This is a genomic window from Methylobacterium sp. AC832, from assembly GCF_979256025.1.
In genome coordinates this window covers 501596-557982 of record NZ_CEEDMV010000003.1, presented here as the reverse complement: position 1 = coordinate 557982, position 56387 = coordinate 501596, and the positions used below count along the sequence as shown (strand labels likewise).

Sequence of the window (56387 nt, the reverse complement as noted above, 5' to 3'; positions counted from 1 at the left end):
TCGAGCAGCCGGGCGAAACCGATGAGGGGCGCCGCGAGTCGGCCGCTCAGCATGACGAAGGCGACGAGCGCACCGACCTGTACGCCGGAGACTCCGTCGAGAACGAGGTAGGCGGCAACCAGCAGGACCCCGCGATCGATGAAGCGCTCCGCCGGGAGGGTCAGGGTGCGCGGCCAGCGGCCGAGCCGGCCCGCCGCAACCTGCGCGAGGCCAGCCTCGGCGACGGCGGCGTCCCATGCCTCCCGCCGTTGCGGCTCGAGCACCAGCGACTTGACCGTCCGGATGCCCTGCACCGTCTCGACTAGCAGCCCGCTCTTGCGCACCTCGGCGGCGATCGCCCGGCCATAGGCGCGGCGCATCGCCGGCATGAAGGCTATGATCACGAGGGCGACGACGCCGGACGCTGCCAGCACCATCGCGGCAAGGATGGGTTGAAGCCAGAACACCACCGGCAGCAACACCAGCAGCGTGGTGCCGTCGAGGACGGTACTCATCAACTTTCCGGTCAGAAACGCGCGAATCCGGAAGATCTGGCCGATGCGGTGGTTGGTCTCGCCCGTGGGATGCCGCTCGAAATGATCGAGCGGCAACATCAGGAGTCGCTCGAACACAGCAAGATTGAGCTGTGCGTCGATCCGGGTAGACAGAACCTGTAGCGCTTCGCCTCGAGCATGGGTCAGCAGCGCCTCGAATAGCACGGTGATGCCGACCATGACGCCCACCAGGGTCAGGGTGGACCAGCTCTGATAGACCAGCAGCCGATCGAGCACGATGGAGGTCAGCAATGCGGGAACGATGGCCAGGACGCTGAGGACCAGGGATGCCAGCACGACGTGGCGAAGGATTTCGCGCTGGCCAAAAACCAGGCGGGCCACGGAGGCGAAACCGAACGGTGCCTCGGCCTGCGCAACACCACGTCCCTTTCGAACCAACAGCGCCTCGCCCGACCACCATTGTGAAAGCCGCAGGGCGTCCATCGGGACCGGCTCGCCCCGTGGATTAGCCGGATCCCGCAGCCAGGCGAGGTCGCGCTTGGTATCGGCCGCGACGACCAGGCCGGCGCTTCCATTGGTGAAGAGCACGACAACCGGGCGGTCGGGTGCGGCCTAGGCGAGTTGGCGCCAGGAGAGCTTGACCGCCCGCGCCCAGAGCCCTGCCTCCGATAGCCAAGCCGCCAAAGCAGCGGGTGAGGGTGGCACGCCCTCCTCCCTCAACCGGGTGCGATCGAGGTCGATGCCGTGAAAGCGCGCCGCCGCCGCGACGGCGGCGATGCGCAGTTCAGCCGGATCGGAACCGTCCGGCCCGCCAGGAGGCGGGCCGGCGGTGGAAGGGGAGTCCGGCATCGTTGTGGTCCTGGCGGATCTGAGGGTGTCCGGCCTCCCGAAAGAGGCCGCACGGCTCGTTTCAGCGTTGATGGAGGCTTGAGGTGGCTTGACCGGACTCGTGGGCGAGCCCCGCTACTCCGTGACGGTCGTCCTCTCCGGGCATCGGCAAGAGACCGGCCTGCGCCTCCGGATCGTGGATCGCCGCCGCGACTCCACCGGCTGGCGCGGGAACCGGGACCGCAACTCCGGGAGGAGACGAGGCCTGAAACAGCATGCTGTTGACCGCATTCCGTGGATCGCCGGTTCCAAGGCTGCTGATCTGCCCTGGCGGCAGGGTGAACAGCTCCGTCGCAGGTGCCGCATCGGCGCCCCCCGGAGCGGCTGCGGCTACGGCCGAGGAATCGGCTGAGGCAGTCCCGGCCGGCTGAGCGAGGCTCACCAGAGTTCCCCCTTGGCCGTCGCTCGCCAGGGTCAAGGCAGCCTGCGGTGCCAGTCCCTCGATCGCCAGAACGGCATGGTCTGTGCCGTTGCCGATCAGCACCTGCGAGGCTGCCATACCGCCGGCGGCGGTTGGTGCGCTACCGGGCGCACCGATGGCCTGGGTCATCGCCCCCTGCTGGTACGCGACGCCGGCGAGGTCGATCGCGTCGCCGGCCGCCAGTCCGGAGATGCCGTTGAGGAGGGTGCCGCTTCTCGTGACCGCCGCGTCCACCTTCAGCGTGCCCACACTGCCGGTTGCAAACGTGATGTCGCCGGTGCCGGCCGCACCGGCCGCACCGAGTTCGAGGGTGCCGCCGTCGATGACGGTGCCGCCGGTATAGGTATTCTGCACCTCGAGCGCGACCGTGCCGGGCCCTGCGGCGATTACGGTACCGGCACCGGTCGCGCCACTTGCATCATGTGACCCGGTCTCGTCGGAAATGACGTCGTTGATGGTCGTGGTTTGACCGGTGAGAGCCCCGAGTGTGATCGCCTGATTGCCCTGAATGAACCAGCCCGCGCCATAGGCCTGGCCGTCGCCGCCGCCGTTCTGTCCCTGGCCGCCGGCGACGGTATCGCCCGTGCTGCCGGAATTGACGACCGTCAGGCTCGACCCCTGCTCGACGAAGACCGCGCCTCCCGCACCCAGGCCGCCGCCACCGCCGTCACTCTGGGGGTTGTTCGTGCCGTCCCCTCCCGCACCGCCACCGAAGCCCCCTGGGGCGCCTGTGCCTGACAAAAACGGTGCGCCGCCACCGCCGCCGCCGCCGAAGCCGCGATAGCCTCCCTGGGTCTGAGACCCGCCGCCGCCGCCGCCGAAGCCACCATTGCCGCCATAGGTGTTGTTGCCGCCGCCGCCGCCGCCCCAGCCACCAGTACTTCCCTCGCCGCCCTCACTCGTGTCGGCGCCGCTCAAACCGTAGATCCCACCGCCGGCACCTGCGCCGCCTTGCCAGATGGCACTACCACCATCGCCGCCGCCGCCCGCGACACTTCCGTGAGCTCCGGTGCCGGCATCCGACGGAGCACCTGTGATCGGACCCGCCGTCCCCTGCGATCCCGTCGCGGCATCAATGCCGTTGCCCCCGACCGCCTGGGCTCCGATACCACCGCCGCCGCCGGAAAGCCCGACCAGACTGGAGGCGGTGTTGCCACCACTCCCGCCGAGGCCGCCGCCGCCGCCGTAGCCCTCGCCGTAGGCGCCGGAGATCCCTCCCTCACCGCCTTGCGCGGAGTCATTGGAGAAGTGGACGTCGGCGAGCAGAACGTTCGCACCGCCGGCCACCATCAGGCCGCCACCGAGGCCCGCGCCGCCGCCACCGCCGGACGCGCCGATACCTCCCATTCCGCCGGACGCGACCGTATCGGCAATCGTCAGGTCCTCGATGGCTGCATTCCCGCCGAGCACCATCAGCCCACGTACGAAGTCGTTACCGTCGAGAGTATGCCCTTGGCCCAGGATGGTGACGGGGCTGCTGCCCTGCAGCACGGGCAGGTCGTTCGCACCCATGAGGGTGATGTCATTGGTGAACTCGATCGCCAGCGGCCCCGGCGTGGTGCCGGCATTGGCTTGGTCGATCGCCGCGGTGAGCTGCGCCTCGGTGCCGACGCGCAGGACGATGCTTCCCGGGGTCGGCGTGCCGAAACTCGCATCGGTGGCGGGTGGCGTACCGCCGGTCCCAGCCGGAAGGGCGAGTGCGGCGGACAGTGCCGACCGGTTGCCCGAGGCGTCGGCAGACAGTGCCGCGATGGGGCCGGCGCCGGCATCCGGCAGAGTATCGGGCGACAGGCTGAACGTGCCATTCGATGTGGCGGTCGCAGTCCCGAGTTGAAGCAGGATGCCAGCCTGCGCTTGCACCTGATACAGGGTGACGGAGCTTCCGGCCTGGGCCTGGGCCTGGGCCTGACCGGACACGACCGGCGAGCCATCCGCAGCGGTCGTCTCGACCAACCCAGTCGGTGCCGGCATCGCCTGGGTCATGGTCAAGGTCGAGCCGCCCTGGCCATCGCTCGCCACGGCGAAGGTAGCCCCGGCGTTCAGACCTTCGATCAGGACCGACTCCGACTGCGCGCCGTTCGAGGCCGTGACCTGTGTGGCGGTTTGCCCGTCCGTAGCCATGGCTCCGCCGACCGTCCCAACCGTGACCTGGGTCGCACCGGCGAGACCTGCGAAGTCTACCCGATCACCGGTCTGCATATCGCGCAAGCCCGTAACGAGAAGGCCGCCAGCGGGAAGGGCGGGAGCATCCACGCGCAAGGTCGCGCCGTCGCCGGTATCTCCGAAGGCGATCGCACTGGTGGCGCCTGCGGCCCCGCTCACCGCGAGCTCCAGCGTAGTGCCGTCACCGATGACGATGCCTCCCGAGAGGGCGTTCTCTTCCGTGATCGCGACGGTACCGCCGCCGACGGCCATCACCACTGCCGCGCCGCCCTGACCGCTCGGATCATGGACGCCGGACTGGTCGGAGATTCCCCCACCGAGTGTCGTCGTCTCGCCCGGCTTGGCGAAGGCCGTCAGGACCTGATTGCCCGAGAGGAAGATCGAATTTCCGTATCCCTGGCCGCTTCCTCCACCGCTCGCACCCTGGCCACCGGTCGCCGTGTCGCCGGTGAAGCTGCCACCTTCGATACTGATCGTGCTGGTAGCGTCGGCGAAGGCACCGCCGCCGAGACCCGCTCCACCGCCACCGCCGTCCGTAGCACCGGCACCGCCGCCGAATCCGGCCTGGCCCTGGTCGACGCCCATGATGCCAACGGCGCCGCCACCACCGCCACCGCCACCGCCGTAGCCGGCGGCTCCACCACCACCACCGCCGCCGCCGCCATACCCGCCATTACCGCCGACGTCGCCGCTGTCGCCATCTCCGGCGCTGCCGGCGCCACCGCCTCCCCAACCACCCTGAACGCCATTGGCGCCGAGGCCTCCACCGACGCCCGCGGCATCGTTGTTGGCGGATGTGCCATCGTCCAAGCCCAAGCCACCATCCGCGCCGGTCAGGATGGAACTGCGCCCACCAGGGCCGCTGGCGCTCCCCGTCGCCGCAATGCCGAGGCCGCCGCCACCGCCGCTGCTGCCGTCCCGCCCATCGTCCTCGTCGGCCTGAACTAGGGGGGTGAGGTGCTGGCCGATATCGCCGAACACACCCCCGACGCTCGAATGCCAGGCGCTTCCCGCTCCCCCGGCGCCGCCCATGCCACCGCCGCCGCCATATCCCGCACTCCCGAGCAGAGCGCCGGCCTCCCTTGCGCCGCCCTGTCCGCCGGTAGCGGCGTCGTTCGTGAACGAGACGTCATCGAGGGCGATCGTCGCGTGGTTGACCGCAAGCACGCCGCCACCGAGACCCGCGCCGCCGCCGCCGCCGCCGCCGCCGCCGCCGCCGGCCTTGCCGATGCCGCCGGCGCCCCCCTGGGCGACAGCGTCCTGAATAGTAAGGTCTTTCAAGAGAGCCTGCGTATCGTCCACCATCAGGCCGCGGTAAGTATCGGCACCGTCGAGCACGTGTCCTTCGCCGTCGATCCGAACCACGCCGAGGGGCTGGTTCAGCGCTGGAAGGTCCGCATTCAGGGAGATGTCGGCCGTGACATGGATCGCGTAGTTGCCAGGCGAGGCGTTGACCGTCTCGATGGCGGCGGCGAGCTGGGCTTGATTGGCGACAGCGAGGACTTGCACTGCCCCATGGGTGGGGAGGATCGATGGCGCCGTGGGCGTGCCGTCCGGGTTCCAAGGGGTGCCGGGTTGCAGCGTCGACACCTGCTCATCCGGCGACCCCTTGGCCACCGGATAAAGTAGGATGCCCACCCCAACGACGGCGGCAATTGGTCCGCTGGCCTCGCCTCCGACCCTCACAAAGTCGCCGAATACTTTTAGCGCACTTGTGAACACACGTGCTTCGCTTACATTTAGAGTGTTCAGCGCGTAGGTGGCCGACGTGTCATAAGCCCATTGGCCGAACCCCGTATTCGCCACATACATTGGCTCCGACACGAGCACTCGCCCATCCTCTGTGAATAATTACCCATCTTTGACGACGAAGCGAGCATCAGCGAAAGGTCCGCTCATCTGAGGCACCTCGCTAGCGTCGGCGTCGGCGGGGGCGTCGACCTGCGCTTGCACGACTTTGGGCGCCATGGACCAAGACAATGCCTTGAGCAGGGTGCCGACCTCTATTCCACTGACGGCAGTGTTGACGGCTTCCTGCACGGATCCATCTTCGGAATTATTCTGATTGGTGTTAGTCGCGCCAGACATGCTCTAACCTTTCGTCGTCACATCTGGGGATACGGTTCATCTTTATGGCCCGCTCTTGAAGCAACGAGGCAACGCCGCAGCCAGAACTTGATAAAAAATTGAATGACGTAGCTGGTATGACACCAAGGTGAGCGGAACCTTAATAAAACGACATGCAATGAGTTGTTGTACGTGGTCGCCCCGACCGCGTTCGATCCACCGATCCCAGGCTGACTCTGACGCTACCGCCAAGCTCGCTTGCGCTCTGGTAGTCGGGCGAACTGCTAGAGCAAATCGGTTGTCATGCTGCAGAATATGGACGCGAGCTTCTTTCCGCTGAAAGGAAAGAGCCACGCTCCTTATGAGCCCCGAGCCACCACCCTTAGAGCGTTCTCGATTTAATCTGGCTCATATCCTGCTGCGGCGAAGAAGTTGGCGCACTCGTCGGGTGTGACGGCGTCGACGAGGCGCCCGATGGCCGACCACATTCCCTCGACGGTCCGTTCCTCGGCTTTGCGCAGCAGCGCTTTCAGCTCCGAGAAGGCCATCTCGATAGAGTTGAAGTCGCTGCGCGGTCCTTCGGTTCGGGGCTGTAGGGCGGGGGGAACAACAGCTGTGCGCCCGCGGCCTCGATGGCGGCTCGCACGGCAGGCCCCTTGTGGCTGCCGAGGTTGACCCAGCAGACCCTGTCCTTCTACGTCCAGGACCTGCTCGGCCTCGACTCTGCGGCTGCGACGCGACACGTCGGCTTCGCCCTGGCCGCCCTGGCGAGCCAGATCCTCATCGTCAGACAGCTCTCGCCGACGCCGTGTACGATGCTGAGACTTGGAGCGGCAGGACTACTGACAGGTTTCGTCGCCCTCGCCTTGGCACAGAATCTTGCCCTCATCGTCGCTGGCTGTACCGCCTTGGGCGTCGGCTACGGCGTCATCATGCCGGGTCTGCAGACCACGGCCTCCCTGGCGGTCGGGCAGGCTGAGCAGGGCGCCGCCGCCGGACTGGTCTCCGCCGCCATGGCTCTCGGATTCGTGGTGGGGCCGATCCTCGGCACCTCCCTCTATTACGTCGAGCCGCGTCTCCCCTTTCTGATGGCCGTCGGCCTCAGCATCGGCCTCCTGGCGGCGGTCGCATCGGATCGCCTCGCTCCCGTCGCCCGGAGGATCGGATGATGACGCACCCGATCCCCCTTGCGATCTCCCTCGGCAGAGCGACGTTTGCGGTACTACCGCTGTGCGCATCATCGCGCTCGGCTCTGAAGCGGGTTGCGCGCCGAGGCCTCGCGCAAACGTGAGGCGGCTTCGCGTCAGGCGTTTCCGACGGCGTCCCGCAAAGATCGAAGGCGACCGCACCTTGATTTTTGTTAGACGCGCCAGATTTCGCTCGCAGCGTCGGGTCGCGCGAAAGTTGCTGTCGCTCGAGGCGTTGCACGCTCCACGTCGCATCAGGCGACAGACAGGCGACCCGATCCGTCCGATGGCGCCGGCCCTGCGCCAAGGGAAACGTTGATGAACGAGTTGATGATCGACAAGACCAATACCGAATCGTACCCGATGGCCGGCAAGTGCCCGTTTGGCGGCGATCGCATCGGCGGAGCACTCGGCAGCCGTCCGGCACTGGAGAACTGGTATCCCCACCGTCTGAGGGTCGAACTCTTGCACCAGAATGGGGTCGCGTCGGATCCGCTTGGACCGGATTTCGACTATGGCAGCGCATTCCGGACGATCGACCTCGATGCCCTGAAAAGCGACATCAAGCAGTTCCTGACCTCGTCGGTGGCGTGGTGGCCGTCCGATTACAAGAATTACGGCCCGCAGATGGTCCGCATGGCCTGGCACTCGGCCGGTACCTACCGCATCGCGGACGGGCGGGGCGGGGCCGGCACCGGGATGCAGCGCTTCGCGCCGATCTCGAGCTGGTGGGACAACGGCAACACCGACAAGTCGCGCCGGCTGCTGCAGCCGATCAAGCACAAATACGGCAATGCCCTCTCCTGGGCCGACCTGATGGTGCTCACCGGCAACTGCGCCCTGGAGATCATGGGCCTGCCGACCTACGGATTCGCCGGCGGACGTCTCGACGCCTGGGAGGCGGACAACGCCACCTACTGGGGCCCCGAGGTCGTCGAGATGGGCAAGGTCTCGAGCTTCGACGAAATGGTCAACCGTGACGAGCGCTGGCGCGGCAAGAACGGCGACGCCGACTACGACCTGGAGAACCCCCTCGCCGCTTCCCACCAGTCGCTGATCTACGTGAACCCCGAGGGACCCTACGCGAACGGGGACCCGCAGGGCTCGGCCAACGACATCCGGACGACGTTCACCCGCATGGCCATGAACGACGAGGAGACCGTGGCGCTCATCGCCGGCGGTCATGCCTTCGGCAAGAGCCACGGCATGACGCCCGCCAAGGAGATCGGACCGCCGCCCGAGATGGCGCCGATGGAGGCGATGGGGCTCGGCTGGCACAACCCGAACGGCGCCGGCTCGGGCAAGGACACGATGACGAACGGCATCGAGGGCAGCTGGACTCCCGATCCGACGCAATGGGACAATGCCTACCTCGAGAACCTCTTCCGGTTCGAGTGGGAGCAGACCAAGAGCCCGGCCGGTGCCCTGCAATGGACCCCGACGGATCCGAACGCGCCCAAGACCCCCGACGCCCATGTGGCGGGGCAGATGCATCCGCTCATGATGATGACCTCCGACATCGCCCTCAAGGTCGATCCGGAATACCGCAAGGTCTGCGAGAAGTTCCTCAACGACTTCGATGCCTTCACGCAGGCCTTCTCCAAGGCCTGGTACAAGCTCACCCACCGCGACATGGGCCCCAAGCACCGCTACCTCGGCCCGGAGGTGACGATCGAGGACGGTCTGCTGTGGCAGGATCCGATCCCCGATGCCGCCTATGCCCCGGTCGGCGAGGCCGAGATCGCCGCCCTCAAGCAGGCGATCCTGGCCCGGAACCTCTCGGTCTCGGACCTGGCCTTCACGGCCTTCTCGGCGGCCTCGACCTACCGGGACAGCGACAAGCGCGGCGGCGCCAATGGCGGCCGGCTCGCCCTGGCCCCGCAGAAGGATTGGGCCGTCAACCGGCGAGCCGCACCCGTGGTCGAGGCGCTCCGTGGGGTCATGGCCGACTTCAACCATGGGCGCAGTGACGGCAAGCAGGTCTCGCTGGCCGACCTCATCGTGCTCGCCGGCTGCGTCGCCGTGGAGAAAGCGGCTCGGGACGCCGGGGTCGAGACGCAGGTGCCGTTCACGCCCGGCCGGGTCGATACCACGCAGGACCTGACCGACGTCGAGATGTTCCAGTGGCTGAAGCCCGTCGTGGACGGCTTCCGCAACTACGTCGATGACGGGTTCGGGGAGATGGCGCAGCGTCTGGCGCCGGAGGAGATGTTCCTCGACAAGGCCAACCTGCTGACGCTGACCGCGCCGGAATGGGTGGTGCTGACCGGCGGCCTGCGCGCCCTCAACGCCAACCACGACGGGTCGAACCGGGGCATCTTCACCGACCGGGTCGGCGTGCTGACGACGGACTTCTTCCGGAACCTGACCGATACGAATCTGGTCTGGGAGAAGGCCGACTCGGCCGGGACGTCCTTCGCCCTCAAGGACCGCGAGAGCGGGCAGACGAAGTTCCAGGCCACGCGCAACGATCTCGTCTTCGGGTCGAACGCGCAGCTGCGCAACATCGCCGATGCCTATGCCGGCAGCGATGGCCAAAGCCGGTTCGTGGCGGATTTCGTGCGGGTCTGGGACAAGGTGATGATGCTGGACCGGTTCGACGTGAAGGGTCACCGTCGTTACGGACCCATGGCGGCCTGATCGTCGCGGCTGCGAGCAACCCGTGCCCCCGTTCCACCCTTCGGTGGGCCGGGGGCACCACGAGAGCAGGTCGGCTCAGAGGCGACGTGTCATCGCCTGGATGTTCCGACCCTAGCGGATCGAGGGCGAGGCCCGGTCTTCACCGTTTTCCATCCTCCGCCCGGATCGGCAACGCGTTCGCGCGCTTGATCTGGCCGAGGGCGAAGCTCGATTCGATCGCTGCGACGCCGTCGAGGCGGGTGAGCTTATTCTTGAGAAAGCGCTCGTAGGCTTCGAGATCCTCGACGACGATCCGGAGCAGGTAGTCGCGCTGCCCCGTCATCAGGTAGCAATCGACCACCTCCGGCCAGCGGGTGACGGCCATGGCGAAGCGGTCGAGCTCCTCCTCGCGCTGGCGTTCCAGCTTCACCGAGGCGAAGACGCTGACCGGCAGCCCGACCGCCACCTGGTCGACGACCGCCACGTAGGCCTTGATCACCCCGGCGGCCTCCAGGCGGCGCACGCGCCGCGCGCAGGGCGAGGCGGAAAGCCCGACCCGTTCGCCGAGTTGCAGCACCGTCAGACGGGCATCCTCCTGGAGCGCGACGAGGATCTTGCAGTCGATGGCGTCGAAATCGGCTTTTGGCACAGAACACTCGCGATCGTGACCCCGGCAGCCGATCTGAGCCACAATCCTTGCATCCGGCAAGTGGGTTTGGTCCCTTTTCGCCCCACGCCGTGGCTACGATTGGCCCATGAGCGATCCGCGATTACCCCACCTGACCGCGCTGGCCCGGAAGAGCCTCTGGCTCTCGACCTGGATCATCCACAACGCCAACCACCTCCGCGCCTCGGCGGACGGGTTGAAGGTGGGCGGCCACCAGGCCTCCTCGGCCTCGCTCTGCGCGATCATGACGACGCTCTACGGCGCCGTGCTGCGCCCGGAAGACCGGGTCGCGGTGAAGCCCCATGCGAGCCCGGTCTTCCACGCCCTGCAATACCAGTTCGGCCAGCAGACCCGTGATAAGCTGGAGAACTTCCGGGGCTTCGGCGGCGCCCAGTCCTATCCGTCGCGCACCAAGGACGTGGACGACGTCGACTTCTCCACGGGCTCGGTCGGCCTCGGCGTGGCGCAGACGCTCTTCGCGTCGCTGACGCAGGATTACGTACGGGCGAAGGGGTGGGGCGGCGAGCGGCCCGAGGGCAAGATGGTCGCCCTCATCGGCGATGCCGAGATGGACGAAGGCAACATCTTCGAGGCCCTGCTGGAGGGCTGGAAGCACGGCCTGCGCAACACCTGGTGGATCGTCGACTACAACCGCCAGAGCCTCGACGCGGTGGTGCGCGAGGGATTGTGGTCGAAATTCGAGGCGATGTTCCGTAATTTCGGCTGGGACGTCGTCGTGCTCCGCCACGGCACGCTCCAGCGCGCCGCCTTCGCGGAACCGGGCGGCGGGCGCCTGAAGGACTGGATCGAGGCCTGCCCGAACCAGACCTATTCGGCGCTGGCCTTCCAGGGCGGCGCGGCCTGGCGTCGGCGCCTCACGGAGGAACTTGGCGACCAGGGCGACGTTTCGGCCCTGATCGACCGGCGCTCGGATGCGGAACTCGCCGCCCTGATGGGCAATCTCGGCGGCCACGACCTGCCCATGCTGCTGGAGGCCTTCGAGGCGGCCCGCGCCCATGACCGTCCGGTCTGCTTCATCGCCTACACGATCAAGGGCCACGGCCTGCCGCTCGCTGGCCACAAGGACAACCATGCGGGCCTGCTGACCCCGACCCAGGTCGAGGGCTTCCGGGCCGAGATGGGCATCCGGCCCGGCCGCGAATGGGACCCTTTCGAGGGCCTCGACATCGCGCCGGAGGCCATGCGGCGCTTCCTCGCCGAGGTGCCCTTCGTCCAGCGGGGGCGCCGCCGCTACGAGGCCCCGGCGATCCCGGTGCCGGAGCGCTTCGCGACTCCGAGGCAGGCCTCGCTCTCGACCCAAGCCGGGTTCGGCCTGCTGATGCACGAGATCGCCAAGACCGACGGCGCCTTCGCGGCGCGCATCGTCACCACCTCGCCCGACGTCACGGTCTCGACCAATCTCGGTGCCTGGGTGAACCGGCGTGGCCTCTTCGCCAAGCAAGCCATGGCCGACCTCTTCCGCCAGGAGCGCATTCCCTCGACCTTCAACTGGACCTTCTTGCCCACCGGCCAGCACCTCGAACTCGGCATCGCCGAATCGAACCTGTTCACCGCGCTCTCGGCGCTCGGCCTGTCGCACGCGATCTTCGGCGAGCGCCTGCTGCCGGTGGGCACCCTCTACGATCCCTTCATCGAGCGCGGCTTGGACGCCCTGAACTACGCCTGCTACCAGGATGCGCGCTTCATCCTGGTGGCGACGCCGGCCGGCATCACCCTCGCCCCCGAGGGCGGCGCCCACCAGTCGATCAAGACGCCGCTGATCGGCATGGGCCAGGACGGGCTCTCCGCCTTCGAGCCGGCCTTCGTGGACGAACTCGCCGTGCTGCTGCGCTTCGCCTTCGCGCATATGCAGCGGAGCGGCGCGCCCGAGCCCGACCCGGTCACCTGCCTGCCCGATGCGGCCGGCGGCTCGGCCTATTTCCGGCTCTCGACGCGGGCCGTGGAGCAGCCGGTCCGAGTGATCGATTCGGATCTTGCCGCCGATATGGTGGCGGGGGCCTACTGGCTGCGCCGGCCCGGCCCGAACGCGGAGGTCGTCGTCGCCTATCAGGGCGCCATCGCCCCCGAGGCGATCGCCGCCACGGGCCTGATGGCCGAGGATCGGCGCGATGTCGGCCTCCTCGCCGTCACCTCCGCCGACCGGCTGCAGGCCGGCTGGACCGCCGCGCAAGGGCTGCGCGAGCGGGGGGCGCCGGGCGCGTCGAGCCATATCGAGCGACTGCTCGCCGACGTGCCCAGCCATTGCGGCCTCGTCACCGTCCTCGACGGCCACCCGGCCACCCTCGGCTGGCTCGGCTCGGTGCTGGGTCACCGCACCCGCGCCCTCGGCGTCTCGCATTTTGGGCAGACCGGCACGATCGCCGACCTCCACCGGCATTTCGGCATCGATGCACGGGGCATCGCCACGGCGGCCCAGGCCATCGCCCCAGGTCGCCGGATCCGGCACCTCCAACTCGCTTGAGCCTGACGCCCTCTGCATCCGCATCCGCTTCCTCGCGCTGCACGCCGTTGGCGTGAGCGGTGCCGATGTGGTGCATCTGTCACCGCGTACTCCGGCAGCGGTGCCATGCTGGGTTGGCTCGGTGTTGCCCTTGCGGCCTCGAACGTGTTGTTCGGCGGCCTGCAGAAGATCACGGCGGTGCAACTCGGGCTGTCGCCGGTCCTGATGGCGGCATCCAATTCCTCCGGGGGCGTAATAGGCAAGATGATCGACGCGCAGTCCATCGTCGTCGCCTCCACTGCGACGCAGTGGTACGGCACTGAGGCGACGATATTGCGCTACGACATCTTCCACTCGATCGCGCTTGCCTGCCTCGTCGGTGTGCTGGTGATGCCGCAAACCTATCTGCCGTCCTTCACAGCCATGGTCCCGGCGCATTGAAACCTGCTAGAGCGCTCACCGCCGAAGTGGATGCCGGTTCGGCGATAAGAGAGCGCAGATCTTGGCAGGGGGCGCAGGAGCGCCCCCGCTTCTTTCCTTCATTCGGCGATGGCGCGACGCGCCCGCGGAGACCCACGATGCGTCTGAGCGACTGTCACAGCTTCCACGATTTCCGCCGCATGGCACAGGCGCGCCTGCCGGGACCGATCTTCGACTACATCGACGGGGCAGCGGACGACGAAGTGACCTACCGGCGCAACACCGCCGCGTTCGACACCTGCCAGCTCGTCCCCAACGTCCTGCGTGGCGTGGGCGAGATCGACATGTCCGTGACGGTGATGGGCCAGAAGCTCGCCATGCCGGTCTATTGCTCGCCGACCGCCTTGCAGCGGCTGTTCCACCACCAGGGCGAGCGGGCCGTCGCCGCTGCGGCCGGCAAGCATGGAACGATGTTCGGCGTGTCCTCCCTCGGGACGGTGAGCCTGGAAGAGGCGCGCCGAATCAGCAGCGGTCCGCAGGTCTATCAGTTCTACTTCCACAAGGACCGCGGCCTGAACCGCGCGATGATGGAACGGGCCAAGCAGGCGGGTATCGAGGTGATGATGCTGACGGTCGACAGCATCACGGGCGGCAACCGCGAACGCGACAAGCGGACGGGCTTTTCCATCCCATTTCGCCTGACCCTCGCCGGGATGATGCAGTTCGCGGTGAAGCCGGCCTGGGCGATCAACTACCTGACCCACGAGAGCTTCAAGCTGCCTCAGCTCGACGGCCATGTGGACATGGGTGGGGGGGCGCTCTCGATCAGCCGCTACTTCACCGAGATGCTTGATCCCTGCCTGTCATGGGACGACGTGGCCGCCATGGTTCGGGAATGGGGCGGCCAGTTCTGCCTCAAAGGCGTGATGTCGGTGGACGATGCCAAGCGCGCGGTCGAGATCGGCTGCACCGGTATCGTGCTGTCCAATCACGGCGGACGCCAGCTCGACGGCTCCTGCTCGGCATTCGATCAGCTCGCGGAGATCGTGGACGCGGTCGGCGACCGGATCGACGTGATCATGGATGGGGGCGTTCAGCGCGGTACCCACGTGTTGAAGGCCCTGTCACTCGGCGCGAAGGCGGTCGGCCTGGGTCGGTACTACCTGTTCCCTCTCGCCGCAGCCGGTCAGCCGGGCGTCGAGCGCGCCCTGGACCTGATGCGGTCCGAAATCGAACGCGACATGAGGTTGATGGGCTGCGCGTCCATCGACCAGCTGACGCGCAGCAACCTGCGGTTCGTCTGAGAGGGATACCGTCCCTTCCCGATGCCCGATCTCCGAGAACGTTGGGGATCGAGTGTCATGGGATACGTCCGCGTAAGATGGACGGGGCGGTGCCCTAGTAGCGCGCAAGTGCGTCTTCCGGTCGGTCCTTGCATTTGCGGGGAATCCTGATGGGATAGTCATGCGGAAGCCGCCGTCTCCCGCTCGAACCTTTATGCGCCCGGATACAGCTTTTGGGGGCGGTCCACCGATGGATCGCGCGAACCCCGGCCGTTCCATGCCTGTCACCATTCCGGTCGCCGCCCTCGCCTCGAAAGCGGCCGAGCCTCCCTCCAGACGCTTCATCGTTGGCCAGGACCCGCAGGGGAACTGGGTCGCCATGGAAGTCCACGGCCTCGGCGGCGGTCTGTTCCGCACACGGCACGATGCACTGCACTACGCGACCGACCTTACCGGCCATCGCCCGGATGCGGTGGTGTTGTCGGCCGACCGCATCGAGCTTCTTCTATGAGATCGGCGCCTGAGCCGGCGGGCGCGGTGTATCCGTCATCAGGCTGCGCGCCCCCTCGCCTCTCGACGCGCCGGGCGCGTACGGCCTCGAAGCCACTGGGCTTCGGCGTGAGCCACCTGGAACGCCCATCCCGAGGCCTGTCCGTCACGAGAGGCGGACAGGAATGCTGGCTCTGAGCCGCGTTGAGGATCTGCGAGAGCCACACGATGAAGTCCCGACCCGGATTGGTCCCGAATTCGAACCGCTCCTGGTTAGACTGCGAACATCAGGTCCCGCCGCCTGCGCGAGCGTGCCAGATCGGCGGCCGCCAGTGCTTCGGGCAGGTCTGCCAGGGTCACCTCGGTGCAGGAGCAGGTTTTTAAGTCGCGTATTCCCAGGGTTCGCGTTGGCCGTTCTCAATTGCCGGAATGCACCGAACGGTTCATGGCGATGATGTCGGCATGGCTGGGGTTGGGACCGAGCTTTCCCATGAGGCCGTAGACCCGGTTCAAGGTCTTCGGAGCCTCTCCCTTCACCGCGGCGAGCAGGGCCTCGTGCATCGTCTCCGCGTCGTAGTCGCAGCAATAGCTCGGGGTGGCGGGCTGCTGACGCCAGGATTCCGCCAGCATTCCGGCATCCACCGGGTCGAAGCCGATCTGGTCCACGATGCCCATGACGGTCCGCTTCGCGGCATCGTCATCGCCGGCCACGGCGACGGCGATCCGGTCGGGCGCACCCGCCGGACGACCGAGTTCGGCGAGGGAATGGGCGAGGATGTTGTTGAACGCCTTGATGATGGGGCGGCCGATCTGTTCCGACACCCAGACGCTCTCCGTCTTCCCGGCGTCGAGTTCGGCGATCTGCGGATCGCGCAGGCCGGGATAGTAATTGCCCGTGTCGACTATGGGAGTGGCCGCGGGCAAGCCGTCGAACAGGTCCTTCGGCAGCGTCGCCACGGCGGGGAACGGGATCGACAGGATCACGAGGTCCGCGCCCTCGACGGCGCCACGGATATCGACCGGAGTCGCGCCGATCTCCTGGGCGAAGGCGCGGACGCCGTCGGGGCCCTTGGAATTCGCGACGCGGACCTCGTGCCCTGCCGCGCTGAGCTTGCGGGCGAGCGTGCCGCCGATATTGCCGGTGCCGATGACGCCGATGTTCATGCCTGGTTCCTGTGCAGTTGGATGGATGGCCCCTTCAGGGGGCGGTGGTCGGGCGCGCGAGAGCGTCCAGCGTGCGCCGTAGCGATTCGAGGCCGTCCGGGGTCAGCTGGCACGCCGTCCGGATCTTGTCGGGAATGCTGCGAAGCGCGTCTTCCATGGCCCGGCCATGCGGGGTGAGATCGATCAGAACCCGGCGTTCGTCGGACGCGTCACGCGTCCGCGTGACCACGCCAGCGGCTTCCAGCCGCTTGAGCAACGGCGTCAGTGTGCCGGTCTCCATGTCGAGCCGGGCACACAACTCGCCTACGGATTGCGGTGAGCCGTTCATCAATTCGAGGGCGACGAGGTACTGCGAGAACGTCAGGCCCAGCGGCTCCAGGAACGGCTTGTGCAGCCGCACCATGCGGTTGGCGGCCGCGTTGAGCGCGAAGGAGAATTCCGCGGCGGTGCTTTGTCGATCGTCTGCCATTTGTGAAGCTTGCTATCATGTAGTGTACTATATAACTGGCTGTGAGATAGCGGCTCGTCAACCCCCGCGATGCCGACATTGCAGCGGAGCAGGCGTGCCGACGAGGGGCCGGAACGGGTCGCGAGAGCGGTGGAGGAGATCGGTACGGCATCCCGAAGCCATGGACGCAGCCAAGCCGATCCTGACGACGAAGCAGCGCCTTGACGAAGCTAACGGAATCTCATCGGGTCGTAGCGCCGGGACGCCGGCATTCTCCGACGCCCGCCCTGCCCCTGCCCCGCCGTGAGACCGGACGTCTCCGCCTCCGTCTGAGCGACCCGCTAACGCCCGCTTCCACCCAGCGCGCGAACCGGGGCACCGGCGAGGTCGACTGTGGAGCCCACGGTGTCGCGGAGGCCCGAGCCCATGTTCGACAGGTGCTCGCCATATGTTTCACGGGTCTGCGGGTCGACGAGCGCGACCGGGGCCGCAACCGCCAACGCCGCCCCCGTCGCCACCGTCGATGCGGCACCCGCGGCCGTACTCACCAGCCGGTCGCCGATGCCGATCTGCCCGTCCGAGATCGGCTGGCCGTCGGCAAGCCGTCTACCCAGCAGGGCGACGACTTCGCCGGATGCGAACTTGCCGTGGTTGAGCGCATCGTCCGACTTCACTGTCGACAGGTTCAGGACTGCGACGTTCTCCCGTTCCAACTCGGAACGATAGGGCTCGGCAGCAGGGTCGATGGCCCCCAATCGTACGCTGTCACCCCAGACCAAGCGGGAGACGGCGAGAGCCTGGTCGTCCCCGGACACCATCAGCGTCAAGCGTGGGCGGTCCTTGCCCATGTCGTGGAACGCAGCGCGGGCGAGGTCCATATCGACGTCGGGTGCCGCCAGGATCACGTTTCGGATCTTGGGGGCCACGCGCTTGTCGCGGATGGCCATCTGACGGAGGCTTTCCAGGGCGAGCCAGTTGCCCATCGAGTGGGCCAGGACGGTGATCTCACCGACATTCGGGTCCCGCGCGAGGTCGCGCAACAGCGTCTCCAGGGCGTTGCGGGAGAAGTTGGTACTCTCCCGGTCGTACCCATAGGCGAGCACACTGCCGCGCGACGGCCACGTGAACAGGACGGGTGCGACCTCGGCGCCGGAATCATGCACGATCTGCGCGAACCGAAAGACCGCGTCCTCGAACTTGTTGTTGAAGCCGTGCACGAAGACGAGAGCGTGGCGCTTGGCCCCGCGCCGGACCGACCGACCTGTCCAGGTGGCGACCTTCGACCGCTCGACCGGGTCGGCGCGTAGCGCCACGAAGTCGGTGGCCGGATTGCCCGGAACGGATTTCGGCCATTGAACCGAGCCGGGCTGTCGCGTGGCGTCCGGCGGGATAGAGACCGCGAGGTCGGTATAGGTCACGGCCTCGCCCCGCTCGCCGGAGAACAGAACGCCCTTGTCCGCCGCGGATTTGCGGGTCGTCGCGACGAGCATGTCGACACGCGAGGTCCCGGGCACCGCCCCCGCATCGGCGATGGGCAGGAGCACGCCGGACGGGCGGCCGGCGCAGGCCGGCAGGGCGAGTAGTGCCGTCAGGACGAGCGCAGCACGCCCATCCCGTTCAATTCGTCCGAACACTCGTGCCCCCGAAAACTGCCGTCCCATGCAACCTGGACGACCGGCCGGTTAACGGGCTGTCAAGGTCGGTACGGGCTATCGCAGGATTGAGGCGGGACCCAGGCTCGGCTCGGATTGCCGTCGCCTCATGGGCCGGGCTTTTCCAGCGCCGATGCGCCGTGCTTTTCTGACGCCGATGCGCCGTCCTGGCGGATGCCATAAGGTGAGATGGCGCCCATCGTCGGGTTCCCGGTTTGGCCGGTCCCGAGGCTTGCCGGTTCCGAGGCTTGCGGCCCGATGACGCGACCCGGCCCCCACAGAGACGCAGCCATGGTCCAGGACGTTGACGAGGGAGACGACTGGCGCTCGGTCGGCACGCGGTCGCAGAATGCCGCCGCCCTCGAGACGGCGCGGCAGCGGGCGCGGGAGCCGGACCGGGGCCGCGATGCCAGCCGTCCCTCCGACATTCCTGGGGCCGGATGGAAGGACATCCTCTGGCGTGTCCTGTGGGCCCTGCCGCAGGATCGCGTGCTGACCACCGCCGGCGGCGTCGCCTTCTTCGCCCTGCTCGCCGTGTTTCCCGGTCTCGTCGCCGTGGTCTCGATCTACGGGGTGTTTTCCGATCCCGCCGTGATCAGCCAGCATGTCGGCCTCCTGACCTACATCCTCCCCACCGCGGCCCTCGATCTTTTGGCCGAGCAGCTGGTGCGGATCGCCGAACGCAGCACGGGGTCGCTCGGTCTCACCTCGACGATCAGCCTGCTCATCGCCCTGTGGAGCGCGAATTCCGGCGTCAGCGCCCTCTTCGATGCCCTCAACGTCATCTACCGGGAGCGGGAGGACCGGACCCTGGTCCGGTTCTATGCCACGACCTTCCTGTTCACACTCGGCGGGGCCGCGTTTCTCCTCCTGACGATCAGCGTCGTCGTCCTCCTTCCCGCGATCCTGGAGCGGGTCGGGTTCGGGGGATTGGCCGACACGCTCCTGTCCGTGGCGCGGTGGCCGGTCATCCTGGTCGTGGTGAGTCTGAGCCTGTCGCTGATCTATCGCTACGGCCCGAGCCGGCGCCGGGCGAAATGGCGCTGGGTGACCTGGGGCAGTGCGCTGGCGGCGTTTCTCTGGGTCTGCACCTCCGGGGTGTTCTCCTGGTACGTCGCCAGCTTCGACAGCTACAACCGCATCTACGGGTCGCTCGGCGCCGGCATCGGCTTGATGTCGTGGATGTGGCTGTCGATCGTGGTCGTCCTGCTCGGCGCCGAGATCAACTCGGAGATGGAACGCCAGACCGCCCGCGACAGCACGGAGGGGCGGCCGAAACCCCTCGGCGGCCGGGACGCCTTCGCCGCCGACAACGTCGGACCGGGGCGCTGATGGCCCCCTCCATCGCGGTCGTCGGCCGGAAAGCCCGGTTTCATCGAGCTGTGTAAGGCCGGATAGACCTGAGTTCCCACTCCGGCGGGCGCGACTGTGGCCTGAGGGGCGCCGAATGCATGGTTGTGCTCCCGGGACTTGACTGCGAACCGCAAGAACCGTCGCGGAGCAGCAGGGGGCCGGTTATCTCCGGCGCTCTCGTGTCGCTTCCTCGATGGCTGTCTCGACGATGTCGAGGGCGTCCATCATCTGCTCCGACGTGACGGTCAGCGGCGGCGTCAGGGTCAGGACGTTGCCCATGGTGGTCTTGAACGACAGGCCGGCATCGAGCGCCCGGTAGAGCACCGCCTCGGCGAGGTCGGCATCGGGCTCGCGGCTGGCGCGGTCGCGCACGAGTTCGATGCCGATGAGGCAGCCCCGGCCGCGCACGTCGCCGATGGACGGGCAACGGTCCATCATGGCGCCGAGGCGGGCAACGGCCAGCGCCCCGACGCGCGCGGCGTTGGCGACGAGATCCTCGTCCTCGATGATCCGGATCGTCTCCAGGGCGGCCCGCGTCGTCACCGGGTTCTTCTCGTGGGTATAGTGGCCGAACGCCCAGGCGCCGCCGACATCGAGGCTCGGGTCGGCGATCACCGCCGCGATGGGCAGGATGCCGCCGCCGAGCCCCTTGCCGATCACCAGGATGTCGGGGGCGACGCCGTCATGCTCGCAGGAGAACATCCGCCCGGTCTTGCCCAGGCCGGTGGGGATCTCGTCGAAGATCAGCAATACGCCGTGCCGGTCGCAGATGCGCCGGACCTCCGCCCAGAAGCCCGGCGGCGGGATGTAGGGCACTGCCCGCGTCGGCTCGGCGACGAGGGCCGCCACGTCGGGGTCGCGGGTGAGGACGTAATCGATCATCCGGGCGCAGGCCCGGCCGCTCGCCTCGGCGCTGTCGGTGCCGTAGGGGCAGCGATAGCCGCCGAAGGGGGCGACGTGCAGGGCACCGGCCACCAGGGGCCCAGCGGGGCCGGAGCGGAACAGCATCTCGCCCGACATCGCCGCCGAGCCGGTGCCGGCGCCGTGGAAGGCATCCCAGAACGACAGAGTCTTGTGCCGGCCGGTGGCCGTGCGGGCGACCTTCACCGCCACCTCGACCGCGTCCGAGCCGCCGGTGGTGAACAGCACCTTCGCGAGGTTGCCCGGTGTGATCGCCGCGAGCTTCTCGGCGAGAGCCACGGCAGGCTCGCAGGCGTAGCGCCTGGGCGCGAAGGGCAGCGCGTCCATCTGCTCGGCAATGGCGCGCTTGAGGCGCGGATGGCCGTAGCCGATATGGTGGACGTTGTTGCCGTGGAAATCCATGTAGCGGCGCCCGGCCGCGTCCTCGATCCAGATGCCCACCGCCCGCACGATCGCGTTGAGGCAGGGCGTCGAGACCGACTGGTGCAGGAAGGCGTCCGAATCCCGGGCGAGCAGCCCGCGCGTCGCCGTGTCGAGGCTCCGCGCCTGCCAGGCGGCGCGCCGGTCGGTGCGGTTGGTGTCGCCCTCGGATTCGGCGATCCGTGCGTCCCGGCTCATGCGGTCGCCTCGCGGCGGCGCCAGCCCTGGGCGCGGGCGATCACGAAGCGGTTGACCAGCGCCAGAGCGAGGCGGGCACCGAGGGCGGTCGCCATGATCACGCTCGCCATTGCGGCGGCGGCGGCCGTGGTGCCGGCCTCGTCCATGTGGACGATGGCGATGGCGGCGAGCTTGGTGCTCGGCCCGTAGAGGAAGATCACCGCCGAGACCGTCGTCATGGCGTTGACGAACAGGTAGACGAACAGTTCGAGCACGGTCGGCAGGCAGATCGGCAGGCTGACCCGGCGGAAGGTCTGCCAGAACGGTACCTTCAGGGAGGCCGACACCGCCTCGAATTCCGGGTCGATCTGCTTCAGGGCCGTCGTCGCCGTGACGTGGGCGACCGTGTAGTAATGCGCCAGCGTGTTGATCACGAGGAGCGCCAGGGTCCCGTAGAGGACGTTCAGCGGGTTCCAGGGCGCGTTGAAGAAGAACACGTAGCCGAGGCCGAGCACGAGGCCCGGCACCGCGAGCGGCAGCATCGCCAGCAACTGCGCGAAGGCCCGACCGGCGGGAAACAGCTTCAGCTTCTCGATGAGGTAGGCCCCGCAGAACACCGTCATCGTGCCGATGGCCGCGACCGAGAGCGCCATGGCGAGCGAGTTCCAGTAGGGCGACCAGCCATCGGAATCGGCCGCCGCGAAGTCGTAATGGTCCAGGGTCAGGCCGAGATTGTAGGGCCAGTAGCGGATGAACGAGGCCCAGACCGCGACCCCGTAGGTGCCCACGATCACGCCGGCCACGAGCATGGCGTAGACCAGGACGAGGCGGTCGCGGACCGGATGGGGCTTCGGTTCGTAGGGTACGGAGCGGGCCGAGAGCAGGGACGATTGCCGTCGCTGGATGAGCCGGTCGACGATGAAGGCCAGCACCGCCGGCACCAGCATCAGGAGGCCGACCACGGCGCCCATGGGGAAGTTCTGCTGGCCGACTACCTGGCGGTAGGCGTCGGTGGCGAGCACCGGGTACTGGCCGCCGATCACCTTCGGGATGCCGAAATCCGTGACCACGAGGGTGAAGACCACGAAGGCCGCGCTGACGAGGCCGTAGCGGGCGCCCGGCAGCGTCACGGTCACGAAGGTGCGCAGGCGGCTCGTGCCCATGGCGGAGGCGGCCTCGTAGAGGCGTCCGTCCGAGAGGCCGAGGGCGGTGACGAGGATGATGAGGGCGTGCGGGAAGGCGTAGAGGCATTCGGCGAGGGTGATGCCGATCGGCCCGTAGACGCTGTGGCCGAACAGGAGCCCGCGTAGGAAGCCCTGGTTGCCGAGGATGTAGGTGAGCGCGATCCCCGAGAGCAGCGAGGGCGCGAACAGCGGCAGCAGGGCCAGGGCCAGGAATAGGCCCTTGAACGGCATCGCCGTGCGGGTGAGCGCGTAGGCGTAGCCGAAGGCCAGGGGCACCACGAGTGCCACGACGATGCCGGCCACGGTGAGGCTGTTGAGCAGCGCATCGACCAGGGTCGGCGTCGCGAAGTAGGTGCGGAAGTTGGACAGGCCCGCCATCCCGCCATCCGGCGCCTCCAGGCTCTTGATCAGCAGCGTGCCCAGCGGCAGCGCGATGATGAGCAGAAGGAACAGGCACAGCACCGCGATCAGGGCGGTGCCGATGGCGGCTTCGGGCACGGTGCGGCGCTTGGCGGGCAAGGCCTCCGGTAGGGACAGGACCGCCTCCGGCAGGGACAGGGCCGCCTCCGGCAGGGAGACAACGAGGGGAGATGTCCCCAGGACGGACTCGGCCATGGCGCGGCTCACGGGCGGGCGGCCACGGGGAAGGCCCGCAGGGCCGCCGGCGGCAGGGAGACGTAGAGGTACTGGCCTTCCGTCAGGGCGAGGTCGCCGTGGAGATTGGCCGAGACGTCGGCGACCAGGGAGCCGCCCAGGTCGAGGCTCGGTTCCAGGCGGGCGCGGGTGAAGGCTCCGAGGAATTCGAGGCTGCGCACCCGCACCTGGAAGGCGTTGACATCGGTGGGACGCACGTTGCCGACCCGGATCTCCTCCGGGCGGAAGCCGAGGCGCACGGGACTGCCGGGGACGAAGCCGCGCCCGTCCTCGCAGACGAGATCGACGGCACCGACCCGGATCTGCCGGGCCGATCCCACCCGGGCGTCGAGGAACGTCATGGCGCCGATGAAGTCGGCCACGAAGGCGGTGGCCGGGTTCCGGTAGATCTCCGCCGGGGTGCCGACCTGCTCGATCGCGCCGCGATTCATCACCACGACCCGGTCGGCCATGGCGAGCGCCTCCTCCTGGTCGTGCGTGACCATGATGGTGGTGATCCCGAGGCGCTTCTGAAGCTGGCGGATCTCGTCGCGCAGCCGGGTACGGACCTTGGCGTCGAGGGCCGAGAGCGGTTCGTCGAGGAGGAGCAGGGAGGGCGAGGTCGCCAGCGCCCGGGCGAGGGCCACCCGCTGCTGCTGGCCCCCCGAAAGCTGGACCGGATATTTAGGCCCCTGCTCGGGCAGCCCGACCAGGGCCAGGAGTTCGGCGACCCGCGCGGTGACCTGCGCCTTCGGCATTCGCCCGTTGACGAGGCCGTAGGCGACGTTGGCCGCCACCGTCAGGTTCGGAAACAGCGCGTAGGATTGGAACACGATGCCGAAGTCGCGCGCCGCCGGGGGCGCCGTCGAGACGTCGACGCCGCCGATCACGATACGTCCCGAATCCTGACGGTCGAGCCCGGCGATCAGGCGCAGCAGGGTGGTCTTGCCGCAGCCGGAGGGACCGAGGAAGCAGACGAACTCGCCCCGGCCGATTTCCAGGTCGATTCCGTCGAGGGCGGTGAAGGCCCCGTAACGCTTCGACAATCCCGAAACCCTGAGGAACGGCGTCGCATCGCGAAGCGTCATGGCGGTGCCCCCTACTCTTTCGTGTGGTCGTTCAGGCTCGCTTTGCGTCGTCGCGGCTACTTCTTGGCAGCCTTCGCCTCGTAGCGGCGCGACCATTCGGCGAGCACCCGCTCACGGTTGTCGGCCATCCAGCCGAGATCGTTCTTGATCATCGCGGCCTCGGCATTGGCGGGGTAGTTCGCCGGCACGTTGGCGACGCCCGGATAGGCCACCACCGCGTAGCTCTTGGCGTAGAGTTCGTTGGCGGCCTTGGTGGTGCCCCAGTCGGCGACCTTGCGGGCCAGATCCAGGTGCTTGGTGGTGCCGACGATGGCGTAGGCCTCTTCGTCCCAGCCCGTGCCGTCGGCGGGGACGACGACGGCCAGAGGTGCGCCCTTCGTCTTCTCCGAGGCGCCGCGCATGTCCAGCGACAGGCCGGCGGTGCGCTCGCCGCGCGCGGCCTGGACGCAGGGGGCCGAGCCCGAATGCAGGTAGGCGGCGATGTTCTCGTGGAGTTTGTCCATGTAGGCCCAGCCGGCCTCCTCGCCCATGCCCTGGAGCCAGCCGGCGACCAGCAGGTAACCGGTGCCCGAGGAGGCGGGATGCGGCATCACCACCTTGCCCTTCAGTGCGGGCACCAGGAGATCGGCCCAGCGCACGGGGGTCTTCACCCCGTCCTTCTCGGCTTCCGCCGTATTGAAACAGACCACGCCGATGGAGGCGTCGGTTCCGGTCCAGCTGTAGGGGCCGATGGAATCGCGGAAGGCGGGCTTCAGCGCATCGGCGCCCTTCGGCTCGTAGGTGGCGAGCAGGCCCTGCTTCTCGAACAGCAGCAGGCTGGAGGCGGCCAGCCCCATCACCATGTCGGCGCGGGGATTATCCTTCTCGGCCAGGAACCGTGCGGTGATGACGCCCGTCGAATCGCGCACCCAGACCACCTCGACCTCCGGCACCGCCCGCTCAATCCCGGCTTTGAAGGGAACGAGCTGATCGTTCTCGAGGGCCGTGTAGATCGTGAGCTTTGTGCGCTCGGCGGCCATGGCCAGGGTCGGCGACGTCAGGGCGAGGGTCAGAGCGAGGAGGCCGAGGATTTTCATCGATAATGCTCCGGAGTCTTGTCGTTCCGACGTTTAAATCCTGATGCATGACAGGAAGAAGACAAAACCCCGTGCAATCAAGTCCAGGCTTTTTGCATATGCTGCCTATTTCAAGATCATGGCGCAGAATTACTTACGTTGATTGCGGACGGCCGAAATCGACCCCCAGCGCTTGGCCGCGGGTCGATGTTGAAACCTTTCGATTGCTCCCGTGAAACGGTCTCCAGCCGTGACGCGGTGTCCCTTAGAGTGTTCTCCGCCGAAGCGGATGCCGGTTCGGCGAAAAGGATCGCGGCAAAATAGAGGTCTAGAGCTGCACCCGGCCCAACGTGGTCGGGTGCAGCTCTAGCAGGCCTGTGGCATGCGTCCGGCCGCCAGCAATCCGTTGATATCGGCGACGACGCCCGGCAGGTCGGCGATCGTGTCGATGAGGAAGTGGGGCTTGGATTCCGCGAACAGGGTGGCGATCCGCCTCCGCTCGGAGGCGAGGCGATCGGCGGACAGCGCGCGGAACGCGTCGTAGGTCAGCCCCAGCGCGTTACCCGAGCAGGTGAGCGCCACCGTCCACATGCCGGCTTTGCGGCCTTCGAGGATGCCCGGCACCGTGTCGTCCACCTTCACGCAGGCGGCGACGTCGTCGATGCCGAGCGCGATGACGTTCGCCAGCGCCTGGGCCGGAAAGGGGCGCCCGTTCGGAACTTCGTCCGTGGCCACCACATGGTCGGCGACGTAGCCGTTGGTGGCGGCGAGCGCGACCACGCGCTCCATGACGCGCGCCGGGTAACCTGAGCAGGAGCCGATCTTGAGCCCCCCTGCCCTGAGGTCGGCGATGGCGTCGAGGGCGCCGGGGATCACGGCCGAGTGTTCGGCGATCTTCTCGATCTGCAACGGCATGAAGCGCTCGTAGATCGCGGTGACGTCGGTGTCGGTGGCCGGATGCCCGTGGGCTGCCGCGTAGCGCGCCGCGATCTCGGGCTGGTTCAGGAGCGTGCGGATGTGGTCCCACTTGCCCATGCCCATCGGGCCGCGCGCTTCGGGCAGGCTGACGGCGACGCCGAATTCCGCGAAGGCCTCGACGAAGATCTGGGTCGGCGCGAAGGAGCCGAAATCGACGACGGTCCCGGCCCAGTCGAGGATCGCGGCCTGGAGTTTCTTCGGGGGGGTGTAGGACATGGTGGGACTTTCCGGGTGACCCGCGGAACGCGCGGGAGGCCGAGGAACGGGCGGTCAGACGGTCGTGATGCTCAGTTCGGTGAACACCGCCGCGACGGCCTCGACCGCGCGCTCCATGTCGGCGGATTCGACGTGGCCGATGCAGCCCACGCGAAACGTCTCCATCTGCGTGAGCTTGCCCGGATAGAGGATGAAGCCCCGTGCGCGGACGGCGGCGTAGAAATCGGCGAAGCGGTACTTCGGGTCGCGCGGGGCGTGGAAGGTCACGATGATCGGCGCCTGGATCTCGGGCGCCAGGAAGGATTTGAGGCCGAGGCGCTCCATGCCGCGGATCAGCACCTCGCAATTGCGCGCGTACTTGGCGTGGCGGGCCGGCAGGCCGCCCTCCTCGTCGTATTGCAGCAGCGCCTCGTGGAGCGCCGCGACCACGTGGGTCGGCGGGGTGAAGCGCCACTGCCCGGTGCGCTGCATGTAATCGTGCTGGTCGCTGAGGTTCAGAGCCAATGAGGCTGAGTTGCCCTCGGCTCGCGCCAGGGCATCCGCCCGCGCGATCACGAAGCCCATGCCGGGCACGCCTTCGAGGCACTTGCCCGAGGCGGCGATCAACGCCTCGAACGGAACCGTGGCCGCGTCGATGGGGAGCGCCCCGAAGGAGCTCATCGCATCGACGATGAGGCCGCGCCCGTGGCGGGCGACCATTGCGGCGATCTCCGGCAGGGGGTTGAGGATGCCGGTGCTGGTCTCGCAATGGATCAGCCCGACATGGCTGATCGTGGGATCGGCCGCGAGCAGGCCGTCGACGGCCTCGGGCGTCGTGGGCACGTCGTCGGCGGTCTCGTAGACGCTATGATCGCGGCCCAGAGCTTCGCAGATCTTGGCGAGGCGCTTGCCGTAGGCGCCGTTGACGAGGACCAGGACCTTGCCGGTGCGCGGCACCAGGGTGCCGATCGCCGCCTCGACCGCGAAGGTGCCGCTGCCCTGGATTGGCACGCAGACATGGCTGCCGGTGCCGTTGGCGATGGCGACGAGGCGCTCGCAGACGCTGGCCGTCAGGGCGTTGAAGCTGCCGTCCCAGGAGCCCCAATCGGTCATCATCGCCGCGCGGGTGCGCTCCGACGTCGTCAGCGGGCCGGGAGTCAGGAGAATGGGAGCGGCTGTCATGGTGATCCTGCCCGATCTGCCGGAAGCGCCGGGAGCGCTTCGGGACAGGTAAATCTTGCGTTCGGGCAAGCCATCAGATCAAATCGTTTCTTGTGATGCCCGTCATCAGTCTCGCCGATAGGTCGCCATGAACCTGTTCCAGCTGCGCGCCTTCGACGCCGTCGCGCGGGAGGGCAGCTTCACACGCGCGGCCCAGCGCCTCTGCATCAGCCAGCCGGCGGTGACCGGGCACATCAAGGCGCTAGAGGAGCGCTACGACCTCGTTCTGTTCCGGCGCACGGCGCGGGCGGCGGAACTGACTCCGCAGGGCCGGGCGCTGTCCGAACTCACCGGCCCGCTCTTCGGCCTCGTGGAGCAGGCGGAGGATCTCCTGGAGGCCAACCGGACGCTGGTTTCGGGGCGGGTCGAGATCGCGGTGGATTCGCCCCATATCGTGATGCCGCTGCTCGCCCGCCTGCGGGCCCGCCATCCCGGCATCGTCGTCGGGCTGATTCTCGGCAACGCCGCCGATACCCGCGAGGCCCTGCTGTCGGAGCGGGCGAGCGTCGCCGTGCTCACCGAGGCCGAGGCGCATCCGGACCTCCACCTCGCGGAGATCGCGGTCTCGCGCATCTGCGCCGTGGTCCCGCGCGACCATCCCCTGGCGGGTCGCGCGGCGCTGGATCTGGCCGAACTCGACGGCGCCGCCATGGTGCTGCGCGAGCCCACCTCCGTGACCCGCCGAACCTTCGATCGTGCCTGCCGGCGCATCGGCATCACGCCCGCCGTGCTGATGGAACTCGACAGCCGCGAGGCGGTGATCGAGGCCGCCGCCGCCGGAATCGGCATCGGCATCGTCTCGTCCCTGGAATGCGGCGAGGACGCCCGGATCGCCGCGATCCCGATCGACGGGCCGGACCTCGTCAATCGCCACGCGATCGCCTGTCTGGCGCGACGCCGGAACCTGCGCCTGATCCGTGTCGTGTTCGAACTGGCGGTCGATGCGGCGGAGGCGACGCGATGAGCCGGAAGCCCTCCGCACCGGAGAGCCGGGCGCTGGCCGCCTCCCGCCACGACGCGATTCTGGCACGGCTCGGCCAGGACGGCAGCGTCAGCGTCGAGGCGATGGCGGACCGTTTCGGCGTCTCCCGCGAGACGATCCGGCGCGACCTGAAGGCCCTGGCCGAGCGGGGCCGGCTCGCCATCGTGCACGGAGGCGCGACCCGGCGCGCGGACGAACCCGTCCTGGCCTTCCGCGAGCGCGACAATCCGGCGGGCAAGGCCGCGATCGGACGGGTCGCGGCGGGGCTCGTCGAGGACGGCATGGTGGTGGTGCTCGATTCCGGCGCCACCACCCTGGCGGTGGCGAACGCGCTGGCCGGCCGCGACCCGCTCTTTTCCCGCCCCATACCCAAGGGGCTGACGATCTGCACAAACAGCCTGCCGGTGGGGCTCCTGCTCTGCCGTGTCGCCGGCGTGCGGGTCCATTTCCTCGGGGGCGAGATCGAGGGCGCAGACGAGGCGGCTTTCGGCACCGAGGCGCTCACCGCCCTGGCGCGCTTTCGCGCCGACCTCGCCTTCGTGGGTGCCGGCGGCATTTCACCAAGCGGCGAGATCACCGACTTCGCGCCGCTCCCCACCGAGTTGCGCACCCACATGCTGGCGGCGGCGGAGCAGGGCTACGTGGTGGCCGACAGCACCAAGTTCGGTCGCCTGACCCCGATTCGCCTCGCGCCGATCCCGGCGGGGACCGGTCTCATCGTCGATGTCGAGCCCCCGCCCCTTCTCCGGGACGCCCTGACCCGACGCGGCCTCGACCTGATCGTCGCGCCCTGATGTGGTTTTTTGTGGCTTTTTGATTTCTTTTGCAGCGGGCCTGCATTAGGAACGGACGACGTTTTTGGCCGCTCGTCGGCGTGGCGCTGCCCTCACAGGACGCGAGATCTCATGATGGCCACTGGCATGAGCCTGCCCGTCTTCTGCGCGGTGCTTGCCGCCGCCTTCATGCATGCGGGCTGGAACGCGGTGGCGAAGCTGCGCCTCGAGCCGATTCTCACCATGGCGCTGATCTCGGCCTCGGCCGGGCTGTTCGCGCTTCCGGCCTCGCTTTGGTTCGGATGGCCCCAAGCCGCCGCCTGGCCCTGGCTGGCGGGTTCGATCCTGCTGCATCTCGGCTATTACATCGCCCTGGCCGAGGCCTACCGGCACGGGGATATGGGGCAGGTCTACCCGATCGCGCGCGGCAGCGCCCCGCTGCTGACGGCCTGCGCCTCGCTCCTGGTGCTGCAGGAGGCGCTGGCCCCCCTCGCCGCCCTCGGGATTGGCATCCTCTGCGCCGGGGTCGCCCTGATGGTGTTCGCGAAAGCCGGCGGCCAGCGCCTGAGCCGGGCGGCCCTGGCACACGCGCTCCTCACCGGCGCCCTGATCTCCGGCTACACGCTGGTGGACGGGCTCGGCGCGCGGGCGGCGGGCGACCCCCACGCCTATGCCGCCGCACTTTTCGTGATCGACGCGATCCCGCTGCCGGTTTTCGTGCTCTGGACGCGGGGCCGCGACGTGCTGCGCTCCGTGCGGGGCCTCATGGTGCCGGGACTCGGGGGCGGAGCCCTGGCCCTCGGCTCCTACTGGATCGCGATCTGGGCGATGACGGTCGCGCCCATTCCCCTGGTCGCGGCGACGCGTGAGACCAGCGTCCTGTTCGCGATGCTGATCTCCGTCATCGTGCTGAAGGAGCCGCTTCTCCTGTCGCGAACGGCGGCGGTGGTCATCATCGTGGCGGGGGTCGTGGCCATGCGCCTGGCCTAGAGGCTCGATCCCGCGGCGCGCTCCGACGATCGAGCACCATGCCGCGAGGGATACGCGAAGCGCGGCAAAGCGGAGCTCTCGATGCGAGGGAATGGATCGTCGGAGCCGCCGGGCCGGGCGACCGTCTCTGACGACGAGCGCTGGATTGCGTGCAGGCTGCGAATACCCACTCATGAAGCAAAGCCGGTCCCCGCGACGATGACGCGAAAGTACCGCTCCGGACTTGTTCCTGCGCGTTTGCTTACGCCGGCAGGATGACCACCTTGGTTTTGACCGGTGTCCGCGAATAGAGGTGGATCATGTCCTGGCTGAGCAGACCGACACAGCCGCTCGTGATGCCCGTGCCGATCGTGTCGGGCTCGCTGCTGGCATAGATCGTGTAGAGCGTATAGGCGCCGTTCTGGTAGAGATGAAGGGTGCGGGCGCCGAGCGGATTGTCCAGGCCGCCCGGCATGCCGCGGGCATATTTGGCGACCTCGGGCTGACGCCGGATCATCTCCTTCGGCGGTGTCCAGGTCGCCCATTCGGACTTGCGGCCGACATAGGCGTCGCCGCTCCAGAGGAAGCCATCGCGGCCGACATTCGCGCCGTAGCGGGTGGCGGAGCCGTCGCCCTCGATGCGGTAGACGTAGAAATTGCCGGGATCGACGACGATCGTGCCGGGAGCTTCCTTGGTGTCGTAGCGAACCGTCCGGCGATAATATTTCGGGTCGACCTTGCTGATATCGGCGGCCGGGATCGGGAATTTCTCGTCCGGCATCGGCCCGTAGATCTTCGCCGCCTCGGCGAGGATCAGGCCGTCGGATGTCGCGCAGCCGGCGAGCCCCAAGGCACTCAATCCAGCGGCCGAGCCGGCCAGGAAAGACCGGCGGGTGAGAGGCCGCGTTCCATGCCCGAGCGGATCGATAATCCCACCGTCCATGATCATGATCCCGGACCTTCCCTGCCCTGCGGACCGAAGAACGAGTGCTCCGGTCGCGCCTCAATGGCCAGCTGAGACTGGCAAGCTCGGCTTTTGCGTCGAGAGTATGGCGAAACTCTCTCGTTGCCGGGGATGGGAGGACGACAACGGCCTTTGAGCGTCTTCGGTGAGGACGATGACTTGCGATGCGAACGACCGGTGCCGCGCCGTCGCGCGAAGAGGCCTCGACGGATCAGGCTCAGCGACGCCCGATATCGGGTCGGCGCCAGCGAGGTATCGCACCGGTCTTCGCCAAAGCTGGCCGTACGGGTTTCTTTACAGAATTCATCGATGACATGGAGCGATGTTGCAGGGGCTGTCGCCATGCTCCCGATCGATCTCGAGATCGGGAACGGCTCAGTCCGCCAGACGTGCGGGTGATGGGTCGATACAATGGCGACGGGCGTTCAGAATTCTCAGGTCCTCATCCCTCTCTACACCTCGGTCGGGAAGCTGGCCTACAGCCCGCTGGACTCTGCCGGCCTGCAGAGCGGCATGTACGCGCATGTCTCCGTGGTCGGCATCGCCGGGGCCGACGGAAAGCCCGTTCCCGCGTCGCTGAGCCAGACCCTGCCCGCGGCACATTCGACCCCCGGTGCGACCCCCGAGGCGAACCACGGGACGGGGGTCGACGTGTCGCCCGCCACCGGCATCTTCCAGGTGGATACCGGATCCTGGGCGACCGTCCTTCCGCAAGAGCTCGTCGAGGCCGCGGTCGGGCCGATCGACTGGACGCAGTATCCAGAATATCAAGAGGGGAGCCTGACATACAGCAGCGACGGCATCGTCGAAACCGGGCACTGGGTTCCGCTGATCCTCGCCTTCCCCGACGCGACCCTGCCGGATGGCAGCGTGCCGACGACCACGGTGACGGCTCTCGTCCGCGGCGAGGGCACCAAGACGCATATGCTCGGCGTCGGGTTCAACACCGGCTTCGCCACGGATGTGAAGGGGACCACGCTCACCTCCGCGAACAATGCCGTCCTGAACCTCGCCGAGATGAAGAGCGGGGAGATGGCCCATAGCTACATGATCGATCGCGAGGGCATGCATCTCGGCTGGTCCGGCGCCGACGAGGGGGCGGGCTGGACCGTGCAGAAGCTCGACGAGGCCCTTTCGGCGCCGTTGCCGGGCAGCCCGCAGGATTGGCTCTGGCCGACCGGCTCCGTCGTCATCGACGGCACGGTCCATAGTGGAATGGACCTGCTCTTCGACACCGGCACGCCGGAAGCCTTCGTCCATTACCCCGGCATCACGAAGCCGGGCCATTTGATGCCGGATGGCAGCGCATTCACCGTGACCGTTCCCGGCTCGAACGGTGCGGCGACCAGTTACGGCTTCGTCCTCGGCGACGAGGGAGGGGATACGCCCTCGAACGTCTGGGAGAGCCGCGCCACCCACGGCTCGGCCTCGTTCATGAATACGGGAGCCCATTTCTTCCGCGACCACACCTACGTCTACGATGCGGATAAAGGTCTCATCGGGTTCAAGACCAACGGCGCGCCGGTCTCTCCGACGATGGCCGAGGAGGTGTCGTTCATCAACGGGCTCTCGCCCGACGGAACGCTGACGGAGGCGAGCTTCGCCGGCTGGGAGGGTAGGACGGCGCATAAATGGGGGGTGCCCACCGCCGGAACCGGAGCGACGATCACCTATGCCTTCGATCCGGACTCGTCGTTCTCCGCGAACGAGCAGGCCACCGTCCTGCGGGCCTTCGCGACCTGGTCGGGCGTGGCGGATGTCCGTTTCGTGGCGGCTTCGTCGAGCACGGCCGCCGACGTCCTGATCCATCGCGGGAACGATGGCCGGGCCGACACGAGCAACACGAGTTCACGCGGCAGCGGAAGCACCCTGGGCACGCCTCAGAGTCAGGTCGTGGTCTCGATCGATACGAGCAAGCATGGGTTCGACCTGTCGGGCTCCCTCCACGAGGCCGCCGGATACGGGTTCGGGACCATCGTGCACGAGATCGGCCATGTGCTGGGTCTCGGACATGATGGCCGCTACAACGGCAAGGTCGATCCGGCGACCCAGCAATTCAGTGCCTATGACGACCGCGAATGGTCGGTCATGTCCTATATCGACTGGACCAAGGCGCATGACGCCAAGTACCGCGCGAGCGATCCGGTCGCCGGCACGGATTGGGGCCATGCCGATGGCGAAACCCGCAAATCCAGCCAATCGCTGATGCAGCTCGACATCCTTGCGATCCAGCAGCTCTATGGCGCCGCGTCGCCGGCCGGCACGCCGTTCTCGGGCGGGCAGACCTACGGCTTCAACAGCTCGATCACCGGTCCCCTGGAGAAAATCTACGATTTCGGCCTCAACACGCAGCCGGTTCTGACCCTCTTCAACGAAGGCCGCCACAATATCCTGGACCTGTCGGGTTTCGCGAAGGCCGCCTTCGTCGATCTCCGCGCGGGGGCCTTCAGCAGCGTCGCCGGCCTGACGAACAACATCGCCATCGCTCAGGGCACGGTGATCGAGACCGCCATCGGTGGAAGCGGGCGCGACACCATCGTCGGCAACGATACCGCCAACCTTCTCGACGGCGGCGGCCGGTCGGACTTCCTCTACGGCCTGAAGGGCGGCGACACCTACATCGTCGATAGCAAAGCCGATCGCGTCTACGAACTCGCACATCAGGGCTACGACCGGGTTCTCACGGATGGCGGCTACGCCCTCGGCACCGGCCAGTCCGTCGAGTTTCTGGCCGCCAGGGACGCCACCGCCACGGACGCCTTCAAGCTCGTGGGCAACGAGATCAACCAGGTGTTGCGCGGCAATGCCGGCGACAACGTCCTGAACGGCAAGGGCGGTACGGACAGCCTTTACGGTGCTGCCGGCAACGACACCTACATCGTCGACCGCCTCGCCGACCGTGTCTTCGAGACGGGCGACGAGGGCCGCGATACGGTCGTGGCGTCGACGAGCTATGCCCTGGCCGCCGGCCAGGAGATCGAGATACTGAAACTGGCGATCGCCACCGGAACGTCGCGTCTGCACCTCGTCGGGAACGAGTTCGACAACCTGTTGCGCGGCAACGAGGGCGCCAACACCCTCGATGGGGGATTGGGTTCCGATATCATGAGGGGGCTCGCCGGACGCGACGTCTTCGCGTTCTCGACCACACTCGGGACCAACAATATCGATCGCCTTACCGATTTTACCGTGGGCGAGGATCGCATCCGGCTCGACGACGCCATCTTCACGGCGCTGGCCCCCGGTCGCCTCGCCGCCGACGCGTTCAAGGATGTGAGCGTGGCCAGGACCGATGCCGACGATCGCATCCTCTACGATCACGACACCGGAAACCTGTTCTATGACGCGGATGGCAGCGGTGCGGGACAGGCCGTCCGGTTCGCCATCCTGAACGACGGGGTCGATCTCAGTCACCACGACCTCTTCGTGGTGTGAGACCGAGCCGCGCCGGCTCTGCCGGATGGGGTTCTGTCACGCGCGATCAGGGCGCCAGTGACCGTCCATACCTCAGCAAGGCGTCGATGAAGTTCTGGATTTCCGTCTGGCGCCGCTCGGGGTCGGTGACCTGATCGTCGAGTCCCAGCCGCCAGGCGAGGTCGCGCCGGTCCGGCTCGCGATGGAGGTTCTCGACCAGGGCGGCCTGCGCCTCGACCTCGGCGGGGGACAGGCCGAGCCCGCTCTCCACGAGATCGTCGGCCTGGCGGCGCAGGGCGCCCGCAACCTCGTCGAGGCCGATTTCGGGGTGGTACTGCACGCCCCAGAAGACGCCCCCGTCATGGCGAATCTCGGCGGCCTGGACCGTGGTACCCCGGTTGCTCGCCAGGAGGGACGCGCCCGCCGGCAGAGTCTCCACCTCGTCGGTATGAATGCTCGGAGCGTCATAGGCGGCGGGTCGGCCGGCCAGCATGGGATGGGCACGGCCACTCTCGGTGGCGGTGATGCGGCGGGCAAAGCCTGCCTCCGGGCCGTGAAGGTTGCGTCGCACGGTTCCGCCGGCTGCGACGGTGGCGAGTTGCAGCCCGGCGCAGGAGCCGAAGGCGGGGGTGCCGGATGCGAAAGTGGCCCGCATGAAGGCGACCGCGCGCCGAACTTCCGGGGTCTCCTCGTAGAGGGCGAGCGGCGAGCCGCTGAAGAAGACGGCATCGTAGCCGTCCGGCGTTTCACCCGGCGGCAGGGCGCTGTCCGCGTCGGCCGGCGTGACCCGGTGACAGGTCGCGCCGGGTGCGAGCCGAGCCAGGAGATCGAGATAGGTTTCTCCGGATGACCGCCCGACGCTTTTCCGGCGTTCGTCGCGCGCTTCGGGAGGCTCGCTTTCGGCGATCAGGAAGCGCAACCCGGCTGTGGTGACCTTCAAGGAAACGCGTGCTCCGGAGAGTTATTCTCCGGTACCCGAACCGGTGGCGGCGATCCGCGTTCCAGCCTCGGCGAACCTGCCGCAGGGGGCTCTACGGTCCGCGCCACCAGCGTCGCGCTCATGACGCGTGGGGGGATCTGCGCATCATGGCTACGGTTCCGAAGTCCAGTCCCGGATGTTCCGCCGAGCCGGAGAGTCGGCTTCGTTTAAGATTTTCTCCGGGTCCGACACATCCAAAACGAAGGTCCAAGAGTTTTTAGGGCAAGCCGTCTTCGGGCGGCGTGTCTCGTGACTGAAGGAGAAGACGATGAGACTGTTCGCCTTGGGCGCACTCTCTGCGCTGACCCTGGGAGCTTGCTTGAGCGTCGGTTCGGTGACTGCACAGGCCGGCGATTACGGCTATGGCGGCTACGATGAGCCCGCGACCGTGGTCACTCGGCGCACGGTTGTCGAGCGCCAGGTCGTTCGCCCGCAACGGTTCGTGCGTGAGGAGATCATCGAGCGACCGCCGGTCTATGCGCCGCGCCGCGTCGTCCGCGAGGTGATCGAGGAAAGGCCGGCCGTCTATCGGCCGCGTCCGGTGGTTCGGGAGGTCATCGTGGACCGGGAGCGGGTCTACGACCATCGCCCTTATGGTCCTCGTCCGGTCGGGTTTCGGCACCCTGGGCCCGATTTCGAGCCTTACGATTGACGGTAGCCGACAGGGTGTAAGCCCGTGGGACAGTGCGAGGGGCCTGTGAGGCCCCTCGTCACGCTCAGACGGGGCCTCGCTGAGGCTGACATTATGGAGGCCGACTTGCCGAAGCCTTGCCGCTTCAGGCCTTCCCACTTCAAGCCTTCCCACTTCAAGCTTTGCCGCCCTCGCCTTCCCTGACCGCCGCATCATATCCGGCGATCCATTCCGCATGCGCCTCGGTGCCCTCGGCATAGGGGCAATCCTCGCGCCTCAATCCCTTGCCGGGGGCGTAGTAGCCGAGGGCGCGGTGGTCGAGGTTGTCGTCTGGAGGCTGTGTCATTGCCGCAAGGTAGGGCGCCATGAGCCCGGTCCAAGAGGGCGAAGCCCGATGAAGGGCTGCGGCGGAAAGCTTGAGCGCAACAATCGCTGTATCAGGCTATTTGATCCGGGACCCCAAATATCGCTCGATGATTGATATTTGCTATAAACCTTCTATAATTGACGCGATGTCGCCGTTTATTCTTGGAACATTGCTTGATCAGCATGGTTTTTGGCTGAGCACCTAAAGCTAAGCTACATCGGCGAGGTGCGTCCTCAAGCACTCGGAGCACTGCAATGCATCGTCGCGCCTTCGTACTTGGCATGCTCACGGCCACCGCTTCCCTTGCCGTCACCCGCACCGCGGCGGCCCAGCCCGTTCCCGGTGGTGGCATGCCCACGCCGGTCTACCTCAACATGGCGACCAAGGGCGGCTTGTTTCTCGAGAACTCGGCGCGTGATGCGTTCGACAAGACGACGAACCCTCGGGTGAAGAAGTTCTCCCGCGCGGAGGTGGTCGAGCAGGTAAGCCTGTCCCGCAAGTTGGCTCCCTATTCGGAGGGGTTGGCCTCCGCGGCGGCAGGCGGCCCTCCCGGCCCCGGAGGTCTCATCGGGGGACTCGTCGCGGCGCCTCTGGCTGTCGCGGGTGGGGTGGCCGGCGCCGCTGTCGGTGTCGCCGGCGGTGCGCTGGGGGCCCCTCCGCCCGGCGGCATGACCACGGACGAGCAGAAGGCTCAGCTCCTCTCGCAGCTTGCCGCGACCCAGCCCGGCCCGCAATATGATGCGGCCTTCGTGAGCGCCTCGCTGCAAGGCCACCAGGAAGCCTATGCCATTCATGGCTCCTACGCCGAGAGCGGCGAAGATCCCCAGCTCCGCCGCATTGCCCAGGGCGCCATCCCGCTCATCCGGCTTCACATTTCCCAGCTGACCAAGATGCAGGCGATGATGGGCGGCCAACGCGGCTGACCGTCCCGGCGTTGCAGCACGTGAAGGGCTCGGCGGGGTTCCGCCGGGCCCTCTCCGTTTCAGGAACGGCGGCGCCCTCGTCTGACCCACGCAACGAAGGAGCGACGGAAGATGGGCCGCTCGGCCGGGACAGAAGTCGCCCGCCGCCGCTGTCGTGTCCCAGAAGCCATGAGAGCGAGCGGCGCAGTTTCGCGGCCGCGTCACGGTCGAACCATTCGCCGTGCGTGAAGATCACTCTCTCCGGCTCGAATCCCACCAGACGTTCGGCCGCTCGCGCGACCTCGCTACGGTTCGCGCGCAGAAGAAGCCTGAGATAGAGCGGCGCCTTTCCGTCGGGGGAGACGATCCCGAGCATGCGGGCCAGGGACCGCGGCACGGCGGACAGATCATCCGCCCGCAGGTTGATGATGAGGTCGGTGAGGAGAAGCGTGCCACTCGGTCGGTGAAAGAGGCAGACCTCTTTGAACACGGGGCCGGCGACCAGCACCTGGTCGATCTCGTCGGCCCAGAGGCGGGGCGGTCTGTTCCCGAGCTCGGCGTCGATCCGGACACCGGAGCGGCGAACCTGGCCACGATCCTCGAGTCCCGGGACCGCCCAGGTGATCGCGTTCGGACAGGCCGCCTGCCAATCCCGGAGGAACATCCAATGGCCGACGCTCGGGGCCACGAGATGACCGATGCGGCCGAGTTCCTCCAAGCCGCGCTGTAGGCCTGGATTGTACGGGATGGGCGAGTGCAGGAGCAGTTCGCCACCCGCCAACCGTAGAACCGTCATGCGGATCGGCAACGGTATCCCGCCCGCATGGATGGGGGCCGCGTCCACGATCCAGACGCCATCGGCAACCTGTTTCAGGGTATTCAGAGGTGGATAGCCGGTTTCGTGCGCCACGCCATGGATCTCCGGGTTCGCTGTCCATCAGAGGGTGAAACGTAGGAACCGGGCGCGAGGGTCCCATCTTGGGCGTTACTCGACGCTCGAAGGCTCTGTCTTCGAACCTGCGGCATGAGATGCCTTCTGTAGCGTCGGGAGCACCGGCTATAGCCGGTGGCCGGGGAAGCGGGCCACTAAGTCGCACACGAAAAGCCCCCGAAACCCGGCGGGCGCCGGGGCTTTTCCGCGCATTGATGCGTTGGCCGCTGCCGAACAAGGAGACCCTCATGGCAGCGAATGACAAGGCCACGACCTACACCCTGAAACAGGCCCTCGCGGCGAAGGTTGGCGACCACGTCGAGATCGCAGTGGAAGCCGAGGACGGGACCAAGTTCAAGATCGTTGCGACCGCCGAGCAGCTGGACGCGCTGACCGGCGATTTGGAAAGCATCCTCGACGAGGACGACGCAAAGGTCGAGGCCGCGGAGTAACCGCGATCCGGCACGGTGATCATTGATTATTAACTATATTGCCCCCATCTAGGGGACATACCGATCGCGACCTCGTCGCTTCATCGGAGACGGCCACGATGCCGGGACAGGGTGACGCCGGATGTACGCGCACTTTGGCCCGGCCTTCGTGGCCGTTGGCTTTGACAGGAGCCGGGAACTCTTCGCTGAGCTTCCAACGCTACGTCTCTTCTGTCCGACATCATGTCATCCACGGGCGGGAAAGCATGCGCCGCCGCACGGTCGAACCGGGCCGTGAGCGAGGTGGAGTGACGGGCGGCCCATCCGCCCGCCTCGGGCTTTCCCATCGCTGATGTCTTCTCCTCGCGCATCTCTTCGAGGCTGTTCGCGATGATGTGTTTCGTGAGATGTCGAATGAATGCAAAAGCTGCCGGCATCGTGTTGCCCGCGATCCACCCCCGTTCTAATCCATCGCTTTGAGAAGGATCGCGACTTGGATCGATCGACGGATGTTTCCGACGTCATACACGCCGAGCCGAACGATGCCGTCGAGACTGGGCCGGACGCTGTCCTGGAACCGTTGGCGGACTTCCCCCACATCGATCTCCGCACCGGGGTAGAGCCCTGGGAGAAGCGCCGGGCCGCCGGCAAGACCTTGCGGGGGAAAGTGCCTCACGCGGTCCATGCCTCTCTCGACATCGGCTCCGACCGTCCCGATCCGGTCTCGCTGATCGAGGCCGCTCATGATGGCAGGCAGGCCCATCTGATCCCGCTCAGGGTCGCCCGCATGGCGAGCTCCCCGTTCGCCTTCCTGCGCGGCGCGGCGCATGTGATGGCCTGGGACCTGGCGCAAGGACCCCACGGGACGATCGACGTCGTGATGAACGGCGACGCCCACATCTCGAATTTCGGATTGTTCGGGACACCGCAGGGCGAAGTGGTGTTCGATCTCAACGATTTCGACGAAGTGACGATCGGGCCCTGGGAATGGGACCTGAAACGGCTCTGCGCCAGCATCGAGGTGGCGGCGCGCGACGATGGCGTACGGGCCGTGGAGCGGCGGGCAGCCGTGCTCGCGGCCGTTGCCGGGTATCAGCACACCATGGACGATCTGGCGCCCCGTGGTTCCCTCGACGTGTGGCAGCGGGCGGCGCGGGCCGACCAGCTCGAATTTTCCGGTATCGAGATCGACGCGCAATCCCAGACGGTGGTGCGCAAGGCCGTCGAGAAGGCGCGCCGCAAGAACAACAAGAGCCTGCTCGACCGGGTCGGCGAGCGACGCACGGATGGCAGCTGGCGCTTCAGCGAGGAGCCGCCGATCCTCATGCGCGTCGACGAGGAGACGCGCCAGAAGGTGACCTCGGGCCTCGAACGCTATGCCGAGACCTTGCCGCGCGAGCGCCGCTTCATGCTCAACCGCTATCACGTGGTCGATGTGGCCCACCGGGTGGTCGGTGTCGGAAGTGTCGGAACCCGCGCCTACGTCGCCCTGCTCTGCGGCAATTCCGATCAGGACGCGCTCTTCCTTCAGGTCAAGGAGGCCGTTCGCCCGGCCCATGCGCCCTATCTGACCGGCATGCCCGAACCCTATGCGAGCCACGAGGGCGAGCGCGTCATCTACGGGCAGAAGCTCCTGCAGGCGGTGGGAGACCCCCTGCTCGGTTGGACGTCGATCGACGACCGGCCGTTCTATGTCCGCCAGATGAAGAACATGAAGGGGGAGATTCCCATCGCCAGGATGGCAGGGCAGCCCTTGCTGTACTTCTCCCACGCCTACGGCGCCCTCCTCGCTCGGGCGCATGCCCGTACGGGTGATGCGGCCGCCATCGCCGGCTATTGCGGTCATGATGGCCGCGCGGATCTGCGCGAGGCCTTCGCGGACTGGGCGCACGCCTACGGAGATCAGAACGAGGCGGATTACCGGGCGTTCCTGTCCGCGATTTCTGATGGCAGGCTCGAGGCCGCGCCGGATTCCTGCCTCTGATCGGGGAGGCGGGAGGGATGGGCGCCTCGGCCCATTGCCCTATCTCGCCATGGTCGCCGAGCAGGGAACCGATCATGAGTACCGAACGCGCCGAGGGCTACCACGAGGCATTGTCGAGCGTCAGAACCACGATCCAGCGACGCGTGAAGGCCGCCGACATATCGCATGAGGGGAAGCTGGAACTCCTCGACCTCCTGTCGATGCTGGACGATATGCTGAATTCGGGCAAGCGGGACGAGGATGCCGACCGGTCCCCACCCGTGCCCCTGAGCGGCAGCTTCTGACCACCCGTCGTCACCGCGGGGAGGTTTGATAGCGAACGCGGTCCGATCCTCCGGACGGTGCCGAGCAGGCATCGTCGAGACGGCATCGATTCCCTGCTAAGGGTGCCCATCCTTCTTCTCGGGGAGCGAAAGGGGGACGGCGTCCCCCTGCAGGGTCCGGCTGGTGAGGGGCATCGCCATACGGTAGCGTAAGCCGTCGGGCGTGAAGGTGAAGCTCGCCTCGGCCTTCAGGTTGTGCGCTAGCATCTCGCCCAGAACCACCGTGCCAAAGCCCTTGCGGCGGGGCTCGCGCTCGTCCAGCGGCACGCCACGCTCCACCCAGTCGAACACGAGGTAGGGGCCGCCATCCCGCTCCTCGATTTTCCGCTCCTCGATCCGCCATGTCACGGCCAGGCCGCCCCCTGGCGTGGACAGGGCCCCGAACTTGAGGGCGTTCGTCGAAAGCTCATGCAGCGCGAGCGCGAGGGGTTCGGCCGCGCGCAGATGCAGCCGCAGGTCCGGTCCGTCGACCTGCGTGCGTCCATCCTGGTAGGCGAGCGCGCTGGTGAGTTCGTCAGTGACGAGGCGGTCGAGATCGACCCCGGCCAAGGGGTTCTGGATGATGACGTTCTGCACCCGGGCCATGGCGGCCAACCGCCCGTCGAGATGCGCGGTGTAATCCTCCAGGCTCTCGCTGAATTCGGCCGAACGCCGCGCGATCATGCGCATCGTCGCCAGCGTGTTGCGCACTCGGTGCTGCAATTCGGCCAGCAGCACCACCTGCTCTTCGGTGTCCGTCGGGTTGGATCCCATCGTCATCGCAGCTCCACGGCATGCTTGAGGCAGAACCGGTTCAGGATCACATCGATCCGTTGGCATCGAAATGATGGCCTTCGTGGTCGAGGTGAAGATAACTCGGATTGAACAAGGATGCCCTCTGCAGGGCAAGAAAGTCGGGAATGGTCAGGCGCCCACCCTTCAGCACGATCAGGCCGGCGCGTCGCAATTCCTGCAGCGTGCGGTTGATGTGCACGTTCGAGAGCCCGAGCGCATCCGCCAGTTCCACCTGCGTCAGCGGCAGGTCACAGGTGGTGCCCTCCGTCAGGCCGACGCTCTGCAAGCGCAGGAAGAGTTCGCAGAGGAGATGACCGACGCGCTCGAAGGCCGTGCGCTGGCCGAGATTGACCGTCCATTCGCGCTGGACCGCGACCGTCACCAGGGTGTCCCACCAGAGTGCCTTGGTGAGCCGCACATTGTCGTTGGCGATCTGTTCCAGCGCGGCGCGCGAGATCTCCGCCAGTTTGACGGGGGTGAGGGCAACGATGGAATGGTCCATCTCGCGCAGGAGATAGACGTGGCTGTCGCAGAGATCGCCGGGCACGAAGAAGGAGATGATCTGACGCCGGCCATCGTCGAGCTGCTTGTAGCGACAGGCCCACCCTTCCAAGATCAGGTTGACGTGATGAGGATCGTCACCTTCGCTGATGATATCGGAGTGTTTTGCAAAAATCCGCTGCTTGCTGGCCGCGATCTCCAAGGCCTGCCGGTCGTCATGCGAGAGCTTGGTGAAGTGCTCAAGCTTGCGAAGGAGATGTTGCGGCATGCTTTCCTCGTCGTGCGCAGAGCACGAATAGAGAATTGCCCACACACAATAATTTACTTGTGTTAAGTTTTCGGGGAGCTTCTCATTGACCCCCCTGGAAATGAAAGCAAGACCTTGCACGGGTGCCGCCGTCAAGCCTTGAGGAGCGTCTCGATCGCGGCAAGCACCGTTTCGGGCTCGACCGGCTTTTCCAGGCGGAGAACATGGGCGTAGGCGTCCGGGATGACGCCCTGGTCGTAGCCCGTCGTGAAGACGAACGGCACGGATCGGGCGATCAGAACGTCCGCGAGCGGGTAGACGCACTCGCCCCCGAGATTCACGTCCAGACTTGCTGCATCCGGCTTCGTACGTGCCTCCAGGATCTGGAGGCCGCTCCGCACGGAGGCGACCGGGCCCAGCATTTCAGCTCCGGCATCCTGCAATTCGCGCCGCAACTCGTCCGCCAGGAAATACTCATCCTCCGCGACGAGGATGCGTCGGCCTTGGAATATGCTGTGCGGCATCGGTGTCCTTCTGGCGGATCGTGCGTTCCGATACGGGAAGTGCAATGGTGCAGTGAATGCCGTCGGCTTCCATCACGTAGGTTGTTCTGGCCCCGAGTTGGTAGGGCAATGCCCGTTCGATCAGTTCGCGGCCGGAGCCGCCTCCCTGCGGCTGATCATCCCGAGATGGCATCCGCACGCCGTGCTCACGCCAGTCCACATGCAGCCATGGGCCATCGTCCGGTCTGGGATACTCCACGTGCCAGCGAATTTCGAGGCGTGCCTGCCGCTGCGCGAGCGCCCCGTATTTCAGCGCATTCGTCGCCAGTTCGTGCAGGGCCAGGGCGAAGATCTGGACCGTCGAGGAGCGCAGCGCGATCGCCGCCGGCCCGATCATGCTGACGCGGGAGGCCCCGCCGTCGAGCGCGGCCACTTCGCTCCGGATCAACTCGTCGAAACTGACTCTCTCACCCTCGGCGAGGCGGGACAGTAATCCCTGCACACGGGCGAGGGCCGCCAGGCGCGGGCCGTAGCGCGCCCGGAAATCGGCGAGATCCGTGCTGTTGCGCAGGGTCTTGTCGACGGTGGCGCGCACCACGCCCATGAGATTGCGGGTGCGGTGCTGCAGCTCCGCCACGAGCACGCTCATATGCTCGGCCGTCTCCTTCTCCTCGGTGATGTCCCGGCCGACGCCGCCGATCCAGCACACGGCACCGGCCGCGTCGCGCATGGGAAAATCGGTGTCCCGCAGCCAGCGGATGCCGCCGTCACTGGGCCGCCTGACGCGATACTCGAAGGTGACGCTCTCGCCCGTCCGGACCCGTTGCAGGCTCTCGACCGCACGCTCGCGGTCTTCCGGCACGATCAGCTCGACCCAGCTGGTCATGTGGTCGCCGGCGACTGCCGTCGCACGGTCGAGACCGTAGATCGTCTCGAAGGCAGGCGTGAGATAGACCCACTGGAAGGTCGAGGCATCGCGCATCCAGAGCACGTTGGAAGAGGCTTCGCCGAATTGGCTGAGGCGCTCCTCGCTCTCGCGCAACGCCGTCTCGGCTTTCCTGCGCGCCGTCACATCGCTGGCCGTTCCCAGCCATTCCTTGATCTCGCCCCACTCCGTGAGCGTCGGCACGGCACGGGACAGGCTCCAGCCGAGCGACCCGTCGCTGCGGATCACCGCATGTTCCAGCTCGAAGATCGATCGCGTCGCGATTGCCCGGTCGATGGCGGCGCGGACCTCCGCCTGGTCGCCGGGGCGGATGTAGCGGTCGAGCCAGGTCTTGTTCGGCTGGTCCGTGGCGCTCCGGAAGGCGCGTCCCTCCAGCCGTTGCAGCTCGGACCAGTCCGGGCTCATCCGGTAGACGACGTCCGAACTGGCGGTGACGAAGGCACGGAAGCGCTCCTCGCTCTCCCGCAGGGCCGCCTCGGTGCGCTTGCGAGGTTGGATGTCCTTGAACAGGATGGCGACCCGCTGCTGTTCGGTGGTGCCGACGCGAAAGGCATAGACGTCGTACCAGCGCCCGATGGCGCTCGACCGGCGTTCGAACCGTTCCGCCACGCCGTTCAGGGCGATCCGGCCGAACGTCTCGAACCAGTTCGCCTCGAGCCCGGGGAGCAACTCCCGCATCGTCCGGCCGACGGCGTTGCCGAGCCCGGTCTGGTGACCGAATGCAGGATTGACGGAGAGGAACCGGTAATCGACCGGACGCTGCCGGTCGTCGAAGATCATCTCGACGATGCAGAAGCCCTCGTCGATGGAGTTGAACAGATGGCGGTACATCGCCTCGCTCTCCTCCAGTTTCGTTTGCGCGACCTCGTCTTGTAGACGCAGGATCTCCTCCTGAGCCGCCTTCCAGGCGGTGATCTCCTTGGCAGTGGTCGCGACGCCGTCGCCGAGCTTCACCACCGATTGGTAGAGCCAGCCGTCTCCTCGCTCGTGTGCGGTGCGGCGTTCGGCGACCGAGGACCGGCCTGTCTGCACGACCTGCCGAAAAGCCTCGAAGGTCCCTTCCTGAACCACGCCTGGACTGCGTTCGAGGAGGCTTTGTCCCCTCACCTCGCCGAGGTGCCGTTCCGACGTGTGGTTGTTCAACCGCCAGCGGAAATCGACGATCTCGCCCGAAGCGTCCCGGACAGCCTCGAAGACCTGGATCATGTCCATGGAACTGTCCAGCGTAGCCTGCAGCAGGTCACGGCTCAGCTTCAGCTCGGCCGTGTGCTCCCTCACCTCCCGTTCCAGTTCGGCACGATGCCACGCTTCGGTTTTGCGTAGTGCGTCATGGGCTTCCGTCAGGGCGCGGGTACGGTCCATGACCCGCTGCTCCAGTTCGCTCCTGCCGGCCCGTGCCTCATCGAGGGCGCCGGTCATGGCGTAAGCGGCGGAGGCGAAGTGCGTCAGCCGAGTGAGGAGCCTGAGATCCTCGCCGTCGAAGCCGCGATCGGGGTCATGCATGCCGGCCCAGAGCGTACCGACCGGCTCATCGCAGGCACGGAACGGCACCAGCAGGAGTTCCCGGATCAGCGGCTCGACACGGGCGGCCGGGAAGCGGGTATGGGGGCGGGAAAGCAGCAGGGGAATATTGCGGCTCACCACGAGTCCGCAGGGGCTCTCGTCGAAGGAGATCGAGCCGCCCATATGAGCGGCCCATGGTCCTGCGATTGCCGGCCAGTGGAAGCTTTTCGTCGGCTCTCCCGACCCGAGAATGCTGATGCCGGCCGACTCGGCCATGCCCATCTCGACGACGAGATCCGCCAGACGCTGCAGGACCGTGTCCGGCCGGACGGCCAGCGCCTGGGCCAGTTCGGCCAGCGCATGGGCTTCCGCCTCGTAGTCGGGAGGCCGTACGGGACGCCTCAGCAACGCGTCGGTGATCAGGACCTCTTCGAGGCCGGCCAGCGCATCCGGTGACTCCGTGAGGGTCATCTCTCTTGGGTGCTCGTCGTTCGTTCGAGGTCGAAGCAGCCAGGAACACCGCCAGCGTACTCAATTTCGCTCGCCAGCGCGAATGTCATCAATCTTTCCGCGATAGGGCGCGCTGAATCAATTTAAACTTGTGCCGAACGCCGAATACGCATTGGTCCAATCTCCAAGGTGCCGCTTTCGCTCGAGACGGACCGATCGACGTCGAGGGGACGAGCCGGCGGTGCACGCCCTATCCGTCCGCGTCCGTCCGGGATGCCCGGTCGCCGAGGATGAGGTCGAGCTCCCGAAAGACGGCCGCATTGCTCACCGGTTTCTCCAGCCGCCGGGCGGATGCGTATCGGTTCGGGATCGTCGCCAGATCGTAGCCGGTGGTGAACAGGAACGGTACGTCGAGGGCACGGAGGGCGTCGGCCACCGGGTAAACCTCGTCACCCCCGAGATTCACGTCCAGGATGGCGGCGTCGGGCGGCATCGGGCCTTTGAGGAGGGCGAGGGCACCCTCGAGGGTGGCGATGGGACCGAGCACCTCGGCGCCGGCATCGGACAAACCGCGCGACAGTTCGTCGGCCAGGAAGTACTCGTCCTCCACCACCAGGATACGCCGGCTGCAGAGCGTCCGCTTCGGCATCATGTCTACTCCCTTCCCCCGTAGTGAAACGGATGGAACCATGATGCCGTCAACGTCATCTTCTTCCATCACGTAGATTGCTTATGCGTCGAACCAGTCGGGTGGGGGGCGATTACTCAGCCCACCGGCCGGATCATCCCGTTTATAACGATGCGCTCCTGCGTGGGAGCGGACCCTGCGGGCGGACGAAACACGTCATGCGTCTTGGAACCGGTTCGGTTCGATGGCTCGCCGGCAAAAGCCGGATCCTCGTCGCCGGTTGACCCGAGGGCTGAAAATCGCGAGGAACAAAGGCCGAACGCGTTGCCTGCCTGCTGCCCCGTGCACCGATGTGACAGCCCGATCCGATGTCGAGCCCTGCCGACACTGCCCCCGTCCGCAAGATCATCCATATCGACATGGATGCGTTCTACGCGTCCGTCGAGCAGCGCGACGATCCGGCTCTGCGAGGGCGGCCCCTTGCGGTCGGCGGGTCGCGCGAGCGCGGCGTGGTGGCGGCCGCCAGCTATGAGGCGCGAGCCTTCGGTGTGCGCTCGGCCATGCCCTCCGTCACGGCCCGGCGCCTGTGCCCCGACCTCGTCTTCGTCAAGCCGCGCTTCGAGGTCTATCGGGCGATCTCCGAAGAGATCCGCGCGGTCTTTGCCCAGCATACCGCGATCATCGAACCGGTGGCCCTCGACGAGGCCTATCTCGACGTCACCGAGAACCTGCAGGGGCTGGCCACCGCCACCGAGGTGGCGCGGGTGATCCGGGCGGAGATCTTCGCGCGGACCGGTCTCGTGGCATCGGCCGGCGTCTCCTACAACAAGTTCCTCGCGAAGGTCGCCTCGGACTTCCGCAAACCCGACGCGCTGTTCGTGATCACGCCCGTGATGGGCCCTGGCTTCGTCGAGGATCTGGCCATCGGCCGGTTCCACGGCGTCGGCCCCGTCACCGAGGCGAAGATGAAGCGCCTCGGCATCCTCACCGGCCGTGACTTGAAGGCCCGCTCCCTGGAAGAGCTGCAGGCGGCCTTCGGGAGCTCGGCGGCCTATTATCATTCGGTGGCGCGCGGCATCGACGAGCGGCAGGTGCGTGCCCATCGGATTCGGAAGTCGGTGGGGGCGGAGACCACCTTCTCGGAGGACCTCACCGAGTTCGATGCCATGGAGGCGCGACTGGCGCCGCTCATCGACAAGGTCTGGGCGTCCTGCAGCGCCAAGGGCGTCGCCGGCCGCACCGTCACGCTGAAGGTGAAATTCTCGGATTTCGTCCAGATCACTCGGGCGCAGTCCTTCGAGGCCCCGGTCGCCGGCCGCGATACGATGATGCACACGGCGCTGGGATTGCTGCGCACGGTGTTCCCGCTCCGCCGCAGCGTTCGCCTGCTCGGCGTCTCCCTGTCGGGCCTGCAGCAGGGCGAGACGGAGGGACCGCGCCAACTCGGGCTGGCGATCTGATCCCGGCAGCGGGCAACGGCGGATGACGATTGCCGCGCGACACCGGCGCACTATCTGAATTGTGCAGCTCATGGATCGATCGGGTCCGGACCAGGACGTGCGGATAAGAGGGAATGCATGAGCAGCCGGAATGACAAGGGACTCCTGCTCCTCCTCGGCGACGCCATCGGCGAAACCCAGATCCTGGTCTCCAAGCAACTTGCCCTGTTCCAGGCCGAGATCGGTTCGGCGGTCAATCAGGTGGCGCGTCCGCTTGCCCTGTTTCTGATGGCGGCACTCTTCGTCCTGATCGGATTGTTCGTGCTCCTGGTCGCCTTCGTCAAAGGGCTGGCGCTCCTGATCGGTTCGGAGGCGATCGCGTCGCTGATCGTCGGCGGTGCCTTCGCCGCCGTGACGCTCGGTCTCTTCGCCTTCGGGTATCGGTTGATGTCCCTCTCGAACCTGGAGCCGATGCGGACGCGGCGCCAACTCGCACGGGACCGGGACGCCCTGAGAGCCCGCTGACGCCGAGCCAGCAGCCGCCTTCCGGTCTCCTCGCCGATCGACCTCCGGGCTCAGGCGGAGATCGCCTGTTTGTCGACCACCCCGCCCCGCTCGTCGAAGCGGTAGGCCAGCATCTGGGCCGTGGCGAGATGCACGTCGGCCACCTCGGTGGCGCTGATCCCGTCGAGATGCATGATCAGCGCCCGCAGCGAATTGCCATGCGCCACGAGAAGAACCCGCCTGCCCTCCCGGACCCGGGATTCGATCTCGTCCCGGTAATACGGCAGCATTCGGTCGGCGGTCATCGCCAGGCTTTCGCCGCCCGGCGGTATCGCATCGAAGGATTTGCGCCAGGCACGGACTTGCTCGACCCCCCAGCGTTCCTGGGATTCGCGCTTGTTCAACCCGGCGAGCTCGCCGTAATCGCGCTCGTTCAGCGCGGCGCTCCGGTGGACGGTGAGGTCGGGCTGCCCGAGGCCCGCCAGGATGAGGGCCATCGTGCGCCGGGCCCGCGTCAACTCGCTGGTGAAGGCGAGATCGACGACGGATCCGAGCTCTTTCAGCCGGCGCCCGGCGCTCTGCGCCTCGCTGACGCCGCGTTTCGTCAGATCGGGATCTCGGATGCCGGAGAAGAGGTCACGCTCGTTGTCGTGGCTCTGCCCGTGGCGGACGATGACGAGAGTTCGTTCGGGAAGGAGCATTCGGGGAGGGGCGTCCGCAGGAGGTCGGGCGAAGTCGGGGTGTGCGAAGTCAGGCGGCGGGTCAACGCCTGCGGCTGCCGGTCAACGCCTACGGCTGCCGCGCGGGCCGGTGACCACCGGGGTGTTGGCCCGGTTCTCGTCGAGGAGCTTGCGCCACCGGGTCAGACGTTCGGGATCGAGCGTGCCCTCCGCGACGGCGGCCTGCACGGCGCAGCCCGGCTCGTGGGCATGGGTGCAGTCCCGGAAGCGGCAGGAGGGGGCCAGCTCGACGATCTCGGCGAACAGCGTATCGATGCCCTCCGCGGCGTCGCTCACATGCAGCGTGCGCATCCCCGGCGTATCGATGACCCAGCCGCCGCCCGCGATGGCATGGAGAGAGCGCGAGGTGGTGGTGTGGCGCCCCTTGGCGTCGTGTTCGCGGATCCCGCCGGTCTCCTGGGGGAGGTCCTGGTCCGGGCCGGCGAGCGTATTGACCAGGGTCGATTTCCCCACCCCCGATGAGCCGACGACCGCTACGGTCAGACCTTCGCCGCACCAGGGGGCGAGGAGCGTCACGGCGTCCGGAAGGCGCGGATTGACCGTGACGACGGCGAGGTCGCGCTGCAGGCCGGCGGCCTGCCGCCGGTAGCTCTCGGCATCGGGCGCCATATCGGCTTTGGTGAGGACGATCACTGGGTTCGTCCCGCCCTGATTGGCGAGCGCCAGGTAGCGCTCCAGCCGGGCGATGTTGAAATCGGCGTTGCACGACGTGACGACGAAGAGGGTATCGACATTGGCCGCCGCCAACTGCAGCGGGCCTCCGCCTTCGTTGCGCCGTTGCAGCACGCTCCTGCGTGACAGACGGCGCTGCATCGTCCCGGTCTCGGGCTCGACCAGCACCCAATCGCCCACGGCGAAATCGCCGGTCTGGGTATGGACCGGAAGCACGAGCCCCACCGGCCCCGTGAGGGATAGGGCGGTCAGCCGGGAGCGGTGGACCGTCGCGATCCGCATGGGCACGAGACCGGCCTCGGCCGGTTCACGTTGCTCCTCGAAGAAGTCGGACCATCCGAGACGGGAGGGCCGCAGGGGATGGGAGTTGCTGAGATCATCGGTCACCGGCCAGCCATGACAGGGCCTTGGCGGATTGACCAGCGCTTCGCCGTCCCCTGGCGCCCTCCCCTTGCTCCGTGGCGGCAAGGTGACCGATCATCGAGGCAACGGATTCGGAAGAATGGATTCCAGGGATGGGTCAGACGATGTCGAAGCTCGAGGAGAAGCGCGAGGAGATCGCGGCCCTGATCGCATCGGAACTCGGTCTCGGCGATCTGACCGGATTGAGCGAGGCCGACCGCGCGGCCGTCGATCGCCAGACCTCGGAGGTGATCGAGAGCTGCGCCCTCGACACGGATGAGCCGGCCGATTGCGAGGAGGCGGGCACGCAGCTTCAGCAGCGGCTGCGAGAGTACCGCGCCCTGCTGGAGTTGCGGACGGACGAGGCGGATGCCTGGCTGGCCGAAGAGGGCGAGGTGTTCGGCCGCGAAGACGATGCGTGAATCCGGTCCCGGCGGAATCGGAAGGCTGCCCTTCGCCTATGTCCTTGAGGGAAGTCCGTTCGCGACGGCCCCGCCCGACGTGTCGAGCTTGGCCCGACACCCGACCGCGTAGACATTGGGCGGCCGGCTGCCGACCTCACGCTGCCAGCGGCAGGTTTGCGTGAGCCTCACATAGACATCCAGAACCGAGGCGTGATCGCCGAATTGCTGGCGGAGGCGGGCGACCCGATAGATGCCCCGGCGCTCGCAAGGACCGCAGGCGATGACGAGGTGCGAGGCCCTCACGTCGCAGAGGCGCTCCATGTCAGGCCACCGAACCGGGAGATAAGCCCCGGATCCTGCTCTGCGCCGGTGCGACGTTGCCGGTAGCTGCCTCCCCGCCGGCCATGTTCGTCGCTTCGGACGTAGCTAGGGCCGCAAGCCGCAGCAAAGGATCGGCCAGCATGGTGGACACTCCGCGCATAAGAACATATAGAGAACATAGAGTTCAAGCGCGGAGGTCAAGATGCAGACGGCCGACCTGTGGATATCGGGAAATCTCTCTCACGCCGGCCTGCCCTCGGGCATGGCGAAGCGTGCGAATGCCGGTTCGGCGGCACGCGTGCCGTCACCCCGCACGAGCGGAGACCGGGCCATGCATTTCGACGTGCTGGAGGAGCGGGTCGGGCGCTGGGGCTGGTCACTGCGTGACGCTTACGGCCAGGAGGTCGCCCATTCTCCGATGCCGTATCCGAGCCGTGTCCAGGCCTCGGCAGCGGCCTTGGCCTTTTCCCAGCTCGTGGCTTACGCCGGCAAGCAGATGCGCCGGCCCTGAGGCCGGACGGCGAGTGTCTGCCGGGTGTGGGTTCCCTCGCGCCTCGTGCGAGCGAATGACGGATCGACCCGTTCCCCTAACGGATACTGCCGCAGGGGAGCGAACCGATCCTGCCGGGGATCTCGAAGATCGTCCCGGATTGTAGTCCGGGACGACGTGTTACGAATTTATCAGTATATTGGCGGAGCCCACGATGGTCGCGGCCAGCATCACCGATGCAACGCCGACCATGATGTAGGAAAAGACTTTCAGCATCGATGCCAATGAACTGTCCTGACTGGGTTAGCAGCGGCTTCCGCCGGACGTCTGGCCGTATTGCATGACGTCGCGGGTCTGCTGGTTTGCGTTGCCCTCCGCGGCCGAACTCATCGGACAACCGAAGGACGCGGGGGCTCGACGATCGGCTCGGATCGCGTTGGTGGTCTCGACGTCGTAGGGAGCGAACGCCGTGTAACGCGAGGGACGCTCCATCGCCATCGTAGGCGAGATCGATGTCAGTCCCACGACGAGAGCAGTCGAGAGGGCGGCGATGTAAGACTTCATATGGGCAATGGCTTTCTTTTCTTGTGAAGCCTCCGTATCCCGGCTGCTTCTTCTGTGTGAAGCCAATATGAAGTAATAATTTCCTTTGTGGCGTGTCGGCACGCACGTGGTGCAGCGGATTAAAGATCCTGATCAAGCCTATGCCATCGATGTATGTGGCATTCCAGCATCGAATTATTTGATAGGACAATCAAATACAAAAGTGTTGGTTATATAATCCCTGAATAGTTTGGGAATGAGTGTCGCAGGGCCTACGATGGCGGAAGTGGCTGTGACCAGGGCCTGATTTCGAGAATGGCCGTTCCGGTCTCGTCCATGCGAGTGCCATTCGGACGAGTTGTGCCGACGGCGTGTGGGCGGCTCTCTTCCCCCTCACGCCATCGTCCGCATCGGTTCGCGCGCCGGATCATCCCCGGTCGATCATCGGCGAAGAGCATCGCCTCGCTCGTCGATGATCCTCTGCCGGCCTGTGTCAGGTCGAGGGTGCGATACGGTCGAGCGCCGCCATCGTGTTGTCGGACAGGTCGAGTTCCACCGCGGCCATGTTCTCGCGCAGGTGCTCGACCGACGACGTGCCGGGGATCAGCAGGATGTTGGGAGAGCGGCGCAGGAGCCAGGCCAGCGCGACCTGCATGGGCGTCGCGCCGAGCCCCTCGGCAATCTCGTTCAGGGCCGCCGACTGGATCGGGCTGAAGCCGCCGAGCGGGAAGAACGGGACATAGGCGGTGCCGGATGCGGCGAGATCGTCGATCAGTGCGTCATCGGCTCGATGGACCAGATTGTACTGGTTCTGGACGCAGACGATCGTCGCGAGGGATCGGCTCTCCGCCACCTGCCGCGCCGTTACGTTGCTCAGCCCAATCCGGCGGACGAGGCCCTGTCGTTGGAGATCGGCGAGGATGGAGAGCGGCGCCTCGATGGAGCCTTCGGCCGGTCCATGCACGTCGAGCATGATGCGCAGGTTGACCACGTCGAGGGCGTCGACGCCGAGGTTGCGCAGGTTGTCATGGACGGCGCTCGTGAGCTCCGCTGCGGAGAAAGCGGGATTCCAGGAGGCGTCCGCACCGCGCCTGGCTCCGATCTTGGTGACGATCATGAGGTCGTCCGGATAGGGGTGGAGCGCTTCGCGGATGATATGGTTGGTGACGTGCGGTCCGTAGAAATCGCTGGTGTCGATGTGGTTGACGCCGCGCTCGACCGCTTCGCGCAGCACTGCGATGGCGGCGGCCCGGTCCTTCGGAGGACCGAAAACGCCCGGCCCCGCCAATTGCATCGCGCCGTAGCCCAGGCGCTTCACGGTGCGGTCTCCGAGGGCGTAGGTCCCGGCCTGTCCGATCTTGGTCATGCGACTCTCCTGTAGGATGACCAGGACTGTAATGCCTCATGGATTGCGTGATAATGCGCCCTTATCCGCACGGGATGTGCGAAAAGGCGAACAATGGCGACCGATCTCGGGGATTTGGCGGCGTTCGTCGCCGTTGCGGAAGCCGGCGGGTTTCGCGACGGCGCACGGGCGAGCGGCGCGAGCGCATCCGGCTTGAGCGAGGCGGTCCGCCGGCTGGAAGCCAGGCTGGGCGTCCGGCTCCTCAACCGGACGACCCGCAGCGTCGCGCCGACCGAAGCGGGCGCACGCCTCCTCGAACGATTGATGCCGGCCTTAAACGAGTTGGATGCCGCGCTGGACGTCGTCAACGGCTTTCGCGATCGTCCGGCCGGCACGCTCAGGCTCAACGTGCCGGTCAGCGCCGCGCGGCTCGTGTTGCCGCGGATCGTGCCGCCCTTCCTGGCGGCCTATCCCGATATCAGGCTCGACATCGTGGCCGAGGACGGTTTCGTGGATGTGCTGGCCGCTGGATGTGACGCCGGGATCCGCTACGACGAGCGGCTCGAACAGGACATGATCGCGGTTCCGATCGGGCCGCGCCGGCAGCGCTTCGCCACGGCCGCCTCCCCGTCCTATCTCGATCGTCACGGGCGTCCCGCCCATCCGAGAGACCTGCTGAGTCACGCCTGCCTCGGCGGCCGTTTCGCGAGTGGCGCGACGACGGCGTGGGAATTCGAGCGTGAGGGTGAGGTCGTTCGCATCGACCCCAGCGGTCCCCTCATCGTCCGGGTCGGGGCCGCCACCGACCTCGCGGTGGATGCCGCCATTGCGGGGACCGGGATCATTACCCTGTTCGAGGATTGGCTACGCCCGCATCTCGAGAGCGGGGTTCTGGAGCCCGTGCTGGAGCCATGGTGGCAATCGTTCTCCGGCCCGTTCCTGTATTATCCGGGCCGGCGCTACCTTCCCGCGCCGCTGAGGGCCTTCGTCGACTTCATCGGCGCGCATCGCGATCCTCGCTGATCTCGCCGCGCGACCGAGCGCCTCGTCGTCTGCTCAGAGGCCGAAGTTTCGGCTCAGGACGATCATCAGTTCCGTCTGGCTCGCCGTATCCGTCTTGACGAAGATCTTCTTCAGATGGGTCCGGGTGGTATGGATCGACATGCCGAGCCTGTCCGCGCATTCGCCGGTGCTGTGGCCGGCCAGCAGGCTGTGGCAGAGCTCGGCTTCCCGTGGCGTCAGCCCGTACAACGTTTTCAGGATGTCACCGGCGAGTTCCCGGCTGTCATCGAGGTCCGTGATCGTCAGAATGGCGCGGCAGCCGTCGAAATACTCCAGCCCCGCCTTGCGCAGGGGCTGAACCCGGAGAGTGAGAGGCCGCTTGGCCTCCCGGTGGATGACGATCGGCGCGGAGGCGAGTGAGACAGCTTGCGGATCGGACCAGATGGCGGCGGTGATATGCGCGCGAAGCCGGGCCGTGGCCTGAGCATCGGAGGGAACGACGAGTTCCCCGAGCCGCACAGCCAGATCGGGGCCGAACAGGCGTTCCGCGCCGCTGCTCACCCGCAGAACCCGTCCCGTCCTGTCGAGGAGCACGCTAGGATTGCGGACCGTTTCCAGGGCGTCGGCGATGCCCGTGAGACGCGCCTCGCCGAGGCTGTGGGCCGGTTGGGCGGCCCGGTTGAGGGGGGCGATGAGGCGCCGCAAGGCGATCTGCTCATCCAAGGTGTAGGGCCCCTGTTGGATGGTCCGCTGCATCATCATCACCCAAGCATCATCGCCCGCCTGGACCATCAGTCCGGCGGACCATTGAAAGCCGTGGCTGCGCAAGTAGTCGGCGTAGAATGCTTCGGATCGCATGGCCTCCGGCGTCGCGTAGTCCTGATCGACGAACATGCCTGTCTTGAGAAGCTTGGGGACGCCTCTCACGCGGTAATCGTTCTTCGACAAGCCGTCGCGAAAATAGCCGTCGGCCACCGCTTCGAGACTGGCGCTCATCGGCAGGCCGGGTACGCGTCCCTTCAACGGGATGGCGACGACCCCTCTCGCGCCCGTGGAAGTCGCGATTTTGGCGACTGCTTTGTCCCAGTCATGAGACTGAAGCGCGGATGTGACGAGCGAGTTTTCGATGTCCTGCAAAGTCTCGTCGTCGAGGAACATCTTGATCCTTCAGCGGCGTCGAACGCTCCCGCGTAAAACGATGCACTCTCGGCTGAGGAAAAGTAACCCGGCTGAACTAAATTGAAAAGACCTTAATGTGTTTTTGTTGGATGAGGTGTCTATTTTATAAACTAATCTTATTGTGGTTGAAATTTCTGTCAATATTGGAATATTTACTGATAGTTATAAATAGATAGAGCGTTCGAAGAGCTGGCGGTTGGTCAAAGATTCGGACCTGCATAGAGCAGTCGACGGTCAATAGTTGCAAGAACGCTGCAGGGCGGGGGAGCTGGATCCCTTCGATCATCGCCACGCCGCCCGTTTCGCCGCGCCTGGGCTTGCCGCTCCATCGCCGCCATCAGGCTGGCTCGTAGGCAGGCGCCGACAATCGAGTGCTGTCCGAAGCCGTTTCCTGTGAAAGCGCACCCAGGGGGCCGGCATGAAGCCGGGCGATCAGCCGTGTCATGTCCTCGGGCAGGTCGGCAGCGCTCTCGAGGCCGAAGGCGAGATCGAGGCC

Annotated in this window: 50 protein-coding genes and 2 pseudogenes (2 of these 52 running past the window's edge); 21 read left to right on the top strand and 31 right to left on the bottom strand. The window is 66.9% G+C overall.

The genetic code is table 11. The features are described from left to right. The 5 genes and pseudogenes from AC0IXR_RS14225 to AC0IXR_RS14205 form a co-directional block, all read right to left on the bottom strand. Positions 1–1082 carry the 5' portion of a peptidase domain-containing ABC transporter gene (locus AC0IXR_RS14225; protein ID WP_471761204.1) on the bottom strand. 904 nt of this gene lie to the left of the window's left edge, so only the first 1082 of its 1986 coding nucleotides appear in the window; its start codon is at positions 1080–1082; its stop codon lies beyond the left edge, outside the window. A 24-nt stretch (positions 1083–1106) separates the two neighbouring features. After that, positions 1107–1343: a hypothetical protein gene (locus tag AC0IXR_RS14220; RefSeq protein WP_471761202.1), complete on the bottom strand. Its 237-nt coding sequence runs from the start codon at positions 1341–1343 to the stop codon at positions 1107–1109. A 61-nt stretch (positions 1344–1404) separates the two neighbouring features. Then, complete coding sequence (locus AC0IXR_RS14215; RefSeq protein ID WP_471761200.1) at positions 1405–5556, bottom strand: beta strand repeat-containing protein; 4152 nt, start codon at positions 5554–5556, stop codon at positions 1405–1407. 261 nt (positions 5557–5817) lie between these two features. Next, positions 5818–6054: a hypothetical protein gene (locus AC0IXR_RS14210; protein WP_471761199.1), complete on the bottom strand. Its 237-nt coding sequence runs from the start codon at positions 6052–6054 to the stop codon at positions 5818–5820. 377 nt (positions 6055–6431) lie between these two features. Next, positions 6432–6724, bottom strand: a pseudogene (locus tag AC0IXR_RS14205) (IS630 family transposase); the annotation flags it as partial. Between AC0IXR_RS14205 and AC0IXR_RS14200 the strand changes: the two are divergent. Continuing rightward, complete coding sequence (locus AC0IXR_RS14200; protein ID WP_471761197.1) at positions 6666–7202, top strand: MFS transporter; 537 nt, start codon at positions 6666–6668, stop codon at positions 7200–7202. The pseudogene AC0IXR_RS14205 and the gene AC0IXR_RS14200 sit on opposite strands and share 59 nt — an antisense overlap. Positions 7203–7538: 336 nt before the next feature. Beyond that, on the top strand, positions 7539–9860 hold the full coding sequence (gene katG / locus AC0IXR_RS14195) for a catalase/peroxidase HPI (protein WP_471761195.1): 2322 nt from the start codon (positions 7539–7541) through the stop codon (positions 9858–9860). Positions 9861–9999: 139 nt separating this feature from the next. Here katG and AC0IXR_RS14190 read toward each other — a convergent pair whose 3' ends face one another. Then, positions 10000–10488 (bottom strand): Lrp/AsnC family transcriptional regulator, encoded by a 489-nt coding sequence (locus AC0IXR_RS14190; protein ID WP_471761193.1) that lies wholly within the window; start codon positions 10486–10488, stop codon positions 10000–10002. 106 nt (positions 10489–10594) lie between these two features. Here AC0IXR_RS14190 and AC0IXR_RS14185 point away from each other — a divergent pair, with 106 nt between their 5' ends. From AC0IXR_RS14185 to AC0IXR_RS14170, 4 genes and pseudogenes are all read left to right on the top strand, one after another. Next, positions 10595–12988 (top strand): transketolase, encoded by a 2394-nt coding sequence (locus tag AC0IXR_RS14185; protein WP_471761191.1) that lies wholly within the window; start codon positions 10595–10597, stop codon positions 12986–12988. Positions 12989–13075: 87 nt separating this feature from the next. Further along, positions 13076–13408, top strand: a pseudogene (locus tag AC0IXR_RS14180) (L-lactate permease); the annotation flags it as partial. 137 nt (positions 13409–13545) lie between these two features. Beyond that, a complete protein-coding gene (locus AC0IXR_RS14175) occupies positions 13546–14691 on the top strand; it encodes an alpha-hydroxy acid oxidase (RefSeq protein WP_471761189.1) in 1146 nt (381 codons plus the stop codon). Positions 14692–14947: 256 nt separating this feature from the next. Continuing rightward, on the top strand, positions 14948–15181 hold the full coding sequence (locus AC0IXR_RS14170; protein ID WP_056452637.1) for a hypothetical protein: 234 nt from the start codon (positions 14948–14950) through the stop codon (positions 15179–15181). A gap of 395 nt (positions 15182–15576) precedes the next feature. Here the strand turns inward: AC0IXR_RS14170 and AC0IXR_RS14165 are convergent, their stop codons facing one another. From AC0IXR_RS14165 to AC0IXR_RS14155, 3 genes are all read right to left on the bottom strand, one after another. Further along, positions 15577–16323, bottom strand: coding sequence for an NADPH-dependent F420 reductase (locus tag AC0IXR_RS14165; RefSeq protein ID WP_471761187.1), 747 nt, complete (start codon positions 16321–16323; stop codon positions 15577–15579). Positions 16324–16357: 34 nt separating this feature from the next. Next, positions 16358–16792 (bottom strand): MarR family winged helix-turn-helix transcriptional regulator, encoded by a 435-nt coding sequence (locus tag AC0IXR_RS14160; protein WP_471761185.1) that lies wholly within the window; start codon positions 16790–16792, stop codon positions 16358–16360. A 320-nt stretch (positions 16793–17112) separates the two neighbouring features. Then, positions 17113–18405: an alpha/beta hydrolase gene (locus AC0IXR_RS14155; RefSeq protein ID WP_244483693.1), complete on the bottom strand. Its 1293-nt coding sequence runs from the start codon at positions 18403–18405 to the stop codon at positions 17113–17115. A 309-nt stretch (positions 18406–18714) separates the two neighbouring features. On the opposite strand from AC0IXR_RS14155, the gene AC0IXR_RS14150 reads away from it, so the two are divergent. Beyond that, complete coding sequence (locus tag AC0IXR_RS14150; RefSeq protein ID WP_471761183.1) at positions 18715–19755, top strand: YihY/virulence factor BrkB family protein; 1041 nt, start codon at positions 18715–18717, stop codon at positions 19753–19755. Between the two features lie 183 nt (positions 19756–19938). Here AC0IXR_RS14150 and pbfA read toward each other — a convergent pair whose 3' ends face one another. The 6 genes from pbfA to AC0IXR_RS14120 form a co-directional block, all read right to left on the bottom strand. Continuing rightward, the gene (pbfA, locus tag AC0IXR_RS14145) at positions 19939–21315 is read right to left on the bottom strand and encodes a (R)-1-hydroxy-2-aminoethylphosphonate ammonia-lyase (protein ID WP_471761181.1); all 1377 of its coding nucleotides are present in this window, start codon (positions 21313–21315) and stop codon (positions 19939–19941) included. Then, on the bottom strand, positions 21312–23093 hold the full coding sequence (locus AC0IXR_RS14140) for a putative 2-aminoethylphosphonate ABC transporter permease subunit (RefSeq protein ID WP_471761179.1): 1782 nt from the start codon (positions 23091–23093) through the stop codon (positions 21312–21314). Before AC0IXR_RS14140 ends, pbfA begins: the two co-directional genes overlap by 4 nt. A gap of 8 nt (positions 23094–23101) precedes the next feature. Further along, complete coding sequence (locus AC0IXR_RS14135; protein WP_056434180.1) at positions 23102–24199, bottom strand: putative 2-aminoethylphosphonate ABC transporter ATP-binding protein; 1098 nt, start codon at positions 24197–24199, stop codon at positions 23102–23104. Between the two features lie 56 nt (positions 24200–24255). After that, positions 24256–25275 carry a putative 2-aminoethylphosphonate ABC transporter substrate-binding protein gene (locus AC0IXR_RS14130; RefSeq protein WP_056434178.1) on the bottom strand — a complete coding sequence of 340 codons (1020 nt, stop codon included), beginning with the start codon at positions 25273–25275 and terminating at the stop codon, positions 24256–24258. A 345-nt stretch (positions 25276–25620) separates the two neighbouring features. Further along, the gene (gene phnX, locus AC0IXR_RS14125; protein ID WP_056434176.1) at positions 25621–26448 is read right to left on the bottom strand and encodes a phosphonoacetaldehyde hydrolase; all 828 of its coding nucleotides are present in this window, start codon (positions 26446–26448) and stop codon (positions 25621–25623) included. Between the two features lie 54 nt (positions 26449–26502). Continuing rightward, on the bottom strand, positions 26503–27609 hold the full coding sequence (locus AC0IXR_RS14120) for a 2-aminoethylphosphonate--pyruvate transaminase (RefSeq protein WP_471761176.1): 1107 nt from the start codon (positions 27607–27609) through the stop codon (positions 26503–26505). Between the two features lie 127 nt (positions 27610–27736). Between AC0IXR_RS14120 and AC0IXR_RS14115 the strand changes: the two genes are divergently transcribed. From AC0IXR_RS14115 to AC0IXR_RS14105, 3 genes are all read left to right on the top strand, one after another. Continuing rightward, positions 27737–28612 carry a LysR substrate-binding domain-containing protein gene (locus tag AC0IXR_RS14115; protein WP_056434171.1) on the top strand — a complete coding sequence of 292 codons (876 nt, stop codon included), beginning with the start codon at positions 27737–27739 and terminating at the stop codon, positions 28610–28612. Further along, positions 28609–29424: a DeoR/GlpR family DNA-binding transcription regulator gene (locus AC0IXR_RS14110; RefSeq protein WP_471761174.1), complete on the top strand. Its 816-nt coding sequence runs from the start codon at positions 28609–28611 to the stop codon at positions 29422–29424. Before AC0IXR_RS14115 ends, AC0IXR_RS14110 begins: the two co-directional genes overlap by 4 nt. 126 nt (positions 29425–29550) lie before the next feature. Further along, positions 29551–30393, top strand: coding sequence for an EamA family transporter (locus AC0IXR_RS14105; RefSeq protein WP_471761172.1), 843 nt, complete (start codon positions 29551–29553; stop codon positions 30391–30393). Positions 30394–30634: 241 nt separating this feature from the next. Here the strand turns inward: AC0IXR_RS14105 and AC0IXR_RS14100 are convergent, their stop codons facing one another. Next, on the bottom strand, positions 30635–31321 hold the full coding sequence (locus AC0IXR_RS14100) for a L,D-transpeptidase family protein (protein WP_471761171.1): 687 nt from the start codon (positions 31319–31321) through the stop codon (positions 30635–30637). 426 nt (positions 31322–31747) lie between these two features. Between AC0IXR_RS14100 and AC0IXR_RS14095 the strand changes: the two genes are divergently transcribed. Then, entirely contained in the window at positions 31748–34771 is a 3024-nt protein-coding gene (locus AC0IXR_RS14095; RefSeq protein ID WP_471761169.1) for a M10 family metallopeptidase, read from the top strand. A 46-nt stretch (positions 34772–34817) separates the two neighbouring features. Here AC0IXR_RS14095 and AC0IXR_RS14090 read toward each other — a convergent pair whose 3' ends face one another. Beyond that, positions 34818–35690, bottom strand: coding sequence for a type 1 glutamine amidotransferase (locus tag AC0IXR_RS14090; RefSeq protein ID WP_471761168.1), 873 nt, complete (start codon positions 35688–35690; stop codon positions 34818–34820). 307 nt (positions 35691–35997) lie between these two features. On the opposite strand from AC0IXR_RS14090, the gene AC0IXR_RS14085 reads away from it, so the two are divergent. Beyond that, complete coding sequence (locus tag AC0IXR_RS14085; RefSeq protein WP_471761167.1) at positions 35998–36381, top strand: hypothetical protein; 384 nt, start codon at positions 35998–36000, stop codon at positions 36379–36381. 154 nt (positions 36382–36535) lie between these two features. On the opposite strand, the gene AC0IXR_RS14080 is transcribed toward AC0IXR_RS14085, so the two are convergent. Beyond that, positions 36536–36727, bottom strand: coding sequence for an Rmf/CrpP family protein (locus AC0IXR_RS14080; RefSeq protein ID WP_244477943.1), 192 nt, complete (start codon positions 36725–36727; stop codon positions 36536–36538). A 254-nt stretch (positions 36728–36981) separates the two neighbouring features. Between AC0IXR_RS14080 and AC0IXR_RS14075 the strand changes: the two genes are divergently transcribed. After that, a complete protein-coding gene (locus AC0IXR_RS14075; protein WP_461223643.1) occupies positions 36982–37650 on the top strand; it encodes a DUF4142 domain-containing protein in 669 nt (222 codons plus the stop codon). Here the strand turns inward: AC0IXR_RS14075 and AC0IXR_RS14070 are convergent. Next, positions 37586–38539 carry a DUF4336 domain-containing protein gene (locus tag AC0IXR_RS14070; RefSeq protein WP_471761165.1) on the bottom strand — a complete coding sequence of 318 codons (954 nt, stop codon included), beginning with the start codon at positions 38537–38539 and terminating at the stop codon, positions 37586–37588. The genes AC0IXR_RS14075 and AC0IXR_RS14070 overlap by 65 nt on opposite strands. 269 nt (positions 38540–38808) lie before the next feature. Here AC0IXR_RS14070 and AC0IXR_RS14065 point away from each other — a divergent pair, with 269 nt between their 5' ends. The 3 genes from AC0IXR_RS14065 to AC0IXR_RS14055 all read left to right on the top strand — a co-directional run bounded on the left by AC0IXR_RS14065 (position 38809) and on the right by AC0IXR_RS14055 (position 41259). After that, positions 38809–39012, top strand: coding sequence for a hypothetical protein (locus AC0IXR_RS14065; RefSeq protein WP_056434273.1), 204 nt, complete (start codon positions 38809–38811; stop codon positions 39010–39012). Positions 39013–39514: 502 nt separating this feature from the next. Beyond that, the gene (locus tag AC0IXR_RS14060) at positions 39515–40975 is read left to right on the top strand and encodes a DUF2252 domain-containing protein (RefSeq protein ID WP_471761301.1); all 1461 of its coding nucleotides are present in this window, start codon (positions 39515–39517) and stop codon (positions 40973–40975) included. A 74-nt stretch (positions 40976–41049) separates the two neighbouring features. Next, the gene (locus AC0IXR_RS14055; RefSeq protein WP_056434160.1) at positions 41050–41259 is read left to right on the top strand and encodes a hypothetical protein; all 210 of its coding nucleotides are present in this window, start codon (positions 41050–41052) and stop codon (positions 41257–41259) included. Positions 41260–41355: 96 nt separating this feature from the next. Here AC0IXR_RS14055 and AC0IXR_RS14050 read toward each other — a convergent pair whose 3' ends face one another. From AC0IXR_RS14050 to AC0IXR_RS14030, 5 genes are all read right to left on the bottom strand, one after another. Next, a complete protein-coding gene (locus AC0IXR_RS14050; RefSeq protein WP_471761163.1) occupies positions 41356–42057 on the bottom strand; it encodes a sensor histidine kinase in 702 nt (233 codons plus the stop codon). Positions 42058–42097: 40 nt separating this feature from the next. Further along, positions 42098–42841, bottom strand: coding sequence for a Crp/Fnr family transcriptional regulator (locus AC0IXR_RS14045; protein WP_207411347.1), 744 nt, complete (start codon positions 42839–42841; stop codon positions 42098–42100). A gap of 131 nt (positions 42842–42972) precedes the next feature. Then, positions 42973–43344, bottom strand: a complete 372-nt coding sequence (locus tag AC0IXR_RS14040; RefSeq protein ID WP_056434152.1) for a response regulator — start codon at positions 43342–43344, stop codon at positions 42973–42975. Then, positions 43295–46243 (bottom strand): PAS domain S-box protein, encoded by a 2949-nt coding sequence (locus tag AC0IXR_RS14035; RefSeq protein WP_471761161.1) that lies wholly within the window; start codon positions 46241–46243, stop codon positions 43295–43297. The genes AC0IXR_RS14040 and AC0IXR_RS14035 overlap by 50 nt, the downstream gene beginning before the upstream one ends. 229 nt (positions 46244–46472) lie before the next feature. After that, positions 46473–46874, bottom strand: coding sequence for a response regulator (locus tag AC0IXR_RS14030; RefSeq protein WP_348646094.1), 402 nt, complete (start codon positions 46872–46874; stop codon positions 46473–46475). Positions 46875–47218: 344 nt separating this feature from the next. On the opposite strand from AC0IXR_RS14030, the gene dinB reads away from it, so the two are divergent. After that, entirely contained in the window at positions 47219–48310 is a 1092-nt protein-coding gene (gene dinB, locus AC0IXR_RS14025) for a DNA polymerase IV (RefSeq protein ID WP_471761159.1), read from the top strand. Between the two features lie 117 nt (positions 48311–48427). After that, positions 48428–48814 carry a phage holin family protein gene (locus tag AC0IXR_RS14020; RefSeq protein WP_311274488.1) on the top strand — a complete coding sequence of 129 codons (387 nt, stop codon included), beginning with the start codon at positions 48428–48430 and terminating at the stop codon, positions 48812–48814. Between the two features lie 50 nt (positions 48815–48864). On the opposite strand, the gene AC0IXR_RS14015 is transcribed toward AC0IXR_RS14020, so the two are convergent. Together AC0IXR_RS14015 and rsgA are read right to left on the bottom strand one after the other, a co-directional pair. Beyond that, positions 48865–49494, bottom strand: coding sequence for a 2,3-bisphosphoglycerate-dependent phosphoglycerate mutase (locus AC0IXR_RS14015; protein ID WP_471761157.1), 630 nt, complete (start codon positions 49492–49494; stop codon positions 48865–48867). Between the two features lie 81 nt (positions 49495–49575). After that, complete coding sequence (rsgA, locus tag AC0IXR_RS14010; protein ID WP_311274486.1) at positions 49576–50592, bottom strand: ribosome small subunit-dependent GTPase A; 1017 nt, start codon at positions 50590–50592, stop codon at positions 49576–49578. A 140-nt stretch (positions 50593–50732) separates the two neighbouring features. Between rsgA and AC0IXR_RS14005 the strand changes: the two genes are divergently transcribed. Continuing rightward, entirely contained in the window at positions 50733–51029 is a 297-nt protein-coding gene (locus AC0IXR_RS14005) for a hypothetical protein (protein ID WP_471761155.1), read from the top strand. Positions 51030–51065: 36 nt separating this feature from the next. Here AC0IXR_RS14005 and AC0IXR_RS14000 read toward each other — a convergent pair whose 3' ends face one another. After that, the gene (locus AC0IXR_RS14000; RefSeq protein ID WP_056434138.1) at positions 51066–51332 is read right to left on the bottom strand and encodes a hypothetical protein; all 267 of its coding nucleotides are present in this window, start codon (positions 51330–51332) and stop codon (positions 51066–51068) included. 202 nt (positions 51333–51534) lie between these two features. Here AC0IXR_RS14000 and AC0IXR_RS13995 point away from each other — a divergent pair, with 202 nt between their 5' ends. Continuing rightward, a complete protein-coding gene (locus AC0IXR_RS13995; RefSeq protein WP_471761154.1) occupies positions 51535–51843 on the top strand; it encodes a hypothetical protein in 309 nt (102 codons plus the stop codon). A gap of 282 nt (positions 51844–52125) precedes the next feature. Here the strand turns inward: AC0IXR_RS13995 and AC0IXR_RS13990 are convergent, their stop codons facing one another. After that, positions 52126–52386, bottom strand: coding sequence for a hypothetical protein (locus AC0IXR_RS13990; protein WP_056434137.1), 261 nt, complete (start codon positions 52384–52386; stop codon positions 52126–52128). A 472-nt stretch (positions 52387–52858) separates the two neighbouring features. Further along, positions 52859–53731 (bottom strand): aldo/keto reductase family oxidoreductase, encoded by an 873-nt coding sequence (locus tag AC0IXR_RS13985; protein ID WP_471761152.1) that lies wholly within the window; start codon positions 53729–53731, stop codon positions 52859–52861. A gap of 93 nt (positions 53732–53824) precedes the next feature. On the opposite strand from AC0IXR_RS13985, the gene AC0IXR_RS13980 reads away from it, so the two are divergent. Continuing rightward, positions 53825–54733: a LysR family transcriptional regulator gene (locus tag AC0IXR_RS13980; protein WP_311274482.1), complete on the top strand. Its 909-nt coding sequence runs from the start codon at positions 53825–53827 to the stop codon at positions 54731–54733. Positions 54734–54766: 33 nt separating this feature from the next. Here AC0IXR_RS13980 and AC0IXR_RS13975 read toward each other — a convergent pair whose 3' ends face one another. Both AC0IXR_RS13975 and AC0IXR_RS13970 read right to left on the bottom strand, forming a co-directional pair. After that, positions 54767–55870 (bottom strand): helix-turn-helix transcriptional regulator, encoded by a 1104-nt coding sequence (locus tag AC0IXR_RS13975; protein ID WP_471761150.1) that lies wholly within the window; start codon positions 55868–55870, stop codon positions 54767–54769. 358 nt (positions 55871–56228) lie between these two features. Continuing rightward, positions 56229–56387, bottom strand: the 3' portion of a protein-coding gene (locus AC0IXR_RS13970) for a hypothetical protein (RefSeq protein ID WP_471761149.1). The gene runs 120 nt beyond the window's last position; only the last 159 of its 279 coding nucleotides appear in the window; its start codon lies beyond the right edge, outside the window — the gene reads right to left on this strand; the stop codon is at positions 56229–56231.

What these genes read in the sequence shown, in the direction of transcription:
- AC0IXR_RS14220 (WP_471761202.1), bottom strand. Translation starts at nt 1,343, where the DNA reads ATGCCGGACTCCCCTTCCACCGCCGGCCCGCCTCCTGGCGGGCCGGAC.
- AC0IXR_RS14210 (WP_471761199.1), bottom strand. Translation starts at nt 6,054, where the DNA reads ATGTCTGGCGCGACTAACACCAATCAGAATAATTCCGAAGATGGATCC.
- AC0IXR_RS14200 (WP_471761197.1), top strand. Translation starts at nt 6,666, where the DNA reads ATGGCGGCTCGCACGGCAGGCCCCTTGTGGCTGCCGAGGTTGACCCAG.
- katG (WP_471761195.1), top strand. Translation starts at nt 7,539, where the DNA reads ATGAACGAGTTGATGATCGACAAGACCAATACCGAATCGTACCCGATG.
- AC0IXR_RS14185 (WP_471761191.1), top strand. Translation starts at nt 10,595, where the DNA reads ATGAGCGATCCGCGATTACCCCACCTGACCGCGCTGGCCCGGAAGAGC.
- AC0IXR_RS14175 (WP_471761189.1), top strand. Translation starts at nt 13,546, where the DNA reads ATGCGTCTGAGCGACTGTCACAGCTTCCACGATTTCCGCCGCATGGCA.
- AC0IXR_RS14170 (WP_056452637.1), top strand. Translation starts at nt 14,948, where the DNA reads ATGCCTGTCACCATTCCGGTCGCCGCCCTCGCCTCGAAAGCGGCCGAG.
- AC0IXR_RS14165 (WP_471761187.1), bottom strand. Translation starts at nt 16,323, where the DNA reads ATGAACATCGGCGTCATCGGCACCGGCAATATCGGCGGCACGCTCGCC.
- AC0IXR_RS14160 (WP_471761185.1), bottom strand. Translation starts at nt 16,792, where the DNA reads ATGGCAGACGATCGACAAAGCACCGCCGCGGAATTCTCCTTCGCGCTC.
- AC0IXR_RS14150 (WP_471761183.1), top strand. Translation starts at nt 18,715, where the DNA reads ATGGTCCAGGACGTTGACGAGGGAGACGACTGGCGCTCGGTCGGCACG.
- pbfA (WP_471761181.1), bottom strand. Translation starts at nt 21,315, where the DNA reads ATGAGCCGGGACGCACGGATCGCCGAATCCGAGGGCGACACCAACCGC.
- AC0IXR_RS14140 (WP_471761179.1), bottom strand. Translation starts at nt 23,093, where the DNA reads ATGGCCGAGTCCGTCCTGGGGACATCTCCCCTCGTTGTCTCCCTGCCG.
- AC0IXR_RS14135 (WP_056434180.1), bottom strand. Translation starts at nt 24,199, where the DNA reads ATGACGCTTCGCGATGCGACGCCGTTCCTCAGGGTTTCGGGATTGTCG.
- AC0IXR_RS14130 (WP_056434178.1), bottom strand. Translation starts at nt 25,275, where the DNA reads ATGAAAATCCTCGGCCTCCTCGCTCTGACCCTCGCCCTGACGTCGCCG.
- phnX (WP_056434176.1), bottom strand. Translation starts at nt 26,448, where the DNA reads ATGTCCTACACCCCCCCGAAGAAACTCCAGGCCGCGATCCTCGACTGG.
- AC0IXR_RS14120 (WP_471761176.1), bottom strand. Translation starts at nt 27,609, where the DNA reads ATGACAGCCGCTCCCATTCTCCTGACTCCCGGCCCGCTGACGACGTCG.
- AC0IXR_RS14115 (WP_056434171.1), top strand. Translation starts at nt 27,737, where the DNA reads ATGAACCTGTTCCAGCTGCGCGCCTTCGACGCCGTCGCGCGGGAGGGC.
- AC0IXR_RS14110 (WP_471761174.1), top strand. Translation starts at nt 28,609, where the DNA reads ATGAGCCGGAAGCCCTCCGCACCGGAGAGCCGGGCGCTGGCCGCCTCC.
- AC0IXR_RS14105 (WP_471761172.1), top strand. Translation starts at nt 29,551, where the DNA reads ATGAGCCTGCCCGTCTTCTGCGCGGTGCTTGCCGCCGCCTTCATGCAT.
- AC0IXR_RS14100 (WP_471761171.1), bottom strand. Translation starts at nt 31,321, where the DNA reads ATGATCATGGACGGTGGGATTATCGATCCGCTCGGGCATGGAACGCGG.
- AC0IXR_RS14095 (WP_471761169.1), top strand. Translation starts at nt 31,748, where the DNA reads ATGGCGACGGGCGTTCAGAATTCTCAGGTCCTCATCCCTCTCTACACC.
- AC0IXR_RS14085 (WP_471761167.1), top strand. Translation starts at nt 35,998, where the DNA reads ATGAGACTGTTCGCCTTGGGCGCACTCTCTGCGCTGACCCTGGGAGCT.
- AC0IXR_RS14080 (WP_244477943.1), bottom strand. Translation starts at nt 36,727, where the DNA reads ATGGCGCCCTACCTTGCGGCAATGACACAGCCTCCAGACGACAACCTC.
- AC0IXR_RS14075 (WP_461223643.1), top strand. Translation starts at nt 36,982, where the DNA reads ATGCATCGTCGCGCCTTCGTACTTGGCATGCTCACGGCCACCGCTTCC.
- AC0IXR_RS14065 (WP_056434273.1), top strand. Translation starts at nt 38,809, where the DNA reads ATGGCAGCGAATGACAAGGCCACGACCTACACCCTGAAACAGGCCCTC.
- AC0IXR_RS14055 (WP_056434160.1), top strand. Translation starts at nt 41,050, where the DNA reads ATGAGTACCGAACGCGCCGAGGGCTACCACGAGGCATTGTCGAGCGTC.
- AC0IXR_RS14050 (WP_471761163.1), bottom strand. Translation starts at nt 42,057, where the DNA reads ATGACGATGGGATCCAACCCGACGGACACCGAAGAGCAGGTGGTGCTG.
- AC0IXR_RS14045 (WP_207411347.1), bottom strand. Translation starts at nt 42,841, where the DNA reads ATGCCGCAACATCTCCTTCGCAAGCTTGAGCACTTCACCAAGCTCTCG.
- AC0IXR_RS14040 (WP_056434152.1), bottom strand. Translation starts at nt 43,344, where the DNA reads ATGCCGCACAGCATATTCCAAGGCCGACGCATCCTCGTCGCGGAGGAT.
- AC0IXR_RS14035 (WP_471761161.1), bottom strand. Translation starts at nt 46,243, where the DNA reads ATGACCCTCACGGAGTCACCGGATGCGCTGGCCGGCCTCGAAGAGGTC.
- AC0IXR_RS14030 (WP_348646094.1), bottom strand. Translation starts at nt 46,874, where the DNA reads ATGATGCCGAAGCGGACGCTCTGCAGCCGGCGTATCCTGGTGGTGGAG.
- dinB (WP_471761159.1), top strand. Translation starts at nt 47,219, where the DNA reads ATGTCGAGCCCTGCCGACACTGCCCCCGTCCGCAAGATCATCCATATC.
- AC0IXR_RS14020 (WP_311274488.1), top strand. Translation starts at nt 48,428, where the DNA reads ATGAGCAGCCGGAATGACAAGGGACTCCTGCTCCTCCTCGGCGACGCC.
- AC0IXR_RS14015 (WP_471761157.1), bottom strand. Translation starts at nt 49,494, where the DNA reads ATGCTCCTTCCCGAACGAACTCTCGTCATCGTCCGCCACGGGCAGAGC.
- AC0IXR_RS14005 (WP_471761155.1), top strand. Translation starts at nt 50,733, where the DNA reads ATGTCGAAGCTCGAGGAGAAGCGCGAGGAGATCGCGGCCCTGATCGCA.
- AC0IXR_RS14000 (WP_056434138.1), bottom strand. Translation starts at nt 51,332, where the DNA reads ATGGAGCGCCTCTGCGACGTGAGGGCCTCGCACCTCGTCATCGCCTGC.
- AC0IXR_RS13995 (WP_471761154.1), top strand. Translation starts at nt 51,535, where the DNA reads ATGCAGACGGCCGACCTGTGGATATCGGGAAATCTCTCTCACGCCGGC.
- AC0IXR_RS13990 (WP_056434137.1), bottom strand. Translation starts at nt 52,386, where the DNA reads ATGAAGTCTTACATCGCCGCCCTCTCGACTGCTCTCGTCGTGGGACTG.
- AC0IXR_RS13985 (WP_471761152.1), bottom strand. Translation starts at nt 53,731, where the DNA reads ATGACCAAGATCGGACAGGCCGGGACCTACGCCCTCGGAGACCGCACC.
- AC0IXR_RS13980 (WP_311274482.1), top strand. Translation starts at nt 53,825, where the DNA reads ATGGCGACCGATCTCGGGGATTTGGCGGCGTTCGTCGCCGTTGCGGAA.
- AC0IXR_RS13975 (WP_471761150.1), bottom strand. Translation starts at nt 55,870, where the DNA reads ATGTTCCTCGACGACGAGACTTTGCAGGACATCGAAAACTCGCTCGTC.